The organism is Pedococcus sp. P5_B7, assembly GCF_054049895.1.
This window is the reverse complement of record NZ_JBFULM010000007.1, coordinates 1-56,631: the sequence shown is the minus strand read 5'-3', so window position 1 is coordinate 56,631 and position 56,631 is coordinate 1. Positions and strand designations below refer to the sequence as shown.

48 protein-coding genes, 5 tRNA genes and 2 pseudogenes (1 of these 55 only partly in view) are annotated in these 56,631 nt (G+C 71.2%); 28 read left to right on the top strand and 27 right to left on the bottom strand.

Annotated elements, in window-relative coordinates:
- Nucleotides 1-567: the 5' portion of an MFS transporter gene (locus ACXJKD_RS16275; protein WP_457255656.1), read on the bottom strand. 660 nt of this gene lie to the left of the window's left edge; only the first 567 of its 1,227 coding nucleotides appear in the window; it begins with the start codon at nt 565-567; its stop codon lies beyond the left edge, outside the window.
- 84 nt (nt 568-651) lie between these two features.
- Between ACXJKD_RS16275 and ACXJKD_RS16270 the strand changes: the two genes are divergently transcribed.
- A complete protein-coding gene (locus ACXJKD_RS16270; protein WP_457255655.1) occupies nt 652-1,740 on the top strand; it encodes a LacI family DNA-binding transcriptional regulator in 1,089 nt (362 codons plus the stop codon).
- Between the two features lie 15 nt (nt 1,741-1,755).
- On the opposite strand, the gene ACXJKD_RS16265 is transcribed toward ACXJKD_RS16270, so the two are convergent.
- On the bottom strand, nt 1,756-2,268 hold the full coding sequence (locus ACXJKD_RS16265) for a hypothetical protein (protein ID WP_457255654.1): 513 nt from the start codon (nt 2,266-2,268) through the stop codon (nt 1,756-1,758).
- Between the two features lie 115 nt (nt 2,269-2,383).
- The gene (tig, locus tag ACXJKD_RS16260) at nt 2,384-3,742 is read right to left on the bottom strand and encodes a trigger factor (protein ID WP_457255875.1); all 1,359 of its coding nucleotides are present in this window, start codon (nt 3,740-3,742) and stop codon (nt 2,384-2,386) included.
- Between the two features lie 445 nt (nt 3,743-4,187).
- On the opposite strand from tig, the gene ACXJKD_RS16255 reads away from it, so the two are divergent.
- The 3 genes and pseudogenes from ACXJKD_RS16255 (at nt 4,188) to ACXJKD_RS16245 (ending at nt 8,742) form a co-directional block, all read left to right on the top strand.
- Nucleotides 4,188-5,384 carry a S53 family peptidase gene (locus ACXJKD_RS16255; RefSeq protein WP_457255653.1) on the top strand — a complete coding sequence of 399 codons (1,197 nt, stop codon included), beginning with the start codon at nt 4,188-4,190 and terminating at the stop codon, nt 5,382-5,384.
- A gap of 290 nt (nt 5,385-5,674) precedes the next feature.
- Nucleotides 5,675-6,982: pseudogene (locus ACXJKD_RS16250) on the top strand (DUF11 domain-containing protein); the annotation flags it as partial.
- 302 nt (nt 6,983-7,284) lie between these two features.
- Nucleotides 7,285-8,742 carry a dihydrolipoyl dehydrogenase family protein gene (locus ACXJKD_RS16245; RefSeq protein WP_457255652.1) on the top strand — a complete coding sequence of 486 codons (1,458 nt, stop codon included), beginning with the start codon at nt 7,285-7,287 and terminating at the stop codon, nt 8,740-8,742.
- 103 nt (nt 8,743-8,845) lie between these two features.
- Here ACXJKD_RS16245 and ACXJKD_RS16240 read toward each other — a convergent pair.
- Nucleotides 8,846-8,919: transfer RNA gene (locus ACXJKD_RS16240), tRNA-Gly, on the bottom strand.
- Nucleotides 8,920-9,008: 89 nt separating this feature from the next.
- Here ACXJKD_RS16240 and ACXJKD_RS16235 point away from each other — a divergent pair.
- A tRNA-Pro gene (locus tag ACXJKD_RS16235) sits at nt 9,009-9,082 on the top strand.
- Here ACXJKD_RS16235 and trmB read toward each other — a convergent pair.
- Nucleotides 9,064-9,744 carry a tRNA (guanine(46)-N(7))-methyltransferase TrmB gene (gene trmB / locus ACXJKD_RS16230; protein WP_457255651.1) on the bottom strand — a complete coding sequence of 227 codons (681 nt, stop codon included), beginning with the start codon at nt 9,742-9,744 and terminating at the stop codon, nt 9,064-9,066. The genes ACXJKD_RS16235 and trmB overlap by 19 nt on opposite strands.
- Nucleotides 9,745-9,888: 144 nt before the next feature.
- Here trmB and ACXJKD_RS16225 point away from each other — a divergent pair, with 144 nt between their 5' ends.
- Nucleotides 9,889-10,092 (top strand): antitoxin, encoded by a 204-nt coding sequence (locus ACXJKD_RS16225; protein WP_457255650.1) that lies wholly within the window; start codon nt 9,889-9,891, stop codon nt 10,090-10,092.
- An 89-nt stretch (nt 10,093-10,181) separates the two neighbouring features.
- Complete coding sequence (locus tag ACXJKD_RS16220; protein WP_457255649.1) at nt 10,182-10,724, top strand: DUF4395 domain-containing protein; 543 nt, start codon at nt 10,182-10,184, stop codon at nt 10,722-10,724.
- A gap of 61 nt (nt 10,725-10,785) precedes the next feature.
- Here the strand turns inward: ACXJKD_RS16220 and ACXJKD_RS16215 are convergent, their stop codons facing one another.
- From ACXJKD_RS16215 to ACXJKD_RS16205, 3 genes are all read right to left on the bottom strand, one after another.
- A complete protein-coding gene (locus ACXJKD_RS16215) occupies nt 10,786-11,841 on the bottom strand; it encodes a PP2C family protein-serine/threonine phosphatase (protein WP_457255648.1) in 1,056 nt (351 codons plus the stop codon).
- 185 nt (nt 11,842-12,026) lie between these two features.
- On the bottom strand, nt 12,027-12,494 hold the full coding sequence (locus ACXJKD_RS16210) for a ribose-5-phosphate isomerase (RefSeq protein WP_457255647.1): 468 nt from the start codon (nt 12,492-12,494) through the stop codon (nt 12,027-12,029).
- Nucleotides 12,495-12,559: 65 nt separating this feature from the next.
- Nucleotides 12,560-13,186, bottom strand: coding sequence for a mycothiol-dependent nitroreductase Rv2466c family protein (locus ACXJKD_RS16205; RefSeq protein ID WP_457255646.1), 627 nt, complete (start codon nt 13,184-13,186; stop codon nt 12,560-12,562).
- A 139-nt stretch (nt 13,187-13,325) separates the two neighbouring features.
- Here ACXJKD_RS16205 and pepN point away from each other — a divergent pair, with 139 nt between their 5' ends.
- From pepN to ACXJKD_RS16175, 6 genes are all read left to right on the top strand, one after another.
- Entirely contained in the window at nt 13,326-15,890 is a 2,565-nt protein-coding gene (pepN, locus tag ACXJKD_RS16200) for an aminopeptidase N (protein ID WP_457255645.1), read from the top strand.
- Entirely contained in the window at nt 15,883-16,821 is a 939-nt protein-coding gene (locus ACXJKD_RS16195; protein ID WP_457255644.1) for a mechanosensitive ion channel family protein, read from the top strand. The genes pepN and ACXJKD_RS16195 overlap by 8 nt, the downstream gene beginning before the upstream one ends.
- A complete protein-coding gene (locus tag ACXJKD_RS16190; RefSeq protein WP_457255643.1) occupies nt 16,818-17,228 on the top strand; it encodes a globin in 411 nt (136 codons plus the stop codon). The genes ACXJKD_RS16195 and ACXJKD_RS16190 overlap by 4 nt, the downstream gene beginning before the upstream one ends.
- 89 nt (nt 17,229-17,317) lie before the next feature.
- Nucleotides 17,318-19,018: a glycoside hydrolase family 13 protein gene (locus ACXJKD_RS16185; protein WP_457255642.1), complete on the top strand. Its 1,701-nt coding sequence runs from the start codon at nt 17,318-17,320 to the stop codon at nt 19,016-19,018.
- A gap of 33 nt (nt 19,019-19,051) precedes the next feature.
- On the top strand, nt 19,052-19,846 hold the full coding sequence (locus ACXJKD_RS16180; protein ID WP_457255641.1) for a glycerophosphodiester phosphodiesterase family protein: 795 nt from the start codon (nt 19,052-19,054) through the stop codon (nt 19,844-19,846).
- Nucleotides 19,843-21,279 carry an MFS transporter gene (locus ACXJKD_RS16175; RefSeq protein ID WP_457255640.1) on the top strand — a complete coding sequence of 479 codons (1,437 nt, stop codon included), beginning with the start codon at nt 19,843-19,845 and terminating at the stop codon, nt 21,277-21,279. The genes ACXJKD_RS16180 and ACXJKD_RS16175 overlap by 4 nt, the downstream gene beginning before the upstream one ends.
- Here the strand turns inward: ACXJKD_RS16175 and ACXJKD_RS16170 are convergent.
- Nucleotides 21,261-21,890 carry a hypothetical protein gene (locus ACXJKD_RS16170; RefSeq protein ID WP_457255639.1) on the bottom strand — a complete coding sequence of 210 codons (630 nt, stop codon included), beginning with the start codon at nt 21,888-21,890 and terminating at the stop codon, nt 21,261-21,263. The genes ACXJKD_RS16175 and ACXJKD_RS16170 overlap by 19 nt on opposite strands.
- Nucleotides 21,890-22,408 carry an acyl-CoA thioesterase gene (locus tag ACXJKD_RS16165; protein ID WP_457255638.1) on the bottom strand — a complete coding sequence of 173 codons (519 nt, stop codon included), beginning with the start codon at nt 22,406-22,408 and terminating at the stop codon, nt 21,890-21,892. The genes ACXJKD_RS16170 and ACXJKD_RS16165 overlap by 1 nt, the downstream gene beginning before the upstream one ends.
- A gap of 48 nt (nt 22,409-22,456) precedes the next feature.
- Between ACXJKD_RS16165 and ACXJKD_RS16160 the strand changes: the two genes are divergently transcribed.
- Complete coding sequence (locus ACXJKD_RS16160) at nt 22,457-24,574, top strand: RecQ family ATP-dependent DNA helicase (protein ID WP_457255637.1); 2,118 nt, start codon at nt 22,457-22,459, stop codon at nt 24,572-24,574.
- Between the two features lie 72 nt (nt 24,575-24,646).
- On the opposite strand, the pseudogene yczE reads toward ACXJKD_RS16160, so the two are convergent.
- Nucleotides 24,647-25,246: pseudogene (gene yczE / locus ACXJKD_RS16155) on the bottom strand (membrane protein YczE); the annotation flags it as partial.
- A 62-nt stretch (nt 25,247-25,308) separates the two neighbouring features.
- Here yczE and yczR point away from each other — a divergent pair.
- Complete coding sequence (gene yczR / locus ACXJKD_RS16150) at nt 25,309-26,760, top strand: MocR-like transcription factor YczR (protein WP_457255636.1); 1,452 nt, start codon at nt 25,309-25,311, stop codon at nt 26,758-26,760.
- Here the strand turns inward: yczR and ACXJKD_RS16145 are convergent.
- The gene (locus ACXJKD_RS16145) at nt 26,743-27,708 is read right to left on the bottom strand and encodes a DMT family transporter (protein ID WP_457255635.1); all 966 of its coding nucleotides are present in this window, start codon (nt 27,706-27,708) and stop codon (nt 26,743-26,745) included. The two genes, yczR and ACXJKD_RS16145, sit on opposite strands and share 18 nt — an antisense overlap.
- Nucleotides 27,709-27,791: 83 nt before the next feature.
- Here ACXJKD_RS16145 and ACXJKD_RS16140 point away from each other — a divergent pair, with 83 nt between their 5' ends.
- Genes ACXJKD_RS16140 through ACXJKD_RS16130 form a run of 3 tightly spaced genes read left to right on the top strand, consistent with a single transcriptional unit; the run spans nt 27,792 to nt 30,165 of the window.
- Nucleotides 27,792-28,703, top strand: a complete 912-nt coding sequence (locus ACXJKD_RS16140; protein ID WP_457255873.1) for a LysR family transcriptional regulator — start codon at nt 27,792-27,794, stop codon at nt 28,701-28,703.
- The gene (locus tag ACXJKD_RS16135; protein WP_457255634.1) at nt 28,700-29,683 is read left to right on the top strand and encodes an acyl-CoA thioesterase; all 984 of its coding nucleotides are present in this window, start codon (nt 28,700-28,702) and stop codon (nt 29,681-29,683) included. The genes ACXJKD_RS16140 and ACXJKD_RS16135 overlap by 4 nt, the downstream gene beginning before the upstream one ends.
- On the top strand, nt 29,680-30,165 hold the full coding sequence (locus ACXJKD_RS16130) for an N-acetyltransferase family protein (protein ID WP_457255633.1): 486 nt from the start codon (nt 29,680-29,682) through the stop codon (nt 30,163-30,165). The genes ACXJKD_RS16135 and ACXJKD_RS16130 overlap by 4 nt, the downstream gene beginning before the upstream one ends.
- On the opposite strand, the gene treZ is transcribed toward ACXJKD_RS16130, so the two are convergent.
- The 3 genes from treZ to glgX all read right to left on the bottom strand — a co-directional run bounded on the left by treZ (nt 30,144) and on the right by glgX (nt 36,788).
- Nucleotides 30,144-32,042, bottom strand: a complete 1,899-nt coding sequence (gene treZ, locus ACXJKD_RS16125) for a malto-oligosyltrehalose trehalohydrolase (RefSeq protein ID WP_457255632.1) — start codon at nt 32,040-32,042, stop codon at nt 30,144-30,146. The genes ACXJKD_RS16130 and treZ overlap by 22 nt on opposite strands.
- Before the next feature lie 64 nt (nt 32,043-32,106).
- The gene (gene treY / locus ACXJKD_RS16120) at nt 32,107-34,626 is read right to left on the bottom strand and encodes a malto-oligosyltrehalose synthase (RefSeq protein WP_457255631.1); all 2,520 of its coding nucleotides are present in this window, start codon (nt 34,624-34,626) and stop codon (nt 32,107-32,109) included.
- Nucleotides 34,623-36,788 (bottom strand): glycogen debranching protein GlgX, encoded by a 2,166-nt coding sequence (glgX, locus tag ACXJKD_RS16115; protein ID WP_457255630.1) that lies wholly within the window; start codon nt 36,786-36,788, stop codon nt 34,623-34,625. Before glgX ends, treY begins: the two co-directional genes overlap by 4 nt.
- A 200-nt stretch (nt 36,789-36,988) precedes the next feature.
- On the opposite strand from glgX, the gene fabG reads away from it, so the two are divergent.
- The 3 genes from fabG to ACXJKD_RS16100 all read left to right on the top strand — a co-directional run bounded on the left by fabG (nt 36,989) and on the right by ACXJKD_RS16100 (nt 38,822).
- Nucleotides 36,989-37,744, top strand: a complete 756-nt coding sequence (gene fabG / locus ACXJKD_RS16110) for a 3-oxoacyl-ACP reductase FabG (protein WP_457255629.1) — start codon at nt 36,989-36,991, stop codon at nt 37,742-37,744.
- A gap of 149 nt (nt 37,745-37,893) precedes the next feature.
- Nucleotides 37,894-38,334, top strand: coding sequence for an ArsR/SmtB family transcription factor (locus ACXJKD_RS16105; RefSeq protein WP_457255628.1), 441 nt, complete (start codon nt 37,894-37,896; stop codon nt 38,332-38,334).
- A complete protein-coding gene (locus ACXJKD_RS16100) occupies nt 38,331-38,822 on the top strand; it encodes an SRPBCC family protein (protein ID WP_457255627.1) in 492 nt (163 codons plus the stop codon). Before ACXJKD_RS16105 ends, ACXJKD_RS16100 begins: the two co-directional genes overlap by 4 nt.
- A 1-nt stretch (nt 38,823) precedes the next feature.
- On the opposite strand, the gene ACXJKD_RS16095 is transcribed toward ACXJKD_RS16100, so the two are convergent.
- From ACXJKD_RS16095 to ACXJKD_RS16085, 3 genes are read right to left on the bottom strand one after another with little or no spacing between them, the layout of a single operon-like run.
- A complete protein-coding gene (locus ACXJKD_RS16095; protein ID WP_457255626.1) occupies nt 38,824-39,810 on the bottom strand; it encodes an NADPH:quinone oxidoreductase family protein in 987 nt (328 codons plus the stop codon).
- 49 nt (nt 39,811-39,859) lie between these two features.
- Complete coding sequence (locus ACXJKD_RS16090) at nt 39,860-40,672, bottom strand: SDR family oxidoreductase (RefSeq protein ID WP_457255625.1); 813 nt, start codon at nt 40,670-40,672, stop codon at nt 39,860-39,862.
- A gap of 1 nt (nt 40,673) precedes the next feature.
- A complete protein-coding gene (locus ACXJKD_RS16085; protein ID WP_457255624.1) occupies nt 40,674-41,819 on the bottom strand; it encodes an acyl-CoA dehydrogenase family protein in 1,146 nt (381 codons plus the stop codon).
- Between the two features lie 115 nt (nt 41,820-41,934).
- Between ACXJKD_RS16085 and ACXJKD_RS16080 the strand changes: the two genes are divergently transcribed.
- Complete coding sequence (locus ACXJKD_RS16080) at nt 41,935-42,546, top strand: TetR/AcrR family transcriptional regulator (RefSeq protein ID WP_457255623.1); 612 nt, start codon at nt 41,935-41,937, stop codon at nt 42,544-42,546.
- Between the two features lie 124 nt (nt 42,547-42,670).
- Here ACXJKD_RS16080 and ettA read toward each other — a convergent pair whose 3' ends face one another.
- The 5 genes from ettA to ACXJKD_RS16055 form a co-directional block, all read right to left on the bottom strand.
- Nucleotides 42,671-44,353, bottom strand: coding sequence for an energy-dependent translational throttle protein EttA (gene ettA, locus ACXJKD_RS16075; protein ID WP_457255622.1), 1,683 nt, complete (start codon nt 44,351-44,353; stop codon nt 42,671-42,673).
- Between the two features lie 43 nt (nt 44,354-44,396).
- Complete coding sequence (gene ssb, locus ACXJKD_RS16070; protein ID WP_457255872.1) at nt 44,397-44,996, bottom strand: single-stranded DNA-binding protein; 600 nt, start codon at nt 44,994-44,996, stop codon at nt 44,397-44,399.
- A gap of 161 nt (nt 44,997-45,157) precedes the next feature.
- On the bottom strand, nt 45,158-46,849 hold the full coding sequence (locus ACXJKD_RS16065) for a dynamin family protein (RefSeq protein ID WP_457255621.1): 1,692 nt from the start codon (nt 46,847-46,849) through the stop codon (nt 45,158-45,160).
- Nucleotides 46,846-48,552, bottom strand: a complete 1,707-nt coding sequence (locus ACXJKD_RS16060; protein WP_457255620.1) for a dynamin family protein — start codon at nt 48,550-48,552, stop codon at nt 46,846-46,848. Before ACXJKD_RS16060 ends, ACXJKD_RS16065 begins: the two co-directional genes overlap by 4 nt.
- Nucleotides 48,553-48,630: 78 nt before the next feature.
- Nucleotides 48,631-49,422 (bottom strand): hypothetical protein, encoded by a 792-nt coding sequence (locus ACXJKD_RS16055; protein WP_457255619.1) that lies wholly within the window; start codon nt 49,420-49,422, stop codon nt 48,631-48,633.
- An 87-nt stretch (nt 49,423-49,509) separates the two neighbouring features.
- Here ACXJKD_RS16055 and thpR point away from each other — a divergent pair, with 87 nt between their 5' ends.
- Nucleotides 49,510-50,076: an RNA 2',3'-cyclic phosphodiesterase gene (gene thpR / locus ACXJKD_RS16050; protein WP_457255618.1), complete on the top strand. Its 567-nt coding sequence runs from the start codon at nt 49,510-49,512 to the stop codon at nt 50,074-50,076.
- 129 nt (nt 50,077-50,205) lie between these two features.
- Here thpR and ACXJKD_RS16045 read toward each other — a convergent pair whose 3' ends face one another.
- From ACXJKD_RS16045 to ACXJKD_RS16030, 4 genes are all read right to left on the bottom strand, one after another.
- The gene (locus tag ACXJKD_RS16045) at nt 50,206-50,949 is read right to left on the bottom strand and encodes a hypothetical protein (protein ID WP_457255617.1); all 744 of its coding nucleotides are present in this window, start codon (nt 50,947-50,949) and stop codon (nt 50,206-50,208) included.
- A 145-nt stretch (nt 50,950-51,094) separates the two neighbouring features.
- Nucleotides 51,095-51,170, bottom strand: a tRNA-Arg gene (locus ACXJKD_RS16040).
- 13 nt (nt 51,171-51,183) lie between these two features.
- Entirely contained in the window at nt 51,184-52,440 is a 1,257-nt protein-coding gene (locus tag ACXJKD_RS16035) for a M20 metallopeptidase family protein (protein ID WP_457255616.1), read from the bottom strand.
- A gap of 10 nt (nt 52,441-52,450) precedes the next feature.
- Nucleotides 52,451-53,641, bottom strand: coding sequence for a PrsW family intramembrane metalloprotease (locus ACXJKD_RS16030; protein ID WP_457255615.1), 1,191 nt, complete (start codon nt 53,639-53,641; stop codon nt 52,451-52,453).
- Nucleotides 53,642-53,767: 126 nt separating this feature from the next.
- On the opposite strand from ACXJKD_RS16030, the gene orn reads away from it, so the two are divergent.
- The 5 genes from orn to ACXJKD_RS16005 all read left to right on the top strand — a co-directional run bounded on the left by orn (nt 53,768) and on the right by ACXJKD_RS16005 (nt 56,376).
- Entirely contained in the window at nt 53,768-54,337 is a 570-nt protein-coding gene (gene orn, locus ACXJKD_RS16025; RefSeq protein WP_457255871.1) for an oligoribonuclease, read from the top strand.
- A gap of 139 nt (nt 54,338-54,476) precedes the next feature.
- Nucleotides 54,477-54,552 (top strand) — tRNA-His (locus ACXJKD_RS16020).
- A gap of 363 nt (nt 54,553-54,915) precedes the next feature.
- Nucleotides 54,916-55,566, top strand: a complete 651-nt coding sequence (locus ACXJKD_RS16015) for a class I SAM-dependent methyltransferase (RefSeq protein WP_457255614.1) — start codon at nt 54,916-54,918, stop codon at nt 55,564-55,566.
- Between the two features lie 55 nt (nt 55,567-55,621).
- Nucleotides 55,622-56,242 carry a copper resistance CopC family protein gene (locus ACXJKD_RS16010; protein WP_457255870.1) on the top strand — a complete coding sequence of 207 codons (621 nt, stop codon included), beginning with the start codon at nt 55,622-55,624 and terminating at the stop codon, nt 56,240-56,242.
- Between the two features lie 58 nt (nt 56,243-56,300).
- A tRNA-Lys gene (locus ACXJKD_RS16005) sits at nt 56,301-56,376 on the top strand.
- Nucleotides 56,377-56,631 lie beyond the last annotated feature (255 nt).

Here is a 56,631-nt window from a genome sequence, read left to right as displayed (position 1 = left end):
GAGGACTGCGGAGGCCACGATGGCGATGGAGAAGTGCACGAGGAGCGGCACGGAACCCCACGACATCCCGGCTCCGACCAGGGCGCTGAGCACGGTGCCGCCGGAGAAGGCGGCGTGGAAGTGCGGCATGACGGTCTTGCCGAGCAACCGCTCGACGGCCGCCCCCTCGAGGTTCATCGCGACGTCCCAGACCCCGACGCCCATGCCGAGCAGGTAGAGCCCCACGGCCATCACCCACCGCGACTCGAACACGTCGACGGCGGCCGCGATGATCACGAGCCCGGTGAACCCGAACACCATGCCGAGGTGAATGGTCCGCGTGGCGCCCAGCCGGTCCGCGAGGCGACCCGCCGACGGCAGCGCCGTGAGCGACCCGGCGGAGGCTGCGAACAGGGTGAGCCCCAGCTCACCGGCGCTCAGTCCGAGCTGCACCTTGCTGTCTGCGATGCGCGACGCGAAGGTCGCGAACGCGATCCCGGCGAGCGCGAAGACGATGAAGACGGCGTTGCGAGCCTGGACCGCGCGGGCGGTGTCGAGGGTGGTTGCGGGGGCGGCGGGCTGGCTCACTACGGCTCTCTCGGGAAGGGGTCTGCGACAGGGTCCTGACGTATCGAATCGATTCGGTCGAATCGATTCGATAGTCTGTCCTCCATGAGCCGTCCGCGTCAACCTCGTCCCACCCTGCGCGCCGTGGCGCAGGCGGCGGGGGTGTCCACCTCGACGGCGTCGCTCGCCTACAGCGGGAAGGGCCCCGTGGCGCCGGAGACCGTCGCCCGCGTGCGTGCCGCCGCGGAGCAGCTCGGGTATGCCGGGCCGGACCCCCTCGCGTCGTCACTGCGGCAGGGGCGCTCCGGCGTGGTCGGCGTCGTCGTCGAGGGACGGCTGCTGCACGCCTTCCGCGACCCCTTCGCGGTCAGCGTCCTGGACGGCCTCTCCCAGGTGCTCGACGAGATCCCCGCCGGGATGCTGCTCATCGCCCAGCCCGCGGGCACCCCGGAGCGGGCCATCACCCAGCTGTCCGCCACGGCCCTCGACGCGGTGGTCTTCTCGCTGTGCGGGCCCGACACGAACCCGGCGGTCGACCACCTGGCCGCCCGCGGCATACCGATGCTCGGGGACGGCTCCCCCGCCGACCCCCGCATCACGCACCTCGCCCTGGACAACCGCGGCGCCACGGTCGAGCTGGGCCGGCACCTGGAGTCGCTGGGTCACCGGCGGGTGGCGCACGTGATGATGCCGCTGCGGCACGACTCCGCGACCGGGCCGGCCAGCCTGGCCGACGTCGGCGCGGCAGAGTTCGCCGACACCCGCGACCGGGCGCTCGGCTTCCTCGACGTCTTCGGCGACGCGGGCGGGGTGCCGCGTGCGCCTTCGGGCCTCGTGCAGACCTCGATCCCCGACGTCGAACAGGGCGCCGTCGCCGCCCGCCTGCTGTTGGACGTGCCGACCGCCCAGCGCCCGACGGCGGTCGTCGCGCAGTCGGACCTGCTCGCGATGGGGGTCGTCCGCGCAGCCGAGGAGCTGGGGCTGCGGGTGCCGGACGACCTGAGTGTCACCGGGTTCGACGGCGTGGAGCTGCCGTGGTTCCCGGGCACGCTGACGACCATCGACCAGCACGGCGGCGCCAAGGGACGGCTGATGGGCGAGATGCTGCGCAGCCTGTTGGACGGCGACCGACCCGCGGACGCCGTGCAGCGCACCGACCTACGGATCGGCACGACCACGGCGCCGGTCGGCTGAGCCAGCCCGACCGGGTCAGGAGCGCAGGATGCTGACGCTCTGCTGGGCCTGGACGGACTCGCCCTCGCCGGCCTCGGCGGCGAGCTGGGCCTGTCGCTCGGCCTCCCGCTCTGCCTCGGCGGCCTGGGCCGCCTGGACCGCCTTGGTGGCGTCGGACGGCTCGGCCACGACGTGCACGGTGATGTAGCGACCCTTGTCGTCCACCGTCACCGCGGCCTCGAAGTCCATCAGGCTGTCCGTGCACGACACGTGGTGCGCTTCCCAGGCCGTGTCGACCGCCACGGTCTGCCACAGCCGCTCCAGGCCCATGCCGGCCTCCCACGGGAGCACCCCGTCGGCGCAGCGGCAGACTCCGATGACCAGCTGGTCAAGGTCGTCGGTGTGACCGAGCTCGACCTCGCCGAACAGCCGGCTCTCGGACAGGGCGGCCTGCAGCGCGTGCCGCAGGTGGGTGGCCAGGGCGGGGTCTGCCGGGCTGGCATTCTCCTGCACCGCGAGCCGCAGCTTGTGGAAACTGGTGACGTCCATGCCTCATGGTCGGGCGCGGCAGGCCTCCAAGAAATCACCCAAATGCAGTAGGTCGCGTGCCCGGGAGGGGACGCGACCTACTGTTTGGTGCTGGATGACCTCGTTCGGGGGTCGGTCAGGCGTGGTCGTGACCCTCGTGGTCGCCGTGGTCGTGGCCCTCGTGGTCGTGCTCCGAGCCGCCCTCGAACAGCTGGGAGGCGACGTCGGTCGCAGTGACGTCGTTGAGGTCGACGGGCTGACCGGCCGTGTCGACGACCTTGGCCTGCTCGAGCACCGTGGCCAGCGCCTTGCGACGAGCCACCTCGGCGACCATCGCGGGGACCTGGCCCTGCTGGTCGATCGCCTGGGCGAACTGGTTGGGGTCCATGCCGTACTGCTGCGCGGACATCACGAGGTACTCGATGAGCTCGGGCTGCTCGACCTTCACCTCGGTCTTCTCGGCGATGGCGTCGAGCAGGAACTGCGCCTTCAGGGCCTTGCGCGTGTTGGCGTCGACCTCGGCGCGGTGCTCGTCGTCCTCGAGGCGGTTCTCGCCCTCGAGGTGCTGGTTGACCTCTGCCTCGACGACACCGTCCGGCACGGGGATCTCGATGGTCTCGAGCAGCTGGTCGAGGACCTTGTCGCGGGCCTGGACGCCCTGCTCGAACTTCGCGGCCTGCTCGGCCTGCTTGGTGACGTCCTCGCGCAGCTCCTTGAGGGTGTCGAACTCCGACGCCAGCTGGGCGAAGTCGTCGTCGAGCGCAGGGAGCTCGCGGACCTTGACCGACTGCACGGTCACGACCACGTCGGCGTCCTCGCCCTCGCGGTCGCCGCCGGCGAGCGGCGCCGTGAACGACTTGGTCTCCTCGGCGGCCATGCCGCTGAGGGCCTCGTCGAGACCGTCGAGCATGTTGCCCGAGCCGACCTCGTAGGAGACCCCCGTGACGGAGTCGATCTCCTCGTCGCCGATGCTGGCCTTGAGGTCGATCGAGACGAAGTCGCCGTTCTCGACGGTGCGCTCGACGCCCTTGAGGGTGCCGAAGCGCTCCTGCAGCGCGATGAGCCGCGCCTCGACGTCCTCGGGGGAGGCCTTGGCCTCGTCGACCTCGACCGTGATGCCGCTGAAGTCCTCGGGCAGGTCGACCTCGGGACGCACGTCGACCTCGACGGTGAACTTGAGGTCCTGGCCGTCCTCGGCCGGCACCTCGGTCACGTCGACCTCGGGCTGACCGATGGGGCGGACCTTGTTCTCCTCGACGGCCTGGCCGTAGAACTGCGGCAGGGCCTCGTTGACGGCCTCCTGGAGGACCGCGCCGCGGCCGACCCGCTGGTCGATGATGCGCGAGGGGACCTTGCCCTTGCGGAAACCGGGCACCTGGATCTGCGAGCCGATGGTGGCGTAGGCGGCGTCGAGGCTCGGCTTGAGCTCCTCGAACGGCACCTCGACGGTCAGCTTGACCCGGGTCGGGTTCAGGGTCTCGACGGCACTCTTCACTGCGGGATACTCCAAGGTCGTGGGGGGCATGGTGCTGGTGGTGGTGCTGGTGGTGGTGCTGGTGGTGGTGCTGGGGCGTGGTGCGTGCCCGTGGTGCTGGGCACCACCGGTCACCTCGTGATGGGGCAATGCGAAGGCCCGCTGCGCCGGCTTCAACAGGCGGCGACCGGGCCAAAACCTCATCGTAGCCGTTGCACGCCCACGCTCCGAACCGGCGACCCACCGGCCTCAGGAGTATGCCGCGTGGGACCGGCCCCACATCGCCGGCCCGAGTGCCCATGACATCCGTCACGACTTTGCGTCAAGGGTCTCCCCAGCGATGCCCATTTCTTCGCCAGCAGCAGCGTTGGACGCCGAAATCCATTGCCAGCCAAGGCGTTCGGAGCAAGTCTTCGACGCGAGGGGCGGTAGTGGCCGCCTCCTTCCACGTCAGGAGACACCTCGTATGCGCACGCAGATCCTCTCTGTCGCGTTGGCGGCCTCGGCATCCCTGGGGCTCGTCACGACCGCGGTCACCGCCGCTTCGGCAGCCCCCTCCCCCCACGCGCACGCCCAACGCGTGTGCGCGACGCCGAGCTCACCCAGCCTCGCGGCCTGCCACGCCCTCAAGCTGGTCGATGCCGATGGCCGGGCAGTCAGCCCCACGGGCAGGCCGGTCACCCCGAATGCCATCTCCGGCAAGACCCCCACCGACATCCAGAGCGCCTACAAGGTGACCGGGCTGTCGGCCGGCGGTCGCACCGTCGCGATCGTCGACGCCTACGGCTACCCGAACGCCGAGCGCGACCTGGGGACCTACCGCGCCCAGTGGGGCCTGTCCGCCTGCACCACCGCCAACGGCTGCCTGCGCATCATCAACCAGACGGGCGGGACGGCACTCCCCCGCTTCAACGTCGGCTGGGCCGGCGAGCAGGCCCTCGACCTCGACGCCGTCTCGGCGACCTGCCCGAGCTGCAAGATCGTGCTGGTGCAGGCGAACAGCGCCAGCCTCACCGACCTCGGGGCGGCCGTGAACACCGCAGCCACGCAGGCCGGCGTCGCCGCGATCTCGAACAGCTACGGCGGTGGTGACCTCGCCGACAGCTCGTACGGCGCGGCATACAACCACCCCGGCATCGCCGTGACCGCGTCGACCGGTGACAACGGGTACCAGGGCGGCAGCTTCCCCGCGTCCTCGCACTACGTCACCGCCATCGGTGGCACGTCGCTGCTCAAGGACTCCAGCGCACGCGGGTGGTCGGAGTCGGCCTGGAACGGCGCCGGTTCGGGCTGCACGACCCTCAACGCGGCACCGGCTGGTCAGACCTCGGCGATGACCAGCTGCAGCGGCCGCGCGATCGCGGACGTCTCGGCCGTGGCCGACCCGGCGACGGGGCTGGCCACCTACGCACCGACGTCGAGGACCTCCTCGTCGTGGGCGCAGTACGGCGGCACCAGCCTCTCCTCGCCGATCGTCGCCTCGGTCTACGCGCTCAGCGGCAACACCGCGGGCTACGCGAACACCCTTCCCTACGCCAACCCGGCGGGCCTGTTCGACGTGACGTCGGGGTCCAACGGCACCTGCGCCTCGTGGTGCACGGCGAAGTCCGGCTGGGACGGCCCGACCGGACTCGGCACGCCGAACGGCACCTCGGCGTTCTGACCCGTCCCGAGTCACGCTGACGGCCCCGGGGGGACGATCCCCCGGGGCCGTCGGCGTCCCCGATGCCTCCGCGTCCCCTTCCCCCATCCACCCGGAACCTCGCCGTTCACGCCCGTTGGCGTGCAGTTGGGAGCCAGTGGACAAGGCTGGGACGAGTGACCATTGGCGCATCCGCACCTCGCACCTAGCATGTGCCGAACGGCCAACGGCGGCCGCTGTTCGGCGCCACCGCCAGACGGACGTCGAGTGGACGAAGAAGGGTTCGCGCTGTGCCGTCAGTCCAGTACTCGATGCGGCGTCGGGCTGCGGCTCCCCGACGAGGTTTCCTGGTGCTGGTCGTCGCCCTGACCACGGCCGTCACGGTCATCGCTCCGGCGGACCGGGCGCTGGCTGCCGCGGTGCCGCCCTCAGTTCAGCTCTCCTCCGCGCCGACCCACGGCTCGCCGGCAGCGAGCCCGGCGGTGGCCCGGGTCCAGTCGCCCACCGCCGAGCCGAAGCACGCTGAAAGGACCGCCACGGTGTTCGCCGCGGCAGCCCCCTCCGCCGACGTCTCCCTCGTGAAGACCGTCTCGCCGCAGGTGCTGGTGCCGGAGCAAGCCGTCACCTTCACCCTGACGATCGACAACGACGGCCCCTCGACGGCCACGGAGGTCACCGTCGAGGACGTCCTCGATGTCTCGTTGTTCGGAGCGACGGTGACGACGACGGCTGGCACGTGCGCACCCGTGGGCGCGGACCACACCGTGCGCTGCTCACTGGGCTCCGTGGACCCCACCGACGGGCCGGTGACGATCAGCGTGGTCGCGCTCCTCGACGGCGACTTCACGGGCGCCCTCTCCAACACCGCCACCGTCGGCAGCGCCACGCCGGACCCCGACCCCGCCGACAACACCGACACGGTGACGGCCTCGACCGGCCCGTTCGCCGACCTGTCGCTGCTGACGTCGGTCAGGCCACGCGCTCCCGTCGCCGGCAGGCGGGCGACCTACACCGTCACGGTGCACAACCCCGGCCCGTTCGCCGCGACCGGCGTCACGGTCACGGACCTGCTCGACGAGTTCCTGCTCGACGCGTCCGTGTCCACCACCCTGGGCACCTGTGCAGCGATCACCATCGACCACACGGTCGGCTGCACGCTCGGCTCCCTCGCCGACGGACAGACGGCCACCATCACCATCAGGGCGCTCGTCGCGGGAGGTGCCACTGGCGCCCTCACCAACACGGCGTCGGTCGCCTCCCCCACGCGCGACCCGAATGAGGCTGACAACGCCGACACCGTCACGACCCGGGTCGTCGTCGACACGGACGTGAGCCTCCGCAAAACCATCCCGAGCTCGACGGCCGAGGTGGGCGACGACGTCGTCTACACGATCCTGGTGTCGAACGCCGGGCCGTCGACCGCGCGCGGGGTCGTCCTGACCGACCCCCTCCCAGCGGGGCTGCGGGTGTCAGGGACCCCCGAGGCCGACGGCCGCCGGTGCTCGGTCTCCGGTCGCAGGGTCACCTGCAGACTCGACGACCTCGCGGCGGGTGAGTCCACCAAGGTCCGCGTGGCCGCGAGGGTGCTCTCGGCGGCGGGGGGCACGTCCCTGAGCAACACCGCCGGCGTGGTCACGTCGTCGAACGACCGGGTGGACGAGAACGACCACGACTCGGCGGGGCTGTCCGTCGCCATGCCGCAGGCTCCTCCACCGCCGGCGTCGCCCGTGCCGCAGCACCCAACGGTCCCCGACAGGTGTCCGGGGTGCCCCGACGGACTGGCCGTCACGGGATCGAGCCTCGTGCCCCAGACCACCCTGGCCCTGGCCCTGCTGCTGGCCGGGTTGCTGCTGACCTGGGCCGGCCGCCGTCGTGGGCTGCTCCTCGCGCAGGCCGACCGCACGCCGTCTACGTTGAGGTCATGGCCGAAACCAACCTCTCGAGCACGTCCGACCTGCCCCCCGAGTGGGACGTCATCGTCGTGGGCGCCGGCCCTGTGGGCGAGAACGCCGCGGACCGGGTCCACAAGGCCGGCCTCACGGTCGCGATCGTGGAGAAGCACCTCGTGGGTGGCGAGTGCAGCTTCTACGCGTGCTCGCCGAGCAAGGCCCTGCTGCGGCCGATCCACGCCACCCGCGCCTCGCAGCGGGTGCAGGGCTCCGCCGGGGCTCGCATCGACCCCGCGGGGGTGCTGGCCCGGCGGGACTCGTGGATCAACCGGATCGGCACGACTGACACGTTCGACGACAGCGGCCAGGTCGGCTGGCTCGACCACGTCGGCATCACGCTGCTGCGCGGGGAGGCCCGCCTGACCGGTGAGCTCGCGATCGAGGTCGACGGCACGCCGTTCCGTGCCCGACAGGCCGTGGTGCTCGCGACCGGCACCACCTCGACGATTCCTCCGATCCCCGGGCTGCGCGAGGCGCACCCGTGGACCAACCGTGCGGCCACGACGAGCCGGCGGATCCCCGACCGGTTGGCCGTCCTCGGGGGCGGCGTGGTCGCGTGCGAGCTGGCCCAGGTCTATGCCGCGATCGGGTCGAAGGTCACCATCATCGAGCTGGCCGACGGGCTCCTCGGCCGCCACGAGGAGTTCGCGGGACGAGCCGTCGCCGAGGCACTGGAGCGCGACGGCGTCGACGTCCGCCTGGGCACGCGGGCCGAGTCCGTCTCGCGCCTCGGGCCCACCGGCGAGGTGACCGTCCAGCTGTCCGACGGCACCAGCGTCACCGCCAACGAGCTGCTCGTGGCCGTGGGCCGCACGCCGGCCACGCAGGGCCTCGGGGTGCAGGAGGTCGGCGGCGAGCTCGACGACGCGGGCTACGTCCGGGTCACCGAGCGCATGGAGGTCGAGGGGATCTCACCCGACCAGCCCTGGCTGTATGCCGTGGGCGACGTCAACGGCAAAGCCCTCCTCACGCACATGGGCAAGTACCAGGCCAGGGCGGTCGGCGACCTGCTCGGCGCCCGCGCGGCCGGTCGTGAGCCGGACCCGCGGACCACCGTTCCCTGGGCGGTCGGGGTCGGGTCGCCGCAGGTCGTCTTCACCGACCCCGAGGTCGCCGCGGCCGGGCTCAGCGAGGCCGAGGCCCGCGAGCGCGGCCTCACCATCCGGGTGGTCGACCTGCCGATGGACTCCGCAGCCGGCGCAGGACTCCAGGCGGAGGGCTACCAGGGGCAGGCGAGGATCATCGTCGACGAGGACGCCGGCGTCCTCGTCGGTGCGACCTTCGTCGGGCAGGACGTCGCCGAGCTGGTCCACGCCGCCACGGTGGCGATCGTCGGCAAGGTCCCGCTGACGACGCTGTGGCACGCCGTCCCGTCCTACCCCACGATGAGCGAGATCTGGCTGCGCCTGCTGGAGGAGTACGGCGTCTGAGCCCCCGGGGCCGCAAGGGCACGCCGGAGGGGGAAGGGCTGACCCGCCTCGGCACCGTCAGCGAGGGCCCGCACCGATGTCCGGTGCGGGCCCTCGCTGWCGGTGGAGCGGGTGACGAGAATCGAACTCGCGTAGCTAGTTTGGAAGACTAGGGCTCTACCATTGAGCTACACCCGCACGGGCCGGCAGACCCCCGAAGGAGCGGCTGATCCGAGGCGTTAGCCTAATGCCCGCGATCGTGTGACCTGAAATCGGCACACCGTCGACGGGGTATGGCGCAGGTTGGTAGCGCGTCCGCTTTGGGAGCGGAAGGTCGCCGGTTCAAATCCGGCTACCCCGACGAGGATCTGGCACAGCACGGAACTCGCTGACCCGACGACCGGCTGCCAGCCCCTTGGCCTCGAAGCCGTCGGTGGGCCGCCACGGCGGCCGCTCCCCCTCTGTGACGTCGAACCCACCGTGGCTCGCGAGCTCTGACCGCACGTGGGCGGCATACCCGTCGTGGTCGGTGGCGAGCAGGAGGTGACCACCGGGCTCGAGCCGGTCGGCGACCAGGTCGAGGGTCTCTCGCGAGACGAAGCGGCGCTTGGCGTGCTTGGCCTTGGGCCACGGGTCGGGGAAGAAGACGTGCACCGCGGCGAGCGAGCCGGGGAGCACCCGGTCGGCCAGCAGCAGCACCGCGTCGCCCTGGTGGACCCAGACGTTGCCGAGCCCCTGGCGCTCCGCCTCGGCCAGCATCCGAGCCAGCGCAGGGGTGAACACGTCGACGGCGAGCACGTCGTGCGCCGGGTACGTGGCGGCGTAGGCGAGCGCTGCGGCGCCGTGACCGCAGCCGACCTCCAGCACGACGGGGGCCTTGCGACCGAACGCCTGCTCCGGCACGAGCGGGCCGTCGGCAGGGACCGAGTGGCGGGGGGCGAGGGTCTGCATCCGTGCGACGGTGAGCGCCGACAGCCGTCCGCGGCGGGCGTTGTAGGACCGCACGCGCCCCTCGATAACCACCGCCCCAGCCTAGGGAAGGCACCCTCAGGCCGGGGAACCGCGTCACGTCGACGGCACTCGCGAGTCGTTCTACGGTTGACGGGCCGGTCGACCACCCGGTCGACGCCGAACGGGAAGCCGTCGCACCCAACAGAAGGGCACGCCATGAGCATGTTCGACAACATCAAGGACAAGGCAGAGGCGCTGGTCGACAGCCAGGGCGAGAAGGTCGGCGAGGGGCTCGACCGAGCCGGCGACTTCGTCGACGAGAAGACCGGTGGCAAGTACGGCGACCAGATCGACCAGGGATCGGACCGGGCCAAGGACGCGCTCGACGGGCTCGACGGCAAGGACGACGACATCCCCTGAGCCCGGCGGCCGGTGCGGGCCTCCACCCGCCCGTCTTGACCAGCGACCCACCAGTCGATAACAGGTGCTTATGTAATCCATAATGGGGCATGCGCATCTCCCGCTTCCCCAACATCGTCGACGACGTCACCGTCCGCCTCATCGCGGGCGTCATCCTCGTGCTCGCCGTCGTCGCCCTCGCAGCCCACCAGTGGTGGCTGTATGCCGTGCTCGCGGCGGACTTCGTGCTGCGCGCGGGCTGGGGACCGTCGGCCAGCCCGGTGGCGATCCTCGTCAACCGCTGGGTCCGACCCCGCGTCTCGGCGGCCCCGCGCTACACCGCGGGGCCGCCCAAGCGCTTCGCCGCCGCCGTCGGGGCTGTCTTCACCCTCGCCGCGACGATCCTCTGGATGGCCGGGACGAGCCTGCCGGTCATCCTCATCGGCGTGGTCATGGTGGTCTTCCCGGCCCTGGAGTCGCTCGCCGGGATCTGCGTGGGCTGCATCGTCTTCGGGTGGCTGATGCGGCTCGGCGTGATCCCCGAGTCGGTCTGCCTCGAGTGCGCCGACATCACCCGCCGCGCTGCCCAGCGGCAGGCGGCAGCCACGGCGGCCAGGGCGGCCGCCGGCGCCGCGACGAGCTCGCCGGCCTGACTGCCGGGCCGGCGCTGACGGGGACCAGAGCCGGGGACCCGAGCTCGGGCTCGGCTCGGGCTCAGCGCCGCCAGACGACGACGGCCGCGCGGTCGTCGGTCTCGCCCGCGCGCGCCGCGGTGCACATCTTCGCGGCCATCCCCTCGAAGCCCTTGCCGATCATCCGCTCCGCCGTCCCGAGCATGCGGTCGATGCCGTCGCGCAGGTCGCGGTTGCGGACCTCGATGACCCCGTCGGTGTAGAGCAGCAGCGCGTCGCCGCGGCCGAGCTGACCGCGGATCCGCGGGAAGGCCGGGCCCTCGGTCACGCCGAGCACCGGTCCCTCGTCACCCTCGAGGACCTCCCAGCGGCCCGAGCCGGCCGAGAAGCGGACACCCGGGGGGTGTCCGGCCGAGCCCAGGCTGTACTCCCCCGTGGTCAGGTTGATCATGGCGTGCGCCGCGGTCGCGAAGCCCTCGTCCCACGCCTGGCGGAGCAGGTAGGAGTTCGCGGCCGGGAGGAAGGTGTCGTAGGGCAGCGACCCGAGCAGGCCCCCGAACGCACCCGACAGCAGCAGTGACCGGGTGCCGGCGGCGATGCCCTTGCCCGAGACGTCGACCAGCGCGAGCTCGAGGACGTCGTCGTGGCGGCTGGTGACGAGGAAGTCGCCCGAGAAGGAGTCACCGTAGGCGGACAGCACGGACAGCTCCGCGCCCCACCCGGTCGGGAGCTCCGGGAGCTCGCCCTGGGTGCGCAGCCGGTCGCGCAGGTCGACCAGCATCGACTCCCCGAGGTTGCCCTGCACCCCCAGGCGGGCCCGCGACGCGGCGACCCAGAACATGATGATCATGACGCTGGTCAGCACGCCGTACGCGCCCAGGATGGCGGGGAGGGCGTCGTGGTCCACCACCGTGTAGGCCCCCGCGATGAGGATCGCGACGTCGACCGCTGCCAGCACCTTAGGCGTGAGGAAGAGGCCCGCGAGGACCGCCACCGGGACGTACGCCGAGAAGGGGACGTTGTCCGGCCAGAGGGACATGGTCCAGCAGAGCAGGGTGTTCGCGGCGATGAGGGCCGCCGCGGTCAATGGCTGGCCCCAGCGCACGAACCTGGTCCGACTGCGCTGGACCCGGGACATGATGGATCGCCGAGCGAGATAAGTCCTCTCGACAACCACTGTGAAGTTCCTTCGGCAAGGCAGGGCGTGAGCACCTTCAGCGTCTGCGGGATGGGTCGGCCCCGATCCGACCCGCCGCCAGCGTAGTGGGAGGTCGGTCAGCGCGCGCCAGATCGGAGGATCAGCGGCGGGGTCAGCCGGCGAGCTCAGGCCTCGGGCGGCAGCGTGCCGGACCCCTCGTACGCGCTGACCATGTCGATGCGGCGCTGGTGCCTCGGCGCGCCGGAGAACGGCGTCGCGAGGAACGCCGCGACCATCGCCTTGGCCTCCTCGACGGTGTTCATCCGCCCCCCGATCGAGATGACCTGGGCGTTGTTGTGCTCGCGCGCGAGCGTGGCGAGCTCGGCGTTGTAGCACAGCGCCGCGCGGATGCCGGCGACCTTGTTGGCCGCCATCTGCTCGCCGTTGCCCGAGCCACCGAGCACGACACCCAGGGAGTCCGGGTCGGCGGCGACGGCCTCGGCCGCACGCAGCACGAAGACCGGGTAGTCGTCCTCGGGGTCGAGCTGGTGCGGCCCGTGGTTGGTCACCTCGTGGCCCTCGGCCTCGAGGAACGAGACCAGCTCGCCGAGCAGCTCGTATGCCGCGTGGTCGCCGCCGATGTGGACGCGCATCTGGGTGCTCCTCAGTCGAAGTTCGTCGCTCGCGGCGATCCTATTGCTGTCGTCGCCAGTCGGCGTCAGTCGAAGATCGGGCCGACGGTGCGGGACCGCTTGAGCTCGTAGAAGCCGGGCGTGCCGGCCACGAGGACGCAACCGTCCCAGAGCCGTCCAGCTGCCTCACCCTTGGGAGCGGGCGAGACGACCGGGCCGAAGAAGGCCTCGCCGTTCACCGCGACGACCGGCGTGCCGACGTCGTCACCGACGAGGTCGATGGCCCGCTGGTGGCTCGCGCGCAGCTCCGCGTCGAGGACGTCGGAGTCGGCCAGATCGGCCAGCTCCCAAGGCAGGCCGACCTCCTCGAGGGCCGGGCCGATGACCTTGGCGTAGTCCTTCTCGCCACCGAGGTGGATGCGCGTGCCCATCGCGTCGTAGAGGGGCTTGATGACCTTGTCGCCGTGGTCGCGGGCCGCGGCGATGATGACGCGCACCGGTCCCCAGGCCCGATCCATCATCTGCCGGTAGCTGTCGGGGAGGTCGCGACCCTCGTTGAGGACCGCCAGGCTCATCACCGACCAGGTCACGTCGACGGGACGGACCTCCTCGACCTCCATCATCCAGCGTGACGTCATCCACGCCCACGGACACAGGGGGTCGAACCAGAACTCGGCGGACGTACGGGTCTCGGACACAGGGGTGGCAGTCACACGCCCAATCCTGCCACTGGCCCTCGAGGCCGGCACCAGCGGTGGTCCCCCGGCCGTCCACCCGTGCGAGGATGGCCGCCGACACCATCGACCACAGCCACCATCCCCGCTGTCACCCCACTACCGCGCAGGAGCACCGTTGCCCGGCATGAACCTCACCCGCGACGAGGCCACCGCCCGCGCCGCTGTCGTCGCCGTCGACCACTACGACGTCACCCTCGACCTCACCACCTCGGACACGACGTTCCGGAGCACGACCACGGTGACGTTCACGAGCACGGAGCCCGGCGCCGAGACCTTCGTCGACCTGATCGCCCCGTCCGTCGAGTCGATCATGCTCAACGGCGAGCCGCTGGATCCCGCCACCCACTTCGACGGGGTCCGCGTGCGGGTCCCGGCCACGGCGGAGCGCAACACGCTCACCGTCGACGCCACCGCGGCATACATGAACACCGGGGAGGGGCTGCACCGCTTCACCGACCCGGTGGACGGCGAGGTCTACCTCTACTCGCAGTTCGAGGTGGCCGACTGCCGCAGGATGTTCGCGGTCTTCGAGCAGCCCGACCTCAAGGCCACCTTCGCCTTCACGGTGACCGCCCCCGACCACTGGCAGGTCGTGTCCAACTCCCCCACGCCCGAGCCGACGCCGGTGCGCGACGGCGCGGCCACGTGGGCCTTCGGCACCACCCCGCGGATGTCCTGCTACATCACCGCGCTCATCGCCGGCCCGTATGCCGTGGTGCGTGACGAGGTGCAGACGCGGCGCGGCACCGTGCCCCTGGGGATCTTCTGCCGCCAGTCGCTCCTGGCGCACCTGGACGCCGACAACATCTTCGACTGCACCAAGCTCGGCTTCGCCTTCTTCGAGGAGGAGTTCGACTGCGAGTACCCGTTCGAGAAGTACGACCAGCTCTTCACGCCGGAGTACAACATGGGCGCGATGGAGAACGCCGGCGCGGTCACCGTCAGCGAGATCTACGTCTTCCGCTCGAAGGTCACCGAGGCCCTCGTCGAGCGTCGCGCCCTCACCCTGCTCCACGAGCTGGCCCACATGTGGTTCGGCAACCTCGTGACGATGAAGTGGTGGAACGACCTCTGGCTCAACGAGTCGTTCGCCGAGTGGGCGTCGACCACCTGTCAGGCCGAGGCCACCGAGTGGACCAGCGCCTGGACCACCTTCGGCACCTCCGAGAAGGCCTGGGCCTATCGCCAGGACCAGCTGTCCTCGACCCACCCGATCGTCGCGCCGATCCGCGACCTGCAGGACGTCGAGGTCAACTTCGACGGCATCACCTACGCCAAGGGCGCCTCGGTGCTCAAGCAGCTCGTCGCCTACGTCGGGCGCGAGCCGTTCACCGCCGGTCTGCGGGCCTACTTCGCCAAGCACGCCTGGGGCAACACCCGGCTCGAGGACCTGCTGCGCGAGCTCGAGGCCACCTCCGGTCGCGACCTCGGGTCCTGGTCGAAGCTGTGGCTGGAGACCGCGGGCGTCAACACGTTGCACCCCGAGATCGCCACCGACGACCAGGGCCTGGTCTCCTCCGCGCGCATCGTCCAGACCTACGCCGAGGGGTTCGAGACGCTGCGCCCGCACCGGCTGGCGGTGGGCCTGTACGACATCGACGGCACCGACGCCGCAGGCGACCGGCTCGTCCGCACCGACCGCTTCGAGCTCGACGTGGACGGCGAGTCCACCGACCTGCCGCAGCTCATCGGCCGCCCCGCTCCCGACCTCCTGCTGGTCAACGACGATGACCTCGCCTACGCCAAGATCCGCCTCGACGAGCGTTCGCTGGCGACCGCCCTGTCCCACCCCCGCGGGTTCCAGGACAGCCTGCCGCGGGCGCTGGTCCTCGGCGCGGCGTGGGACATGACCCGTGACGCCGAGATGTCGGCGCGCGACTTCGCCTCGCTCGTCCTCGCCTCGCTCCCCGGCGAGACCGACTCGACCCTGCTGCGGGTGCTCCTGGGCCAGCTGCAGACGGCGCTGCACCTCTACGTCGCGCCGGCCCACCGCGATGCGGCTCTCGCGAGCGCGGCAGCCGACCTGCGCGCCCTCGCTGTGGCGGCCGAACCCGGCAGCGACGCCCAGCTCCAGCTGGTCGGTGCGTATGCCGCGCACCAGCGCGGCGGCGACGACGCGGCATACCTGCGGGGCCTCCTCGACGGCACGCAGGTGCTGGACGGCCTCTCCGTCGACACCGACATGCGGTGGCGGCTGCTGACCACCCTCGCCGCGTGCGGCGCGGCGACGACGGCCGACATCGACGCCGAGCTGGCGCGCGACAACACGGCCACGGGGCGCGAGCACTCCGAACAGGCCCGCGCCTCCTTCCCGACCGCCGAGGCCAAGGCCGAGGCCTGGCGCCGCGGCGTCGAGGAGACCGGCCTGCCCAACTCGGTCCTCGAGTCGGTCGCCGCCGGGTTCGCGACGGTGCACGACAACGCGCTCCTGGAGCCCTACGTCGAGAAGTACCACGCGATGCTCGACACCGTGGAGGGCAAGGGGTCGCACGCCATCATCGAGATCCTGGTCCGCGGCTTCTACCCCACGGTCCTGGCCGACCAGCGCCTCCACGACGCCACCGAGGCCTGGGTGTCCGCGCACCCCGACGCGCCAGCAGCCCTGCGCCGCCTGGTCACCGAGAACCGCGACCCGATCGCCCGCGCCCTGCGCGCGCAGCAGCGTGATGCCGATGCCTGAGGCTGTCACGCAGGTCCTCGCCGCCCTGTCCGAGGTCACGCCCGAGTCGGCGTGGGACTGGTTCACCGGCAAGCCGTTGGACATCGTCATCACCGTCGTCGCGGCCGTCATCCTGCGGTGGCTGGCGCTGCGGTCCATCGGACGCGTGGTCAAGGTGACCCTCGCCCGGTCAGACGCCCGACGCACCCGAGAGCCCAGCTCGCGGGCCGGTCGGGTGCTGGCCCAGGCCACCGGTGCGGCTCACGAGCGGCACCGCCAGCGCACCCTCACCATGGGGTCGCTGCTGCGCAGCATGGTGACGTTCGTGGTCGGGCTGATCACGATCCTCACCGTCATGGCGATCTTCAATATCCCCTTGGCACCGCTGCTCGCATCGGCCGGCGTGGGTGGGGTCGCGCTCGGCTTCGGCGCCCAGAGCCTCGTCAAGGACTTCCTGTCGGGCATCTTCATGATCCTCGAGGACCAGTACGGCGTCGGTGACGTCATCGACACCGGCGAGGCCATCGGCACCGTCGAGGAGGTCTCGCTCCGGGTCACCCGGCTGCGCGACGGCCAGGGTGTCGTCTGGTACATCCGGAACGGCGAGATCATCCGGGTCGGCAACAAGAGCCAGGGCTGGTCCACGGCGATGGTCGACATCCCGGTCGCCTACTCCGAGAACCTCGACAAGGTGATCCCGCTGATCCGCACGGTGGTGCACGAGCTCGACCAGAGCCCCGACTGGACCGACAAGCTGCTGGAGGAGCCGCAGGTCGTCGGGGTCGAGTCGATGACCGGCTCGGTCGTGACCATCCGCGTGATCGCCAAGACCGCCCCCGAGCAGCAGTACGGCGTCTCGCGCGAGATCCGCGAGCGGGTCAAGGCGGCGTTCGACGAGAACGGTGTCAAGGCTCCGGTCATGACGCCCTTCGGCCCCGCGGCTGCTCGATGAACGCCCAGTCGCCGGGTGGCGAGCAGTTCGGCAGCTTCTACGACCAGGTCGGCGGGCACGAGACCTTCCGGAAGCTGGTCCACGAGTTCTACCGGGGAGTGGCCACCGACCCCCCGCTGCGCGCCCTCTACCCCGAGGACGACCTCGGACCGGCCGAGGAGCGGTTCCGCATGTTCCTCGAGCAGTACTGGGGTGGCCCGACCACCTACTCCGACCAACGCGGCCACCCCCGGCTGCGGATGCGGCACCACCCGTTCAAGGTGACTCCGCTGCAGCGCGACCGCTGGCTGCACCACATCATGGCGGCGGTCGACACCCTCGACCTCCCCCCGGCGAACGACCTGCTGCTGCGCGACTACCTCGAGCGCGCCGCCCACTCGATGGTGAACTCGCTCGACGAGGAGTGAGCCCGGCGCCGTTCCAGCCTGCGAGACACCGGGCCCCCGGTGAGGATCCGGTTTCCCCGAACGCGTTCGATGCGTCAGCATGGTTCCCCGTGACGACGACCCTCTCCACCACCCTCATCCACCCCGCAGCCTCGGCCGACGCCGCCTGGTGGCGGCACGCCGTGATCTACCAGATCTACCCCAGGTCCTGGGCCGACGCCGACGGTGACGGCATCGGCGACCTGCCCGGTGTCACCGCGCGGCTCGACTACCTCAAGGCGCTCGGAGTCGACGCCGTGTGGTTCAGCCCGTTCTACAAGTCGCCCCAGGCCGACGCGGGCTACGACGTCGCCGACTACCGCGACATCGACGACCTGTTCGGCAGCCTCGAGGACGCCGACGCGATGGTCGCGCGGTCGCACGAGCTCGGCCTGAAGGTGATCGTCGACCTCGTCCCCAACCACACCAGTGACGAGCACGAGTGGTTCAAGGCCGCGCTCGCCGCTGCCCCCGGCAGCCCCGAGCGCGACCGCTACATCTTCCGGGACGGCAAGGGCCCGCACGGCGAGCTGCCGCCCAACGACTGGCACTCGGTGTTCGGCGGCGACGGCTGGACCCGCATCACCGAGGCCGACGGACAGCCCGGACAGTGGTACCTCCACCTGTTCGACACCAAGCAGCCCGACCTCAACTGGGACAACCCCGAGATCGGCGACGAGTTCGAGTCGATCCTGCGCTTCTGGCTCGACCGCGGCATCGACGGCTTCCGGGTCGACGTCGCCCACGGCCTCATCAAGGAGAAGGGGCTTCCCGACTACGACGCCGAGCTGCACATCCTCGACGGCGAGGTGAAGCCCGGCGCCCCGATGCCTCCCATGTGGGACCAAGACCCGGTCCACGACGTCTACCGCCGCTGGCACCAGGTGCTGGCCGAGTACGGCGAGCCCGACCGCATCCTCGTGGCCGAGGCCTGGGTGCGCCCGCAGGAGCGCGCGGTGCGCTACGTCCGGCCCGACGAGATGCACCAGGCCTTCAACTTCGACTTCCTGATGAGCCAGTGGCGTGCTCCGGACCTGCGTGAGGTCATCGAGGCCTCTCTCGTGGCAGCCGACTCAGTGGGCGCTCCGAGCACCTGGGTGCTGTCCAACCACGATGTGGTGCGGCACGTCTCACGGCTGGGCCTGCCGGTCGGCAAGCGCCGTCCCAACGGCATCAGCGCCGAGGACCCCCAGCCCGACCGGGCCCTCGGACTGCGGCGCGCCCGCGCGGCGACCCAGCTGATGCTTGCGCTGCCCGGCGGCGCATACCTCTACCAGGGCGAGGAGCTCGGGCTGCCCGAGTCGACGGACATGCCGGCCGAGTTCCGCCAGGACCCGACCTTCATCCGCTCGAAGGGCAAGGAGATCGGCCGCGACGGGTGCCGCGTCCCGATGCCCTGGGAGAAGGACGCGCCGTCGTTCGGCTTCGGCCCGACCGACCAGACCTGGCTTCCGCAGCCCACCGTCTACGGCGACTACGCCGTCGACCAGCAGGACGGGGTCGAGGGCTCGACCCTCGAGCTCTACCGCTCCCTGCTGCGGACCAGGCGCGACCGCGACCTGGGCACGGGTGGGCTGCGGTTCGTCGACGGGTTCGGTGACGACGTGGTCGCCCTGGTGAACACCGGCCAGGGCGAGGACACCCTCGTCGTCGCGAACCTCGGCACCGAGCCGGTGGCCCTGCCCGACGGCGCGACCGTGGTGGTGGCCTCGGGTGACCTGACCGACCAGGGCCTCGTGCCGACCGACACGACGGTCTGGGCAGCCCTCTGATCAGGTCCGCTGCTCTCACGGCAGACTGACGCCGTGAGAGCAGCGGACTTCGCCTACTTCGATGCGCCGACCCCCATCGGGCTGGCGCACCGGGGCGGGGCCAAGCTCGCGGCCAACCTCCACCTCGAGAACTCCCTCGCGGCCTTCCGCGCAGCGGTGCGGATGGGCTACCGCTACCTCGAGACCGACGTCCACGCCACGGCGGACGGCACGCTGCTCGCCTTCCACGACCAGCGGCTCGACCGGGTCACCGACCAGCGCGGCCTGATCGCAGACCTCCCGTATGCCGTGGTGCGGGCAGCGCGGATCCACGGCACCGAGCCGATCCCCCTCCTCTCGGACCTGCTCGAGGAGTTCCCCGACACCCGCATCAACATCGACGTCAAGGCACCCGGCGCCATCGCGCCCCTGGCCGAGGTGATCCGGCGCCACGCGGCGATCAACCGCGTCTGCGTCGGCTCGTTCTCCGATCGGCGACTGCGGGCCGTGCGCCGGCTCCTCGGCCCCGAGCTGGCCACCGCGACCGGACCGGCAGAGGTGACCGCCCTGCGCCTGGCACCGCAGCGGGTCGCCTCGTGGCTGCGCTCCCCCGCGGCCGTCCTGCAGATCCCGACCGGGCACGTCGTCGGCGGTCGCCGCCTCGACCTGGTCACGCCCGGCCTGGTCGAGCGCGTCCACGCCATGGGCAAGCACGTCCACGTGTGGACCATCGACGACGCTGCCGAGATGCACCGGCTCTTCGACCTCGGCGTGGACGGCATCGTGTCCGACCGCATCGACACCCTCGCCGACGTCCTGGCCGAGCGCGGCGTACCGTTGCGCCAGTGACCGCGCCCACCCCCCGCCCAACCCCAGAGCGTGTCGAGGGTGCGGGTGCGGGCACCACCGGCGCGGGGCGGGTCGGCGTCTTCCACCCTCGCTACGTGCTGCTGTCCGTCTCCCTGCTGGCGCTCATCACGGTGATCGCCTTCGAGGGCATGGCGGTCTCCACCGCCATGCCGGACGCCGCCCGCGAGCTGGACGCGGTGCGGTCCTACGGGCTCGCCTTCTCGGTCATGCTGACCACCCAGCTGCTCGGCATCGTGCTGGCCGGGGTCTGGTGCGACCGGTCGGGTCCCCTGCCATCGCTCTTCGCGGGCCAGCTGCTCTTCGCGGCCGGGTGCGGACTGTGTGGGGGCGCGCAGTCGTTCGGGCCGTTCCTGACTGGGCGTGGCGTGGCCGGCCTCGGAGCCGGGTTGATCATCGTCGCCGGCTATGTCGTCATCGGCCGCGCCTACCCGGAGTCGTTGCGGCCCAAGGTGTTCAGCGTGATCTCGGCTGCGTGGGTGCTGCCCTCGCTGCTCGGTCCACCGATCGCCGCGTGGGTCACGACGACCTGGTCCTGGCGCTGGGTCTTCTGGCTGGTGGTCGTGCCGGTCGTGGCCGCCATCGCGCTGGTGTTCGCCCGGCGGTCGCAGATCGTAGCGGCGGACGAGGGCATCGACGGGTCCAGCCGTGACCACCGCGCGCACGCCAGGGCGGCCTGGTTCGGCGTCCTGATCGCGGCCTCCGCCGGCGCCCTCCAGTGGGGCACGCACGACCTCGAGTTCACCTGGTCGGTCAAGACAGCGGTCGCCGTCCTCGGCGTCGTGGGGATCGCGGCCACCGCACCCATGCTGCTCCCGCGCGGCACGTGGCTGATGCGTCGCGGGCTGCCCTCGGTGATGCTGGCGCGCTTCCTGCTGACCTGTTCGTTCTTCGGCACCATCACCTACATCCCGCTCATGCTGGTCAACGAGCGCGGCCAGTCCCTCGCCACTGCCGGCACGATCCTCGCCGTCGGCTCGCTCGGCTGGTCGGCCGGCTCCTGGGTCCAGGGCCGGGACCGCTGGGCGGGGCGCCGCCACCAGCTCGTCAGCGTCGGAGGCCTCCTCCTCGCGACGGGGCTGCTCGGCGTCGTGGCGGTCACCCACCTCGACGGGCACCCGTGGCTCATCGCCGTGGCGCTCGTGGCGTGCGGCATGGGCATGGGGCTGGGCACCGCGAGCCTCTCGGTCCTCTCGCTCACCCTCACGTCGCCCGCCGACCACGGCACGACATCGTCGTCACTCCAGCTCGCCGACGTCCTCGGTTCGGTGCTCGGGATCGCCGCGGCCGGCGCGGTCTTCGCGGCCCGCCACACGACCGCGGGTCAGGACATCCCGGTCTTCGTGAGCATGTGGCTGGGACTCAGCGTCGTCGCCGCCCTCGTCGTGGTCGCCGGTCAGCGGATCAGGACGTGACCGCCGGGCGTCGAGAGCCGCGTCCAGCGGCCGTGCGCCCACACCGTCACCGGCGCGTCGCCAGCACTTTTCACGAACCCGAGCACGTATGCCGCGAACGCACCGCCCGCGGGCACGGGCGGGGTCGTGGTCGTCAGACGCCCCCACACCTGCCGGCGAAGTGCCGCGACGGCTGAGCCACCGGCATCCGCCGGCGCACCCGAGGCGACCTCCTCGATCCCCTGCCGCGCCACGGCATACATGTCGTCGGCGGCGACCGCCCCGACGCGTTCCCACCCGCCACGGGGTGGCGCCATCGCCGCCCAGGCGACGCTGACGGTCACTGGCGGCACGGACAGGGTGGTGCCGCCCTCGCGCGCGAGGCGGTCGGTGACTGCGGCCAACGGCACCGTGACGTCGAGGTCGGCCGGCTCGGCCAGGGGCATCGCCCGCAGGCCGATCACGACCCCCTCGGCCATCAGGCCGCTACCGGGCAGGACCCCGACGTAGGCGGCCAGGGTCGGTCCGGTCGCCTGCAGCCGGATCGCGCCGTCCTCGTCGGCGGCCTTGGCACGGGCGACGTAGGTGCGCAGGTCGTCGAGACCCTGCAGGTCGGGGAAGGTCAGCTCCATCAGCGTCGGCGCCAGCGGAAGGGCACCGGCTCACCCGAGTGCGACCTGAGCATGGCCCGCAGCGACTCGTCCATCCGTCGCGGGGTGCTGGTCACGAAGTCGTAGAGGACCAGCGTGGTCTCCGCGCGGGCGTAGACCACGTCGCCCTCGCCACCGTCGGCCGACGGCCGCCCGTCGCGCACCTCGTAGGCGAGGTCGAAGCCGGCCCCCCCGATCTTCGTGGCCCACATCTCCACGACGATGGGCGGCACCCGGAACAGCAGGGGCGCGAGGTACTCGATCTCGTGGCGCGCCACGAGGATGCCCTCCGAGAGCACCGACCGGTCCTGGCCGAACCAGTCCTCGAAGCCGATCACGCGGGCGTCCTCCAGCAGTCGGAGGAACTGCACGTTGTTGACGTGCCCATAGGCGTCCATGTCGCTCCAGCGGAGCGGCACGTTGACCCGGTAGCGGCCGGTGGGCCCGCTCGGCTCGGGGCGGTCGTCGGAGACCTGGACGGGACTCTCTTCGCTGGCCATGTGGACATCCTCGCAGGGCTGTCGGGCCGGCGGCATACGGTGGTCGCCATGGAGACCACCGCGGCACCCGACCTGCACACCCAGGCCACCACCGTGCTGCGGCGCCTCGTCGGCCGCGACGACGTCGACTTCCGCGACGGCCAGCTCGAGGCCGTCGAGGCGCTGGTCGGCCAGCGTCGGCGGGTGCTCGTCGTGCAGCGCACCGGCTGGGGCAAGTCGGCGGTCTACTTCGTGTCCACCGCCCTGCGCCGGGCCGAGGGCGCCGGGCCGACCGTGATCGTCTCGCCGCTGCTGGCGCTGATGCGCGACCAGATCGCGGCCGCCGGCCGGGCCGGGATCCGCGCGGTGACCATGAACTCCGCGAACGCCGACGAATGGGGGCAGGTCTCGGCGGCGCTGGCCGCCGACGAGGTCGACGTCCTGCTGGTCAGCCCAGAGCGCCTGAACAACCCGAGGTTCCGCGACGAGCAGCTGCCCGACCTTGCTCGCCGGTGCGGTCTGCTCGTGGTCGACGAGGCGCACTGTGTGTCCGACTGGGGCCACGACTTCCGCCCCGACTACCGCCGGATCCGTGACCTGCTCACGGTGCTGCCCGCCGACACCCCGGTGCTGGCGACCACGGCCACCGCCAACGCCCGCGTCGTGACCGACGTGGTCGAGCAGCTCGGGGCCGGCGGCCACGACGTGCTGACCCTGCGTGGCGGCCTCGCCCGCGACTCGCTGCGCCTGGGGGTGATGGCCCTGACCTCGCCCGAGCAGCGGCTGGCGTGGCTGCTCGCCCACCTCGACTCGCTCCCGGGCAGCGGCATCGTCTACACGCTCACCGTCTCGGCCGCCGAGGACATCGCCGTCGCCCTGCGCGAGGCGGGTCACGAGGTGCGGGCCTACACCGGACGCACCGACCCGGCCGACCGCGAGCGCCTCGAGGCGATGCTGCGCGACAACCAGGTCAAGGCACTGGTGGCGACCTCGGCGCTGGGCATGGGGTTCGACAAGCCCGACCTGGGCTTCGTGCTCCACCTCGGCGCGCCCTCGTCGCCGGTCGCCTACTACCAGCAGGTCGGTCGTGCCGGTCGGGCCACCGAGCGGGCCGACGTGCTGCTCCTGCCCGGCCCGGAGGACAAGGACATCTGGGCCTACTTCGCCTCCGCCTCGATGCCACGCCAGGAGCAGGCCGACGCGGTGCTCACGGCGCTCGCGGGCTCGGCCAAGGCGCTCTCCACGGCAGCGTTGGAGTCCATCGTCGACATCCGGCGCACCCGGCTCGAGCTCCTGCTCAAGGTGCTCGACGTCGACGGCGCCGTCCAGCGGGTGCCAGGTGGTTGGACCTCGACCGGCCAGCCCTGGACCTACGACGCCGAGCGCTACGCGCGGGTGACGGCGGCCCGCGTGCGCGAGCAGGACCTCATGGTCACCTACGAGCAGACCGCCGGGTGCCGGATGGAGTTCCTCCAGGAGTCGCTCGACGACGACTCCGCAGCCGCGTGCGGACGGTGCGACTCGTGTGCCGGCGTGTGGTTCCCCACCGACATCCCTGACGTCGCAGTCACCACGGCCCGTGGTCGCCTCGAGCGGGCCGGGGTCGAGCTGGAGTCAAGGGCCCAGTGGCCGACGGGGATGGACCGGCTGGGTGTCCCGGTGCGCGGGAAGATCAGCCCCGACGAGGCGATGGAGACCGGTCGGGCGGTCGCCCGGCTCACCGACCTGGGCTGGGGTCAACAGCTCCGGTCGCTGCTGCGGGCCACCGATGCCGCGGTGCCGCCCGAGCTGGTGCGGGCCTGCGTGCCGATCCTGCGCGACTGGGGCTGGGCCGAGCGGCCGGTGGCCGTGGCCATGGTCCCCTCGCGCACCCGGCCCCTCCTGGTCGAGTCGCTGGGCCGGGGCATCGCCGAGCTGGGTCGGATGCAGTGGCTGGGCGCCCTCGACCCCGTCGATGGTGGACCGGTCGGCGAGGCCGGTGGCAACAGCGCCTTCCGGCTGGCCGGCGTGTGGGGTCGTCTGGAGGTCGGCGCCGAGCAGGCGTCAGGCCTGCGCGGCCTCGACGGACCCGTCCTGCTGGTCGACGACGTCGCCAACTCGCGCTGGACGCTCACGGTCGCGGCCGCCGCCCTGCGCCGTGCGGGCGCCACCGGCGTGCTGCCGTTCGTCCTGGCCCTCGACGCCTGACCCCGATCCGTCCGCAGCGCCGGCCGGGCCCGGCACGCCGTCGAGCGGCACCGTGAAGATCGGCAGGAACACCTGCACGACCGGGCCGATCAGCACGGCATACAGCACCGTCCCGAGCCCGACCACTCCGCCGAGCAGCCAACCCACGACGAGCACGGTCACCTCGATGCTGGTCCGCACCAGCCGGAAGCTGCGCCCGGTGCGGCGCACCAGCCCCGTCATCAGGCCGTCGCGGGGTCCGGGGCCGAACTGGCTCCCGATGTAGAGCGCACCAGCCAGCCCGTTGAGGACGATCCCCCCGACGAGGAGCACCACCCGCACGGCCATGGCGTCGGGAGCGTCGAGCAGCGCCAACGTCGCGTCGGTGGCCAGCCCGATGACGACCACGTTGGCGACGGTGCCGAGTCCCGGCCACTGCCGCAGCGGGATCCAGAGCAGCAGCACAGCCACGCCGACGATGATCGTCACGGTGCCAAAGCTGACCGGCAGGTGCTGGGCGATGCCGTAGTGGAAGACGTCCCACGGGTCGAGCCCGAGCCCGGAGCGGACCATCATCCCCATCGAGACCCCGTAGAGGGTCAGGCCTACGGCGAGCTGGACGAGCCGGCGGGTGGTCCGACCGGCCCGCAGCTGCTGCCGTGGGGTGAGGGAGGCGAGGGAGGTACGGGTCATGGTGCCAAGATTGGCCTGCATTGGTCTGTTCCTCCATAGCCAATCGTGAGAAAGTGGTCTGCATGTCGACCCGAGCGATCTCCGCGACCCGGCTGGTCCCCATGCTGGGCGCCGCCCTCGAGACGGCGCCGGCCTACCGCGGGCTCGCCGACGCGGTCCGGCTCCTCGTCGCCGACGGGCGCGTGCCCGTCGGCACCCGCCTGCCCAGCGAGCGCGACCTCACGACGGCCCTCGGGGTGAGCCGCACGACCGTCACGCGGGCGTATGCCGAGCTGCGCGACCGCGGCTACCTCACCTCGCGGCAGGGCTCCGGCAGCGTCGTGGCCCTGCCGGGCGACCCGGCCGGGCGTCGTCAGGGCACCGCCCTCCACCCGTCGTCCGAGCAGCGCGACGCAGGCGTGATCGACCTCACCTGTGCCTCGATGAGCGCCCCGCCGGGCACGGTCGCCGCCTACGAGCGGGCCGTGGCCGAGCTGCCGCGCTACCTCGCCGGCACGGGCTACCACCCCCTCGGCCTGATGTCGCTGCGCGAGGCCCTCGCCGAGCGGTTCACCGAGCGCGGGCTGGCCACGACACCCGACCAGGTCATGGTGACCAGCGGCGCCCTCTCGGGGCTCGCGGTGACGGCTCGCGCGCTGCTCTCCCCCGGCGACCGCGTGCTGCTCGAGAGCCCGACCTACCCCAACGCGATCGACACCCTGCGACGCTCCGGGGCCCGCGCCGTGGCCCTGCCCCTCGACCGCAACGGCTGGGACATCGGCGCCGCTGAGGCCGCCCTGCGCCAGACCGCACCGCGCGCCGCCTACTTGATCCCCGACTTCCACAACCCGACCGGCGCACTCCTGCCCGACGCCCAGCGGGCCGAGCTCGGTGACGCCCTGGCCGGCACGCACACCGTCGGTGTCGTCGACGAGACGCTGGTCGACCTCGCCCACGACCCCGACCTCCGCATGCCCCGCCCCCTGGGCGCCCACCACCCCCGCACGGTGACCCTCGGCGGCGCGAGCAAGTCGTTCTGGGGAGGGCTGCGAGTGGGTTGGATCCGCGCCCCTCGCGAGCTGATGCCGGCGCTGGTCGGGGCCCGGCTGACCCTCGACCTCGGCGCCCCCGTGCTGGAGCAGCTGGTGCTGACCGACCTCCTCGGGCACCGGGAGCAGATCATCGCCGACCGGCGCGCGGCCATCGTCTCGACGCGCGACGCCCTTGTGGATGCCTTGCGAAATCGCCTGCCGCAGTGGAGGTTCCGCATTCCCGAGGGAGGCCTGTGCCTGTGGGTCGAACTGCCCGAGGCGCTGTCGACCCCGCTGTGCGCGGCAGCCGACCAGAGGGGCATCGTGCTGGCCCCCGGGGCCCAGTTCGCGGTCGAGGGGGGCATGGAGCGGTTCCTGCGACTGCCCTTCACCGGTCACGCACCGGAGGTGGTCGACGAGGCGGTCGAGCGCCTGGCCCTCGCGTGGGACGACGCGCAGTCGGCCCGGCCGTCGAGGCAGGGCGGCTCACCGCTCGTCGCGTGAGCGGGGGCGCCGGCGGCTGACCACAACGCCGACGAGGCAGACGGCTCCCCCGACGAGGGCGAGCGTGCTCGGCACCTCCGACAGGAAGGCCCAGGACATCAGCACCGAGAGCACGGTCACGAGGTAACCGAGCGGACCGAGGCGACCAGCCGGCATACGACGCAGTGCGTAGGCCCACGTCGTGAACGCGACGGCCGTCGGGAAGGCGCCGAGGTAGGCCGCGCCGAGGAGAGCCGACGTCGGGGCACCCTGTGCCTCGTGCACCAGCTCGCCGGCGTACGGCAGCGTGACCACGGTCCCGACCAGGCACCCGAGCCAGGTGGCCCGCAGGGCGTCGACGCTCCGGAGGGTGACCTTCTGCAGGAGCACCGACGACGCGTAGAGCACCGCGGCCACGAGGGCGAAGGCGATGCCTGCGCCATCGCGCCGTCCACTGGAGTCGGACGCCATCAGGGCGACCCCGGCGAAGGCCACCGCACACCCGAGGAAGACCGGTCGCGAGAAGCCCTCACGCAGGAAGAGCCCGCCGCCGAGGGCGATGAGGACGGGGGCGACGTTGACCAGGAGGGCCGCGGTGCCGGCGTCGACGTGCCGCTCGGCGGCATTGAGTGCCACGTTGTAGCCGGCGAACCACAGCGCGCCGTACCCGACGACGGGAAGCACTGCGCGCCAGCCCCGGGGCAGCAGCGGACCTGCGGCGCGTCCGCGCCCCAGCAGCACGAAGGGGGTGAGCACCACCGCGGCGACCGCGACCCTGGCCAGCGCCATCGGTCCCGGCGACAGGTGCGCACCGCTGCTGCGGATCACGACGAAGGCCGACGCCCAGAGCACGATCGTGACGAGCGCTGCCCCCGACGCCCGGGCCGGCGGGCTGACCAGGCGTCGCGGCGACGGCTCAGGCAGGGGGGCGTCGCACGGCTCGAGGACTGGACTGGTCGCGGTGGTCACCGGTCCATCGTCGAGGAACCTGACACATCAGCACAAGCGATGCTTTCTTCACTTTCGTTAAGCCTGACTGTATGGTCGTGAGTATGCTCGACGTGCACCGCCTCCGTGTCCTGCGCACCGTCGTCGCCACCGGGTCGGTCGGTGCGGCGGCCACCACCCTCGGCTACACGCCGTCCGCCGTGAGCCAGCACCTCGCCACCCTGCAGCGCGAGACCGGCCTGCTCCTCATCGAGCGCAAGGGCCGTGGCATCCAGCCGACGGCCGCGGGGCGCACCCTGGCCGACGAGGCCGGCCGGGTCCTGGAGTCGCTCAGCGGTGTCGAGGGGGTGGTCGGTGACCTGCGCGCCGGTCGCGTGGGGCGGCTGTCGATCAGCTACTTCGCCTCCGCCGGAGCGGCCTGGATCCCGCCGGTCGTCGCCGGGCTGATGCAGGAGTTCCCCGAGCTGCGCCTCGACCTGCGGCTCATCGAGCTGCTCGGCGACGAGCACCCCGACCCCGACCTCGAGATCTTCGTCGGAGGTGCCGACGAGCACCTGCGCCCCGGTCGCGCGCAGTCCCGGGTGCACCACCTGCTCGACGACCCCTATGCCGTGGTGGTGCCGACCGACCACCCGCTGGCCCGGCTGGCCAGCGTCCCGCTCGCAGACCTGGCGAGCGAGCAGTGGGTGGACAACGACTTCAACCGTGGCTTCTGTCGCCAGGTCATCCTCGATGCCTGCGCCGAGGCGGGTTTCAGCCCCGACTTCCGCATCGAGACCCACGACTACCCCACCGCGATCTCCTTCGTCGCGGCCGGCGTCGGGGTCACGGTCCTGCCCGGGCTGGGGGCCACCCGGCTGCCCGACGGGGTCGTCGCGATCCCCCTCGTGGCACCCACGCCGGTGCGCCACGTCTACGTCGCCGTGAAGGCGTCCGTCGAGCACCACCCGGCCGCCCGGAGGGCCGTCGAACTGCTGCGTGAGCGCGTCACCGCTCCCGCTAGGGTCGAGGCGTGAGCGACGAGAGCACCCCTGACTCCGCCGCCGGCGTCGACGCCGGCCCCGACGCAGGCTTCGACCCTCTGACCGACCTGCTCGACACCCTCGACCTCGAGGAGCTCGGCACGGCCAGGATCACCGTCGAGGGCGTCGGCGACCGCGCCGACTTCGGCGAGTCAGGGGCGACGGTCTTCCTGGGGCGCAGCCAGAAGATGCCCCACGGGCGCGTCTTCGGCGGCCAGGTCCTCGCACAGTGCGTGATCGCCGCCGGCCGGACGATGCAGGACGTCGACGACGGCGACGGACCCCGACACATCCACTCCCTGCACGGCTACTTCATGCGTCCCGGTGACGACACCCAGCCCATCCGGTTCGCCGTCGAACGGATGCGCGACGGCAACTCGTTCTCGACGCGGCGGGTGCACGCCATCCAGGACGGCCTGCCGATCCTGTCGATGATCACGTCGTTCCAGGAGGCCTCCGGTGGTCTCGACCACCAGGACCCGATGCCCGCCGTGCCCGGCCCCGACGAGCTCCGCTCGCTCGCCGAGGAGTTCGGCGGGATCGACCACCCGGGGGCCCGACACCTGGTCAAGCGCCCGATCGAGCACCGGCACGTCGAGAACAACCTCTTCGTGGCACCCGGCCCCGAGCTCACCGCCCACCAGAGCGTCTGGATGAGGGCGCTGGGGCGGCTGCCCGACGACCCGCTGATCCACGCAGCCGTGCTGGCCTATGCCTCCGACTACACCCTCCTCGAGCCGGTGATCCGCAAGCACGGGCTGACCTGGACCGACCGGCGGCTGCGACCGGCGAGCCTCGACCACGCGATGTGGTTCCACCGGCCGGTCCACGCCGACGAGTGGATCCTCTACACCCAGGAGTCGCCCTCGGCCTCGGGCGGGCGCGGCCTGGGGATCGGTCGCATGTTCGCCGCCGACGGCACCCTCGTCGCGACCGTCGCCCAGGAGGGCATGGTCCGCGTCAAGGACGCGTGAGCGTGCCCGACGCGGCGCCGCGTGACCCGGGCCAGTGGGTGGTCGACGACCTGCGCGCCGACGACCACGAGGCCTGGGCACGACTGCACCGCGGCTACCTCGACTTCTACGAGTCCTCCCGCCCCGACGAGGTCAGCGCCATCGTCTGGGGCTGGCTGACGGACCCGGCCCACGAGCTCGAGTGCCTCGTGGTCCGCGCGCGTCCGGGCTCGGATCCCGTTGGTATCGCCCACATCCGGCCATTCGTCCGGCCGCTCCACGGATCGGTGTCCTGCTTCCTCGACGACCTGTTCGTGGCACCGGAGCACCGTGGCACCGGAGCCGTCGACGCGCTCCTCTCCGGGGTGCAGCGACGCGCCCGGGAGCGCGGGTGGACCACGGTCCGCTGGATCACGCGAGCGTCGAACACCCGGGCCCGGTCGACCTACGACCGGCTCGCCGTGGAGACCGACCTGGTGACCTACGACCTCGCCGTCGACTGACCCATCCGCACCACGGCCGCCGTGAACGGCGGCAGGTGCACGCCATGGCCGCGCAGCCGGGTCTGCGTCGGCTCCCAGGCGAGCACCACGCTCTCGGGCTCCGCATCGAGGGGCACCGTCCAGCGCGACTCGGCAAGGTTGACGACCACCCGGTAGGCGCCACGGCGGACGACCAACCAGCCGTCGCCCTCGTCGAAGTCGACCGCCACCGACTCGAGGCTGCCGTTGCCCAGGTCGAACTCGCCCCGCCGCAACGCGATCAACGCTCGGTACCACGCGAACATCCGCGCGTGCTCGCCCTCGTGCAGCTCGGCCCAGTCGAGCTGCGAGCGACGGTAGGTCTGCTCGTCCTGCGGGTCCGGCACGTCCTCGGCGGCCCAGCCGTGGGCCTCGAACTCGCGACGTCGCCCCTCGGTGACGGCGCGCTGCATCTCCGGCTCGTCGAAGTCCGTGAAGAACTGGAACGGCGTCGAGGCCGCCCACTCCTCCCCCATGAACACCATCGGCGTGAACGGACCAGTGAGGTAGAGGGCCGCCCCCATAGCCTGGCGACCCGGTGTCACGACTGCGGAGATGCGGTCGCCGACGGCCCGGTTGCCGACCTGGTCGTGGGTCTGCAGGTAGGCGAGGAACCGCCGTCCGTCGACCTTCCGGCGGTCGACCGGGGCACCCCACTCGGCGTCCCGGAAGCTCGACCAGCGGCCGTCGTGGAGGAACGCCCTCGTGAGCGTCTTGGCCAGCACCGCGAGCGGTCCGCCGTCCGGCATGGCCCGGCAGTGGCCGGCGAAGTCGCCGTAGTAGCCCTGCGTCTCGCCGGTCAGCGTGACGTGGAGGGCATGGTGGATGTCGTCGTCCCACTGGGCGTCCATGCCGAGCCCACCGTCGGCCGTCGGCGTGACAGTGCGGGGGTCGTTGACGTCGCTCTCCGCGATGAGGTCGAGGGGCCGACCCAGGCGCGCGCTCAGCGACGCCACCTCGTCGGCCAGCTGGGCCAGCACGTGCTGGTCGGAGTCGTCCTTGAGCTCGTGCACGGCGTCGAGGCGCAGGGCGTCCACGTGGAAGTCGGCGAACCACCGCAACGCGTTGTCGATGATCCACCGCCGCACGTGCAGGCTGCCCGGGCCGTCGAGGTTGAACCCGTTGCCCCACGGCGTGGGGTGGGCGTCGGTGAAGTAGGGACCGAACCGCGACAGGTAGTTGCCGACCGGGCCGAGGTGGTTGTAGACCACGTCGAGGCAGACCCCGAGGCCGAGGCCGTGGCACGCGTCGACGAAGCGCTGGAGCGCCGCAGGGCCGTCGTACTCGTCGTCGACCGCCCACGGCCCGACGCCGTCGTAGCCCCAGTTCCACCGACCCGGCCACGAGGCCACCGGCATCAGCTCGACCACGTCGACCCCGAGGTCGACCAGGTGCTGCAGCCGGCGCTGGGCTGCGTCGAGGGTGCCCTCCGGCGTGAAGGTCCCGACGTGCAGCTCGTAGACCACGGCACCGAGGACCCCCGCACCGTGCTGCGGTCCGGCCCAGGTCGCGTCGCGCCAGGTGTGCCGGCTCGCGTCGAACCAGCGGCTCTCGCCGTGCACGCCGTGGGGCTGCCAAGCCGAGCGCGGGTCAGGGGTGACCTCACCGCCGTCGACGCGGAACGCATAGTCCAGACAGGGGTATGCCGCCGTGCCCCACTCCGCGGCAGGGGCCTCCCACCGCCACCAGCCGTCGTCCTTGCGGTCCATCGCCGAGCGCCGCGCCGGGCCGTCGTCGAGGGACCACTCGACCTCCACGTCCTGGGCGGCCGGGGCCCACACGGTGAGCTCGGGCCCGGTAAGGACCGGCTCGCCGGCCGGCTTCGTCGCGGACAGGGACGTCATCTGTGGGGTGTTCATCGGGGCTCTGTGTTCACTTACGGTCGGTGCTCGTGTGCGGACGGCGTTCAGGTGCGGTGATGCGTCAGGTGCGCTCTAGGCTGCCATGCCGCGCGAGCAGGGCAACCGGAAGGGCCTCCAGCAGCTCGGTGAGGAGCACCGACCCCGCCGTCCCGGGTGTCACGCGGCGGTCGGTGAGCAGGTCCACCCAGGTGCCCTCGGGGAGGTCGATCCGGGCCGCGCCCCAGCCGCCGTCCGCGCGCAACCGCTCGCCGAGCCGGGTGGCGACGGCGACCACCTGCGTGCCACTCGCGTCGCCACGTCCCAGGGCCAGCGCGTGCCCGCTCGACGTGGGGACGGCGGCATACGTGGCGTGCTCACCGGTGAACCACTCGGGGTGGTCACGGCGCAGCCGGAGGGCGCGGGCGGTGACGAGCAGCTTCTCGTCGTCGAGGTCGCGGGCGGGCGCGCCGCCGTCGAGCCGGGCGAGGCGCTGCCTGCGGGCGGAGTAGTCGACCGGGCGACGGTTGTCGGGGTCGACGAGGGAGAGGTCGACGAGCTCGGTGCCCTGGTAGACGTCGGGGACGCCGGGCAGGACGAGCTGGAGCAGCTTCTGGCCCAGCAGGATCTCGCGGGCGGCCGGGGCGGCTCGCTCCACCCACCGACGTACCTGCTCGACGAGCGAGGGGTCGGTGGTCAGGGCCTCCACGAAGGTCGCGACGTCGGCCTCGTAGGCGCTGTCCGGGTCGGTCCAGGTGGTGTGCAACTTGGCCTCGCGGACCGCCTTGGTGGCGTAGGCCCGCAGGCGGTCGGTGTCGACCGGCCAGGCGCTGACGGCCGTCTGGAGGAGGAGGTACTCGGTGGCCGGGTCGAGCCGGTCGCCCCGGTGGGCGGCCGCACGGTCGCGGGTCTCGCCCACCCACGCCGCCCACTCCCCCGGTAGCTCGGAGAGGACCGAGAGCCGGGCACGGACGTCCTCGGACCGCTTGGTGTCGTGGGTGGACAGCGTCGTCATCGTGGTGGGCCAGGTGGCGAGCTGCCGGCTCGCGAACGCGTGCAGCTCGGTCGGGTCGAGCCCGAGCCGGCCGGGATCGCCACCGACCTCGTTGAGGCCGGTGAGGCGCGCGTAGCGGTAGAACGCGGTGTCCTCGATGCCCTTGGCCATCACCGGGCCACAGGTCTGCTGGAACCGCACCATGAACTCGCGGTGGGCGTCCTCCGCCGCCTCGTCCAGCTCGTCGAGTGGAGTGCCCGCGGCCAGGAGCGAGACGATCCCGACCGCGTCCTGGTCGGCGTCGGCGACCTGCGCGGCTGCTCGGGCCTCGGCGTGGGCCAGCACCTGCAGCTGCTCGTGGTCATCGGCCTGGCCGGGCACGAGGTAGGCGCGGTAGCGGTCCATCGCCACGAGGAGCGCGCCCAGCCCACGGCGCAAGGAGGCCTGGTCCTCGTCGGGCACGATCCTGGCCAGCAACCGCATGAGCCGGTTGACCTCGGCCTCCTGGACCTGCGCGACGACCTGTTCCTTGGCGGCCAGCACCAGCGCGTCGAGCTCCTGTCGCTCCCCCACGAGCTCGGTGAGCAGGTCGGTCAGTGGCGCCTCGCCGTCGGGGTCGACGAACACCTGCTGCACCCGCAGGAGGGTGTCGTAGCCCGTCGTGCCCGCACACCGCCAGTCGTCGGGCAGCTGCTCGTGACCCTCGAGGATCTTCTCGGCCACCACCCAGGCGTCACCGGTGGCGTCGGCGAGCCCTGCGAGGTAGCCGCCCGGGTCGGCCAGCCCGTCGGGGTGGTCGATCCGGAACCCGTCGATCGTGCCCGCCCCGAACTCCTCCAGGAGGAGCCGGTGGGTGTGGTGGAACACGTCCGGGTCCTCGACCCTGACGGCGGCCAGGGTGGTGACGTCGAAGAACCGACGGTAGTTGAGGCGGCTGCCACCCTCGCGCCAGTCGCAGAGCCGATAGTGCTGCGCTGCAACGAGATCGGCGAGGTCGAGCGATTCAGTCCCAGGTCTGACCGGGAACACGTGGTCGTAGTAGCGCAGGACCGTCTCGTCACCGTGCGGTCCACCCCCGCCCTCCACCGAGAGCTCGTCGGCAGCGAGCACCGCCTCCAACGACTGGCCGAGCACCGGCACCAGGACGCGACCGTCCTCGACCTCCCAGTCGACGTCGAACCAGTGGGCGTGGTCGGAGTCGCGACCGTCGCGCAGCAGGAACCACCAGGGGTGGTTGAGCGAGGCCGGCGTCGGGGTCGTCATGTGGTTGGGCACAACGTCGACGACCGCCCCGAGCCCCGCCTCCCGGAGGGCTTCGGTGAGCAAGTCGAACCCCTCTGCGCCACCCGCCTCCTCGTTGAGGAACTCGTGGCTGACCACGTCGTACCCGTGCGTCGACCCCGGTGCCGGAGCCAGGATGGGTGACAGGTAGGCGTGCGAAACCCCCAGTGCGGCAAGGTAGTCCGCCTGCTCGGCGGCATCGCCGAAGGTGAAGGCCGGTTGGACCTGCAGCCGGTAGGTCGCGGTGGGAACCACCCGCCCGGGGGCGGGCCGGTGCGCTGCCGCGCCCTGCGGCATACCGGCCTGCACCGCGCCCGTCGACGAGCTCATCGGCGGGCGAGCGCCGCTCCGGCGGGCGATCCCGAGGGGAGCACTCGAGGACAGCGCAACACCACGACGCTGCGGCCGTGCGCCTTCACCTTTGCGTCGGGCCTGTACTCCTTGGCCTCGACCTCCTGCGCGAAGGTGTCCAGCTCGGTGACCCAGCGTTCGCCGTACTCCTTGCCCGGCAGGACGAAGGGCAGCACGTCGTGGTGGCCGTTGAAGATCACCAGGAAGTGGTCGTCGAGGGTCTGCTGACCGCGCGTGTCGGGCTCGGGAATGCTCTGCCCGTTGAGGAAGACCATCATCGAGCGCGCGTAGCCGTTGGCCCAGGAGTCCTCGTCCATGTGGTTGCCGCCGGGCTCGAACCACGCGATGTCGCCGACCGGGCTCTCGCCACCGTGGTCGGCCGAGCCGGCGAAGAACCGGCGGCGGCGGAAGACGGGGTGGTCACGACGCAGCTCGACGAGCCGCTGGGTGAAGGCGATGAGGTCGAGCTGGTCCTGGTCGAGGTTCCAGTCGATCCACGAGATCTCGTTGTCCTGGCAGTAGCCGTTGTTGTTGCCACCCTGCGTGCGACCCAGCTCGTCACCGTGCAGGATCATCGGGACCCCCTGCGAGACCAGGAGCGTCGCGAGCAGGTTGCGCTGCTGGCGCAGCCGCAGGGCATTGACCCGCTTGTCCTTCGAAGGGCCCTCGACGCCGCAGTTCCACGAACGGTTGTGGCTCTCGCCGTCGTTGCCGCCCTCACCGTTGGCGTCGTTGTGCTTCTCGTTGTAGGACACCAGGTCTCGCAACGTGAAGCCGTCATGGGCCGTGACGAAGTTGATCGAGGCGATCGGCTTGCGGCCGCTGTGCTCGTAGAGGTCGCTGGAGCCGGTGAGGCGCGAGGCGAACTCACCGAGGGTCGCGCTGTCGCCGCGCCAGAAGTCACGGACCGTGTCACGGTACTTGCCGTTCCACTCGGTCCACAGGGGCGGGAAGTTGCCGACCTGGTAGCCGCCGTCGCCGACGTCCCAGGGCTCCGCGATGAGCTTGACCTGGCTGACCACCGGGTCCTGCTGGACGAGATCGAAGAACGCCGACAGCTTGTCGACCTCGTGGAACTGGCGGGCCAGCGTCGCCGCGAGGTCGAACCGGAAGCCGTCGACGTGCATCTCGGTCACCCAGTAGCGCAGCGAGTCCATGATCAGCTGCAACACGTGGGGGTGCCGCATGAGCAGGCTGTTCCCCGTGCCCGTGGTGTCGTAGTAGTGCGCCTTGTCGTCGTCGACGAGCCGGTAGTAGGCCGCGTTGTCGATCCCGCGGAAGCAGATGGTGGGGCCGAGCTGGTTGCCCTCGGCCGTGTGGTTGTAGACCACGTCGAGGATGACCTCGATGCCCGCCTCGTGGAGCGCCTTGACCATGCCCTTGAACTCAGCCACCTGCTCACCGCGGGTGCCGTATGCCGCGTAGCCGTTGTGCGGCGCGAGGAACCCGATCGTGTTGTAGCCCCAGTAGTTCGACAGGCCCTTGTCGCGCAGGGTGAAGTCGTTCACGAACTGGTGCACCGGCATCAGCTCGATCGCCGTGATGCCGAGGCCCTTGAGGTGCTCGATGATCACCGGGTGGGCGATCGCGGCGTAGGTGCCGCGGATGTCCTCCGGGATGTCGGGGTGGGTCTGGGTGAGGCCCTTGACGTGGGCCTCGTAGATGACCGTGTTGTGGTACTCGTGGCGAGGGAGGCGGTCCTGGCCCCAGTCGAAGAAGGGGTTGATGACCACGCCCATCATCGTGTGTCCGAGGCTGTCCTCGACGTTGGCCCTGGCCGGGTCCTCGCTCGGCGAGTCGAAGTCGTAGGAGAACAGCGACTGGTCGCCGTCCGGCTGACCGTCGATCGCCTTGGCGTAGGGGTCGAGCAGCAGCTTCTGGGGGTTGCAGCGGTGACCGTTGGCCGGGTCGTAGGGACCGTGGACGCGGTAGCCGTAGCGCTGACCGGGCTGGACGCCGGGCAGGAAGGCGTGCCACACGAAGCCATCGACCTCGGGCAGCTCGACGCGCGTCTCCGCGCCCTCGTCGTCGATGAGGCAGAGCTCGACCTTGTGCGCCACCTCGGAGAACAGCGCGAAGTTGACCCCCGTGCCGTCATAGGTCGCGCCGAGGGGGTAGGACTTGCCGGGCCAGATTTCCATGCATCGCCTTCGTCGTAGATCAGCCCACGGGTGCGGGGCCGGGTGAAGAAGGACGTCGACGGCCTCCAGCGAACCCATTGTGCACGACTCCTCGCCTTTGACACGCCAGGTCCGCCCCACGCACTAAGCGGGCGCTTAGTACACTCGCCGGAAGACCCACGGCGCATCCCCGGCGTCACCCACCAGCAGCAGGAGTCCCCATGAGCACCCAGCGCGTCGCAGTCGTCACCGGAGCAGCCCGCGGCATCGGGGCGGCCACCGCGCTGCGCCTTGCTCGTGACGGCAACGCGGTCGCGGTCCTGGACCTCGACGAGGCGTCGTGCGCCGGCACCGTCGAGGCGATCGAGGCGGCGGGCGGTCGGGCCATCGCCGTCGGTGTCGACGTCAGCAAGGCCGACCAGGTCGAGGCGGCCGTTGCCCGGGTCGCCGACGAGCTCGGGCCGCCGACGATCCTCGTCAACAACGCCGGCATCATCCGCGACAACCTCATCTTCAAGATGACCGAGGACGACTGGGACGCCGTCATGGGCGTGCACCTGCGGGGGTCCTTCCTCATGACCCGCGCGGTGCAGGCGCACATGTCCGCCGAGAAGTACGGACGCATCGTCAACCTGTCGTCGTCCTCGGCGCAGGGCAACCGTGGCCAGGCCAACTACTCCGCGGCCAAGGCAGGGCTCCAGGGCTTCACCAAGACCCTCGCCATCGAGCTGGGTCGGTTCGGGGTCACCGCCAACGCGGTCGCCCCGGGCTTCATCCAGACGGACATGACGGCATCCACGGCCGAGCGGATCGGCGTGCCGTTCGAGGACTTCATCAAGCACTCGGCCGCCCAGATCCCGGTGCAGCGGGTCGGCCAGCCGGAGGACATCGCGGCCACCATCTCCTTCCTGTGCTCGGAGGAGGCCGGCTTCGTCTCGGGCCAGGTCATCTACGTGGCCGGTGGCCCGCTCGACTGAGGGGTGCCCGGTTCCTCCGATTCTTCGCGCAGCCCTCCAGCAGCTGCGTACGGCTGTCCCCAGGTCCTTCTGAGCCGGGGGCCTTGACAGGCGGCCTTGTCCGGGTTGATAGTTTCCGTATCAGTTAATAAACCGATCGGTTAAGGATCATGAACCACCACGACCAGCTCAGCACCACCTTCGCCGCCCTGGCAGACCCGACGCGACGCGCGATCCTCGAGCGCCTCGCCGACGGTGACGCCACGGTCGGCGAGCTCGCCGAGCCGTTCGCCATGACCCTGCCGGCCATCTCCAAGCACCTCTCGGTGCTCGAGCGGGCCGGGCTGGTCGCCAAGGACCGTGACGGCCAGCGACGCAACTGCCGCATCACCGCCACCCCACTGAAGAGCGCGACGTCGTGGCTCGAGGAGTACCGCCGCCACTGGGAGGCCAACCTCGACAACCTCGACGCCTACCTCAACCGCATCCAACAGCCCCGCATCCAACAGCCCCGCATCCAACAGCCCCGCATCCAACAGCCCCGCATCCAGGGGACCGCACGCCCAACCACCACCGGTCACGCCGACACGCACCAGGAGAAGCAGTCATGAGCAACGCAGCCGACACCCACCAGCGCGCCACCATCACCCACGACGGCTGCGAGGTCGTCATCACCCGCACCTTCGCCGCACCCGCAGCCCTCGTCTACGAGGCGATGACCAAGCCCGAGCACATCCGCCAGTGGTGGGGTGCCGGGCACGGCGAGGTCACCACCTGCGAGGTCGACCTCCGCGTCGGCGGCAAGTGGCACTTCGCGCAGACCACCCCCGCCGGCGACGAGGTGTCGTTCTCCGGCGAGTACCGCGAGCTCGACCCGCCCGGCCGGATGGTGCACACCGAGATCTTCGACAACATCCAGAGCCCGGAGTCCGTCATCGAGTCCACGTTCGCCGAGCAGGACGGGTTCACGACGCTGACCGCCGTGATCACCTACGACTCGCCGGAGACGGTCGAGATGGTGCTCGCGTCGGGCATGGAGACCGGCATGAACGACTCCTACGACGCCCTGGAGAAGATCGCCCAGGGCCTCGCGGCCTGAGTCAGGCGCCGAGCACGACCAGGCGTCCGGTGCTCTCCCCGGCTCCCAGCCGGGCGAGGGCTCCGGGCGCCTCGTCGAACGGCACCACCTGCGACACGAACGGTCGCACGACACCAGCGTCGGCCCAGGACACCAGCTGGTCGTGCGCCGCAGCAGCGACGGCGTGGTCGCGCTGGAGGTACAGGCCCCAGTGCAGACCCAGGATCGAGTAGTTCTTGACCAGGGCGTGGTTGAGCGCGGGGGCCGGGATCGTGCCGCTGGTGAAGCCCACCACCACGAGCCGGCCCTCGAACGCCACCACCTTGGTCGAGGCGTCGTACGCCGCGCCGCCCACGGGGTCGAAGACGACGTCGGCGCCGTTGCGGCCGAGCGCCTCCTTCAGGGCGGCCACGAGGTCGCGGGCCGAGCGGTCGACGACCACATCGGCCCCGGCCGCTCGCGCGACCTCCGCCTTGGCCCCGCTGCCGACCACGGCCACGACCCGCGCGTCGAGCGCCTTGCCGACCTGCACCGCCGCCGTGCCGACTCCGCCCGCCGCCGCGTGCACCAGCAGGCTTTCCCCCGCCCGGAGCGCGGCTCGCCGCACGAGCCCCACGTATGCCGTCTGGTAGCCGATCGTCAGCGCGCTCGCCTCGGCGTCGGGGAGCGACGCCGGCGCCGCGAACGTCCCGGTGGCGGGCATGAGGCACTCCTGCGCCAGCCCTCCGTGGGGCGCCGCGGTCGTGCCGACGACCCGCTCGCCGATCGCGAAGCCCGTGACACCCTCCCCGAGCTCGAGCACCTCGCCGCAGACCTCGACGCCCGGGGTGAACGGCAGGTCGGGTCGCACCTGGTAGTGGCCCCGCACCATCAGCACGTCGGGGAAGTTCAGCGCGGTGGCCAGCACCCGGACCCGCAGGTGCCCGGGCACGACGGCGGGGAACGGCGCGTCGACGGCCTGCAGCACATCGGCCGGCTCACCCAGCGCCGTGACCTGCCAGGCCCTCATGCGTCCGTCCACTTCACGACGACGCTCCCGACCGAATGACGTTGCGACACTAGAGATTTCCGCCGAGCGTCACGCCACCATCGACCACGAGGGTCTGCCCGGTCACCCAGCTGGCGTCGGGAGAGAGGAGGAACGACACGGCCCCGGCGATGTCGTCAGGAGCGCCGAGTCGCTTCATCGGATAGCGCGCCGCGACCTTCTCCTCGCGTCCCTCGTACAACGCTTGCGCGAACTGCGTCTTGACGATGGCCGGCGCCACGGCGTTCACGCGGATCGACGGCCCGAGCTGGTACGCCAGCTCGACGGTGAGGTGGATCAACGCAGCCTTGCTCACGGCATACCAGCCGATCGTGCCGGTGGCCCCGAGTCCGGCGATGGACGCGACGTTGACGATGGCGCCGGGTCGGTCGCCCTCCCCCAGCCCGGCGGCGATCGCCTTCTGGGTCCACGAGAACGCGGCCAGCACGTTGACGTCCATGATCTTGCGCGCGACGTCGAGTGGTGCGTCGAGGATGGGGCCGTAGACGGGGTTGATGCCGGTGTTGTTGACCAGGTGGTCGAGGCCGCCGAAGGCCTCGTGAGCGAGTCGGATCACCTCGTCCTGGTGCGCCTCGTCGGCGGCGTTGCCCGCGACGCCGAGCGCCGTGGACTCGCCGCCGAGCTGCTCGACCGCCTCGGCCAGCGCCTCCGGCTTGCGCGCCGTGATGACGACGCGGGCGCCCTCGGCCACCAGCTTCTGGGCGATCCCCAGCCCGATGCCCCGGGAGGCGCCGGTGACGATCGCGACCTTGCCCGCGTGGACTCCCTGTCGGGCCGGGGCCGAGGCAGCGGTGTCAGGAGCAGCGGTGTCAGGAGCAGCCACGTCAGAGACCGAGGTCTCGGCCGATGAGCTCCTTCATGATTTCGTTCGACCCGGCCCAGATCTTGGAGACCCGGGCATCGCGCCAGGCGCGAGCCACGCGGTACTCGTTCATGAAGCCGTACCCGCCGTAGAGCTGGACGCACTCGTCGAGCACGTCGTTCTGCACCTGGGCGGAGAACCACTTGGCCTTGGCGGCGTCGACCGCGGTGAGCTTCTGCTCGGCGTGGGCGGCGATGCAGTCGTCGACGTAGGCCTGGGTGACCTCGAGCTTGGTCTGCAGCTCGGCCATCTTGAACTTGTTGTGCTGGAACGAGCCGACTGCCTGACCGAAGGCCTTGCGCTCCTTGGTGTAGGCGACCGTCTCGCGGAAGATCTGGAAGGCGTGCGCGGTGTTGGCGACCGCCGCCCCGACCCGCTCCTGCGGGAGGCGCTGCATCATCGAGATGAAGCCCAGGCCCTCCTCGCCGAGCCGGTTGGCGTCGGGGACCAAGACGTCCTCGAAGAACAGCTCGGACGTGTCGGCCTCCTCCTGACCGACCTTGTCGAGCTTGCGGCCGCGGCTGAAGCCCTCCATCCCGGCCTCGACCATGAACAACGTGATCCCCTTGGCGCCCTTGGACGGGTCGGTGCGGGCGGCGACGATCACGAGATCAGCCTGGTAGCCGTTGGTGATGAACGTCTTGGAACCGTTGAGGACCCAGCCGTCACCGTCGCGGACGGCGGTGGTCCTGAGCGCGGCGAGGTCGGACCCGCCGGATGGCTCGGTCATCGCGATGGCGCAGATGAGGTCGCCGTTGGCCATGCCGGGCAGCCAGCGCTCCTTCTGCTCCTGGGTGCCGAGGTCGACGATGTAGGGCGGGCACACGTCGGAGTGGATGCCGAAGCACGACGAGACGGCGAAGTTGAAGCCCGCGATCTCCTCGGCGGCGATGGCGTTGAACCGGTAGTCATCGGCGCCCGCGCCACCGAACTCCTCGGGGATGTCGAGCCCGAACAGGCCCTGCTTGCCCGCTTCCTTCCAGATGTCACGGTCGACCGACTTCACCTCGAGCATCTGCTCGGCGCGCGGCTTGAGCGTGCGCTCGACGAACTCTCGGACCGAGCTGCGGAAGGCCTCGTGGTCGGGACCGTAGACATTGCGGGGCATGGCTCTCCTTGACGGTGACGCTGAATCCTCGGTGGCGCGGGATCCTCGGTGATGGTTCAAACCTGGGTTACTAAGCGCTTGCTTAGTGTCCGATGACTGGGGCATGCTGTCAACCATGTCCAGCCCCGCGCGCTCCGTGCCTGCGTTGTCCAACGACGCCGGCACCGCCACGGCCCACCGCCTGCTCGAGGCGGCGGCCGAGGCGTTCGCCGACCGGGGCTTCCACGCGACGACCACCCGCGACATCGCCTCGCGCGCCGGGCTGTCCCCCGCCGGGGTCTACGTGCACTTCGCCTCGAAGGAGGAGCTGCTCTACCAGCTCAGCCGGGAGGGCCACGTGGCAGCGCGCGACATGCTCCGCGCCGCGGCGGAGGGGGCGGCGACCCCCACCGAGGCGCTGCGAGCGATCATGGGCCAGTTCGCCACCTGGCACGCCGAGCACTTCCGCGTGGCGCGGATCGTCCAGTACGAGTTCGCGAACCTCACACCCGAGCACCGCGACGCCGTCCTCGCCCTGCGCAAGCAGATCGACGCCGTCGTGCGCGACGTGGTGACGGCCGGTGTCGCCAGCGGCGAGTTCTCCGTCGACGACATCCCCGACACCACCTTGGCGCTGATGTCGATGGCCGTCGACGTCGCCCGCTGGTACGACCCTGAGATCAAGCGCACCCCCGACGCCATCGGCGCGGCATACGCCGACCTCGGCATCCGCCTCGTCACCGGCTGAACCACCTGCACCACGGCCCCCGGCGTGCCGAACAACGCGACGAGGTCGTCCCAGTCCCGCTCGGTGAGCGGGGCGGTGACGACCTCGTCGGGGTTCGTGGTCATGCGTCGTGCAGTCGGGCCCGTCAGTCGCGGGTCAGCTTGCGGTAGGTGACGCGGTGCGGTCGGGCGGCGTCGGCGCCGAGGCGGTCGACCTTGTTGGCCTCGTAGGACTCGAAGTTGCCCTCGAACCAGTACCACTTGGCGGGGTTCTCGTCGTCACCCTCGTAGGCGAGGATGTGCGTCGCCACCCGGTCGAGGAACCACCGGTCGTGGCTGATCACCACGGCGCACCCGGGGAACTCGAGCAGGGCGTTCTCCAGCGAACCCAGGGTCTCGACGTCGAGGTCGTTGGTCGGCTCGTCGAGCAGGAGCAGGTTGCCGCCCTCCTTGAGGGTGAGCGCCAGGTTGAGCCGGTTGCGCTCGCCACCGGACAGGATGCCGGTCTTCTTCTGCTGGTCCGGCCCCTTGAAGCCGAACTGCGACACGTAGGCCCGCGACGGGATCTCGACCTGGCCGACGTTGATGTAGTCGTGGCCGCCGGACACCGTCTCCCAGAGGTTCTTCTCGGGGTCGAGACCGCCGCGGCTCTGGTCGACGTAGGAGATCTTGACCGTCTCGCCCACCTTGACCGAGCCGCTGTCGGCCTCCTCGAGGCCGACGATGGTCTTGAAGAGGGTGGTCTTGCCGACACCGTTGGGCCCGATGACGCCGACGATTCCGTTGCGCGGCAATGTGAACGAGAGCTTGTCGATGAGGACGCGGTCGCCGAACCCCTTCTTCAGGTCCTTGACCTCGATCACCGTCGACCCCAGGCGCGGGCCCGGCGGGATGGCGATCTCGTCGAAGTCGAGCTTGCGCGTGCGGTCGGCCTCGGCTGCCATCTCCTCGTAGCGGGCCAGGCGAGCCTTGGACTTCACCTGACGGGCCTTGGCGTTGGACCGCACCCACTCGAGCTCTTCCTTGAGCCGCTTGGACAGCTTGGCGTCCTTCTTGCCCTGCACCTGCAGACGGGCCTGCTTCTTCTCGAGGTAGGTCGAGTAGTTGCCCTCGTAGGGGTAGGCGCGGCCGCGGTCGAGCTCGAGGATCCACTGGGCGACGTTGTCCATGAAGTAGCGGTCGTGGGTGACCGCGACGACGGCACCGTGGTAGGCCCCGAGGTGCTGCTCGAGCCAGAGGACCGACTCCGCGTCGAGGTGGTTGGTGGGCTCGTCGAGCAGCAGCAGGTCGGGCTTCTGCAGGAGCAGCTTGCAGAGGGCGACCCGGCGGCGCTCACCACCGGAGAGGACGGTCACGTCGGCGTCCGGCGGCGGGCAGCGCAGGGCGTCCATCGCCTGCTCGAGCTGGGAGTCGAGGTCCCAGGCGTCGGCGGCGTCGATGGCCTCCTGCAGCTTGCCCATCTCCTCCATCAGCGCGTCGAAGTCGGCGTCTGGCTCGGCCATCTCGGCGGAGATGGCGTTGTAGCGGTCGAGCTGCGCCTTGATCTCGCCGGCGCCCTCCTCGACGTTGCCGAGCACCGTCTTCTCCTCGTTGAGCTCGGGCTCCTGCATGAGGATCCCGACGGTGTAACCGGGCGTCAGCCGGGCCTCACCGTTGGACGGCTGGTCGAGGCCGGCCATGATCTTGAGGACCGATGACTTGCCGGCTCCGTTCGGCCCGACGACGCCGATCTTGGCGCCGGGGTAGAAGGAGATGGTGACGTCATCGAGGATGACCTTGTCGCCGTGGGCCTTGCGGGCCTTCGACATGACGTAGATGAACTCGGGCATGGGGGCAAGGCTATCGGCCGGGGCCCCCACGCCCGAATCCGCGTCACACGGTCGAGAGCTCGCGACCGCCGTCACCCCGAGGCACTTCACCGGTCGGCTCGAGCGCCACCTCGTAGTCGTCCGTCTCCGGGTCGTGCTCCCCCGTGGCCCGCCGGGTGGCGAGGTCGCCGGGGTCGTAGGAGGCGAAGTCCTCCTCGACCGCGACCGGTTCACCCTCGAGTGCCGCCATCGCATCCTGCACCCCCTCGTCGGCCATCCGGTCCTGCGTGTCGAGCTGGGCCCGGGACACGCGGGTCAGCGAGGTGGTGCCCCAGCTGAGGTCGTGACCGACGTTGTAGGCGTCGATCTCGACCGAGGTTGCGTGGCTGTTGTCCTGGCGCAGCCACTGGTTGATCCGGAGCCGGCCGTAGACGACCACGGGCTCGCCCTTCTTGAGCGAGTTCGCGACGTTGGCGCCGAGGGACCGGAACGCCGTCACGTTGTAGAAGCTGGTGCCGCCGTCCTCGTACTCCCGCGTCTTGGGATTGAGCCGGCGCACCGTCGACGCCAGTCGGAAGGCCGCGAACGGCACCCCGTGGCGGGTGGTCCGCGACTCGGGGTCGGCCACCACCCGACCGGTCACCGTGATGTAGGACTCGTTCATCTCGCTCACCTCATCTGTGTCGTCTCACCTGTCCATGAGCCCGGGGTACGACCCCGGGTTACGAGGCAACTGTGGTGTGGCTGCCAGGGCCCCCGCGACAGGGCACGCTCGCGCCTGTGGACACCCCGAGGGAGTGGGACGACCGGTGCACGAGCAACGCCTCAACGGCGCGAAAGCTGCTCCGCCCGCTCGAGCGACTCGCGGGTCTGGCGGTGCCGATCGAGCACGGCCCGCACCGGGCCGACGATGCGCTCGCCAGCGACCTCGGCGACCTTGTCGGTGAGGCGCCGTCGGATCTGCCGACCCCGGTGTCGTGCGCCCCGGCGCCCGAGGGCACGGGCCAGTGCGGCCAGGCCGAGCCCGAGGAGCAGGCCCCCGACGAACATCAGCAGCGGGTAGGGCAACGGACCGAGCCGCGGCGTCTCGATGTCGGGGAGCGCGAGCCACCCCATCACCACGAGCACGGCGAGCCAGAGGAAACCGAGCACCGCGACCAGGGCCAGCACGAGCTGCGCCGCTCCGAACAGCCGCCACCACAGGGGAGCCCGCATCTTCAGCGACGTGCCCACGACCGCCTGGTCGAGCGCGTCGGCGAGCTCGGGGCCCGGCGGTGTCGCCGCGTCGGCGACCGCCTCGGCCCACCGGCTGGGCAGGCCCTCGGCCGCCTGGTCTCCCACGCGACGGGTGGCCAGCTCGACCGCCGAGCGCGCTGCAGGGGTCGGGGGCGGCAGCGACGAGCGACCGAGCACGGTGCGCACGTCGCCGGCCGTGACGGCGAGCTTCTCCTCGACCGCGTCACGGGTGTTGAGCCGAAGCCGCTTCATCGGGTCGGGCCGCAGGGCGCGGACCCAGCGGGTGAACGGCCAGCCGGTGCGGCCCCAGGCCTGGTTGCGGTAGTCACGCTCGACCGCGGCCACGACCGTGGGGATGCCGGCGGCCCGCGAGAGTGCGTCGACGAGCTCGGCATCCACCGTCTCGGACAGGGTCGCCTCGGTCGGGGCCACTCCGCCGCGCAACGTCGCGGCGCTGGCCGACACGTCGGCGAGCAGGCGGTGCTGGGCGGCGTTCTGGGCGGCCACCGCCGTCGCGAGCCGCATCCGCAGGTCGTCGACCCCGACGCCGCTGGTGGCAGAGGTGGTGATGACCTGGACGCCGGGGATCCCGTCGACCGCCGCGAGCCGCGTGAGGTCGTTGCGGATCTGGCCGGTCGCCTCGCGGGTGAGGCGGTCGGACTGGTTGAGGACGACCACGGTCACGGCGTCGTGCGTGGCCAGGACGCGCAGGTAGTCGTCGTGCAGCCGCGCGTCCGCGTACTTCTGCGGGTCGGTGACCCACACGAACACGTCCACCAGCTCGAGCACCCGCTCGGACTCCTCGCGGTGGGCGACCACCCGCGAGTCGAAGTCGGGCAGGTCGAGCAGCACCAGGCCGTCGAGGGTCCAGGGCGTGACGCGGGTCGCGTCGGTCGCCCGAGGCGTCACGTGGTGGCGCTGCGCCACGGACAGCCAGTCCAGCAGCTCGGTGGCGTCGTCGTCGCCCCAGACCGCTGCCACGGGCCGCGAGGTCGTGGGCCGTCGAGCGCCGACCACGGCGACGTCGGCTTCGACCAACGCGTTGAAGAGGCTGGACTTGCCCGAACCGGTGGCGCCCGCGAGCGCGACCACGGTGTGGTTGCCGGCCTTCGAGATCCGCTCGCCGATCTTGTCGACCACGGCGCGGGCGGACGCAACTGCGGCAGGGTCGAGCTCCCGCCCGCCGGCCTCGATGGCCTGCTCGAGGGCGCCGGTCCTGGCAGTCAGCTCCTCCGAGCTGACTGCCTTGACCTGCTTGCTGCCCATGGTCAACGGGCTCATCGAACCGCCTTCACCGCTGCTGCCGCGTCGGCGAGGCGTTGCGCCTGGCCTGGTTTGGTCTCCACGTCCTCGAGGGCCGCGTCGTAGCGGACCCGCTCCGCGGCATACAGCTCCTGCACGTGCTCAAGGAGGCGCTTGCGCGCCTTGGTCGCCATGTCTCGCACCGCCTGGTCGCCGAAGATGGCCTCGAGGACCTTCTGGGCCAGGACCGCGGTGCCGCCGGCGATGCCCACCTCGGCGCCGACCAGGCCGCCGGTGTGCGCGAAGGCCACCAGCATGAGAATCACGCCGATGCCGTTGAGTCCGTATGCCGCGATGCGGGCTGTCGTGCGACGGTCCTTGCCCTCGCCGCGCACCAGCTCGAGCACCTCGCCCTGCCAGTCACGGACCAGCCGCTCGGTGCGCTCACCCAGGTCGGGGGACGCCTTCGACAGCCCCGTCGCCTGGTCGAGCAGCGCGTCGCCGCCCGGGAGCTTGCGCCACTGACGGGCTGCGGTCGCCGCGGCGCCCTGCCCCTGGGCATTGATCAGGGCCGCGACTCCGGTCTGCAGCGCCTCACCGAGGTCTCCGGAGGGTGGGGCCTGGCCCTTGAGCGCCGCAGTGATCCGGTCACGGACCTTGGAGATGGTCGACTCGACCTGCTTGAAGAACTCGCCGGTGCCGACGTACTCCTGCCAGCGAGCGAGCACCTCTCCACGCAGGAGGGTGCCGTCGGTCATGCCGTGCTCGACGTTGGCGAGCGCCTCGCGGTAGGCCGCGTCGGACTCCTGGTGGAGGGCCGCCAGGGCCTGCGCCTGCTGCTGGGTCGCCGTCACCAGCACACGGGCGCGCTCGTCGAGGCTGCCCAGGGCGCCGTCCAGGGTCTGCGTGACGATCACCGAGCGGGCCCGGGCGTCGCTGGCCAGCGCGGTGAGCCACGACCGCAGTCGGGCCACGTCGGGCTCAGGCAGGCGCCCCTCGGCCGTGAGGGGCGCCTCCGGGATGCCGAAGATGGGTGCGGTGGACAGGCCCTGCTCACGCAGCATCGACGCGAGGTGGCTGCGGATGTCGGCCATCGCCTCCGGCGGGACCCGGTCGAGGACGATCGCGACGGCGGTGCCGCGTTCGGAGGCTTCGCGCAGCAGGTCCCACGGCACCGCATCCGCGTAGCGCGCGGCGGTCGTGACGAAGAGCCAGAGGTCCGCGGCGGCGAGCAGCTGCGAGGCCAGCGCGCGGTTGGCGCTGACCACCGAGTCGATGTCGGGGGCGTCGAGCAGTGCCATGCCGGGCGGGAGGGAGCTGGACTGCACGAGGCGCAGGGACCCGCCTCCCTCACCCTTGCTCGGGGCACCGGTGACCCGGCTCAGGTTGGGGAGCACGCGGTCGTCGGAGAACCACCGCTCGTCCTGGGGGTGGTGCACCAGCACCGGCGTCGTGGTCGTGGGTCGCAGCACCCCGGAGCGACTGACCTCTGCGTCGACGATCGAGTTGACCAGCGTCGACTTGCCGGCTCCTGTCGACCCCCCGACGACGGCCAGCAGGGGCGCATCGAGGGAGCGGAGCCGCGGGATGACGTAGTCGTCGAGCTGCTTGAGGAGGGCGTCGCGGGTCGCTCGTCCGGTCATCGCGTCAGGGATGTCGAGAGGCAGCCGGGCCTGTTCGACCTCTTCGCGGAGGGTCGAGACGGCGCCCAGCATGGACACGGCGTCGTCCCTGGAAATCACACCGCAAGCCTAACGAACCGAACGACCGCGACTGCACGCGACAGACCCGACCGGAGGCATGCGTTCGAAAAGAGGACCCTAGAACCTGCGGAAGTAGTCGTCGTAGCCGCTGCCCGTCGAGCCGTCGCCGCCGTCGTCGCGCGGGTGCAGGCGCTCGACCGGCTCGATCAGCTCCACCCCGTCGAGGGTGAGGTCGTCGACATTGGCGTCGGGCGCGGGTGCAGGCCGCCAGCGGCGGGGCGCCCGGGCCGACGTGTCCGGCTCGTCGTCAGGCGCCTCGAAGTCGACGGGGAGCCGCAGCCACCAGAGCGCCGAGACCGACAGCAGGAGGAGACACAGCACCGGAAGGGTCGCCCCGGCCGCCAGCACCTCGATGATGCTGGGCCCGGTGTCAAGGCGAACCACCCCGTCATCCGGCGGCGCGTTGGGGTCACCGCGGAACAGTGCCACCACCACCGAGAGGACCAATGCCAGGTTGCCCAGGAACACGACCGCCCAGAGACTGAAGACCTCCCAGCGCAGCACCGACGCGTGGTTGACCGGCTGGGCGAAGTGCAGGACGGCGACCAGCCCGAGCACGAGCAGGCAGGCGATCGGGGCGCCGAACGGGGTCTGCCCGTACCCGAAGCCGTACATCGCGAAGAGCGTGACGCGGTCGAGGAACGGAGGTGCAGCCGTCGGGGTGCCGTCTTCGCCGAAGTTCTGCGCCGTGGACTGGTAGACCTGCCAGCTCTGGAGGAGCCACCCGAGGATGGCCACCGCGGCTGCGAGCTCGAGGAGCCTGGCGGTCACGAACCAGGTGCGCGGCGGCGTCCACTCGAAGCGAGACGTTGAACGTCCTGCTGCGCCCGGAAAGCTCGACAGCTGCATGGGGCCCCTTCCTCCTCGCGCCAATCTAATCCAGCGCTGCGCCACACGGAGCACTCCACGGGAATGCCTCCCCGACAGAATGGGACGATGCGCATCTTTGCCGCCGTCGTCCCTCCCGAGTCGGTCCTGGACGACCTCGCGGAGTTCCTCGACCCGCGCCGGGACGCCGGGCCGGACCTGCGCTGGACCGATCCCAGCCTCTGGCACGTCACGACGGCGTTCATGGCCGACATCCCGAGCCGGCTGGTCGACCCGATGGTCGAGGGAGTCGCCGAGGCGGTCGCGAGCCGCCGACCCCTGGCGCTGTCGATCCGCGGTGGGGGCGCCTTCCCCAACCCGTACGAGGCACGCGTCACCTGGATGGGGATCGACGGCGACCCGCACGATCTCGAGTCACTGGCCGGACTGGCCCGTGCGGTCCGTCGCGCGTGCAGCCATGCCGGCGCCAACCCCGAGGGTGGGCCCTTCACGCCGCACCTCACCGTGGCCAGGTCACGCCATCCATTCGAGGCGACGCGGTGGTTGCGGGTGCTCGACGCGTATGCCGGTCCGGCCTGGACCGCGGACGAGGTCACCGTGTTCGCGTCGCACCGCGGCGAGGGCAAGGGGCGGCCGCACTACGAGCCGATCGCCGTCGTCGAGCTCTCCGGCTGACCGCCGATCCGCGAGGTCGCGACGCGCGAGGTCGCGACGCGCGACGGCGGACGCGCGAGGGCAGGACGCGCGAGGGCAGGACGCGCCAGTGCGGGACGCGACGCGAGGTAGCCCCACCGGCGTCGCGGGTCAGAGCGCGAGCATGCCTTCGGACAGCCTGCTGCGGACCTCCCACTGCGCGTCGCCGTCGGTCTGGCCCGGGAAGCCGCCCTGGCTGAAGACGAGGTTGAGGTAGGCGACGAAGGGCATGGCGACCTCTCCGACGAAGAGTCCCTCCGCGGTGCGGTCCGGAAGGGGCACGCCGTAGGGGCCGCCGCCGCTGATGTTGGCTTTGTGCAGCCGGTCGGGAGCCAAGGGGAGCAGGAACGGTTCGTCGTCCCCGGCGTCGCGCGCCTCCTGCCAGGCCTCGTGCTCGTCCTCGAAGTAGTCGCGGATGGAGGAGTCCGGGTACTGCGAGCCCTCCGCCTCGAGCACGAGCGGGTCGGCCTGGGAGGACTCCCGCCACCGCGGGTGCGTGCCGACCAGCCACACGTCTCCGACCAACCGGATCCACGACGACAGGGCCATCGGGATCGGCCCGAGACGGTCCTCCAGCCAGGCGACGTGGGCCCGCGCCTCGGGGCCCGGCGGGTGGAACGGCTCGACGGCGGCCTGCCGGTTGTCGTTCACGTGAAAGCGGTACCCCTGCTCGCGGAGCCGGTCCACGACCAACCGGACGTTGTGCGCGGCGCGCGTCGCCATCTCGTCGCACACGGCCTGGGCCTCAGCGGCGAACTCGGGCGCACGCACCCGGTCACCCAGCTGGCGCAGCTCGTGCCACACCAGCTCGCGCTCCCCTGCTTGGTACCGCTCCAGCCATCGCCCTTCAGCCATGCCGGCGATCCTGCCAGCCGGAAGCGCGACTCGCGATCGGCCCGCCAAGCCGCCGCCTGAAGGCACCACTTCTGGCCAGAGGTGCTGGATCAATGGCCCGATCGGGGCCCGCGCTGAAGCATGGATGGCCAGGAGTCGCGGTGGTTGGTGCCCCCGGCAGGACTCGAACCTGCGACCCAGTCATTAGAAGTGACTCGCTCTATCCGCTGAGCTACGGGGGCAATGCCGCAGAGTCTAGGACGATCGCGTGCTCCCTCCGGGATCCGCCAGCTGGCGCAGGCGACGGAGGGCGAGCTCGGCGAGCAGGGCCGCACCGTCGGGGACGACCGAGTCGTCGAAGTCGGCCCGCGGGGAGTGGTTGTCGGGGGCCGACGCGTAGTTCGTGGCTGGACAGGCGCTGAGGTTCACGTAGGCGCTGGGCACCTCCTGCCCGACGAAGGCGAAGTCCTCCGCACCCATCTCCGGGTTCCGCTGGTGGACGTAACGATCCGTTCCGAACAGGTCGACGATGGTGCCCTTGGCGAAGGCGTACTCGCCCTCGTCGTTCACCGTCACGGGGTAACCGGGGATGTATTCGACCTCGGCGGTCAGGCCGTGGGCCCCGGCCAGGCGAGTCGAGAGCAGCTCGATCTTCGCCGCCATCTCGGCGCGGGCCTTCTCGGACAGGCTGCGCAGCGTCGCCTCGAAGACCGCGTCGTCCGGGATGATGTTGTCCTTGGTGCCGCCGACGAACTTCCCGACCGTGATGACCACGGGGTCGAAGACGTCGAACTGTCGCGTGACCAGCGTCTGCAACGCCACGACGATCTCGCACGCGACCGGGATGGGGTCCTTGGCGCGGAACGGCTGCGACCCGTGTCCGCCCTCGCCGACCACCCGCACCTTCACCTCGTCCGCGGCAGCCATGAGGGGGCCGGGCCGACCGAACCACGTGCCGAGCGGATGCTCGGAGGAGTAGACGTGCAGGGCGTATGCCGCGTCGACCCGGCGCCCGGCCACGTCGAGCAGGCCCTCGTCGATCATCGGCTTCGCACCACCGGGGCCCTCCTCCCCCGGCTGGAACATGAAGACGACGTCACCCTCGAGCTCGTCGCGCAGCTCGTGGAGGATCCGCGCGGCGCCCACGAGCCCCGCCACGTGCAGGTCGTGACCACAGGCGTGCATGAGGCCCTGGTGCTGCGAGACGTAGTCGAGCGGCAGGTCCTCGGTCACGGGCAGGGCGTCCATGTCACCCCGCAGCAGCACGACCGGGCGCTCCGCCGCGGTCGCGTCGGCACCCGAGTCGGTCGTCGTGCCACGGCCGCGCAGGACGGCGACGACGGACGACAGCGACTCACCCAGCGTGATCTCCAGGTCGAGCCCGTCGAGCGCCTCGAGCACCGCCTGCTGGGTGAGCGGGAGCGACATCCCGAGCTCGGGGATCTGGTGGAGCCGGCGGCGGAGCGCGATCAGGTCCGGACCGATGGCGGAGGCGAGTTCGAGGGTGCGCACGCCCTGCACGCTAGTACGCGCCGAGGAAGTCCCTGCGGCTGGCGGTGATGGCCAGCAGGAGCTCGCGCTCGGTCTCGAGCGCACGGGTGTCGGCAGCGCTGTGGTGCATCCGTGCTCGCAGGAGGGCCAGCTCGCTCGCGGAGTCCTGGAACCGGCGCATCGACCGCAGCATGGCCCGGCCACCGGACGTGCGAGCCCAGACCCGGGCCGAGCGACGGCCGTTCATGGTGGACAACATCTGCACCTCGCTGGGCGACAGCCAGCCTGCGTCGGCGTACTCGCTGAGGTGCCGGCCGATGAGGCGTCCCTCCCTACGACGGGCCCAGACGACCAGCGCGACGAACCCGATGAAGATCGGCACCTCGACGACGAGGTAGACCGAGAGCATCCCGGCGCCCCCGGTGATGGCAGCCAGGTTCCACACAGCGTGGGACAGCACGGCCAGGAGGTAGCCACCGACCGGTGCCAGCACTTTGAGGCCACGGTTGCGGGTCGTGGCGGCGATCCCGATCCCGATCCCCGTCAGCACAGTGAACATGGGGTGGGCGAACGGCGTGAACAGGCAGCGGGCAATGAAGGTGCCAGTGAGGGCCGAGTCGCCACCGTCGCTGTAGGCCATCCCGAGGTACTGGATGTTCTCGGTGAAGGCGAAGCCGGCCGCGACCACCCCGGCATAGACCATCCCGTCGATGATCCCGTCGAACTCGCGACGCCGGAACCACCAGATCAGCAGGACGAGCAGACCCTTCGACGCCTCCTCCACCAGGGGCGCGGAGAAGACCGCGGTCGCGAGCAGCGCGTCGTCCTCACGACCGGTCGCGGCCTGGAAGGCGATGTTGGCGCCGGTGTTGAAGATGCCGGCGACCAGCGCGGCGACCAGCGCCCCCCACAGGAACGCCGTGACGAGGTAGCGGGCCGGCTCCGCCTCGAAGCGGTCGAGCCAGAGGAAGGTGGGGATGACGATGCCGAGCGGAATGGCGGCGAGCACCAGCGCCAGGAGCGTCGTCACCAGGCCGAGGGTGCCGCCGTAGTAGACGGCGAGCACGACTGCCGCGAGGCCGAACCCGACGACGATGAGCCCGACCAGGAGCCACCCACGCAGGCGGCGGCGGCCGGAGGGCGTCGACCCGGCACCGGCGGGCGTGGGCGCGCCCGTGGGCGGTGCGTCCGCGGCATACTCCTGGCCCTGTCCCCACGTCATGCCGGGAAGGGTAGTCGAGGAGGTCGCGCAGCCGCCCGTGTCACACCGGGGCAATAAGGTGGCCCGGTGACTGCCACCCCCACCGACCGCTCTGTCAACGACCGCATCGTCTGGATCGACTGCGAGATGACCGGGCTCTCCCTCGAGGCCGACGCCCTCATCGAGGTCGCGGCCCTCGTGACCGACTTCGAGCTCAACCAGCTCGGCGACGGCGTCGACGTCGTGATCCGTCCGCCGGACGCGGCCCTGGAGCAGATGGACGCCTTCGTCCGCAGCATGCACACGACCTCGGGTCTGCTCGAGGAGCTGCCCGCCGGCACGACCATGGAAGCAGCGCAGGAGCAGGTGCTCGCCTACGTCCGTGAGTGGGTGCCCGAGCCACGCAAGGCCCCGCTGGGCGGCAACACCGTCGGCACCGACCGCAACTTCCTCGCCCGCGACATGGCCGAGCTCGAGGCCCACCTGCACTACCGCATCATCGACGTCTCCTCCATCAAGGAGCTGTCCCGCCGCTGGTACCCGCGCGCCTACTTCGGCTCGCCCAAGAAGTCCGGTGGCCACCGCGCGCTCGCCGACATCCGCGAGTCGATCGCCGAGCTGCGCTACTACCGGGAGGCCGTCTTCGTGGCACCGCCCGGGCCGGACAGCGACACCGCCAAGGGCATCGCGGCGCGGCACATCGTCGACCACGACTGACCGCCGCACCACGACAAGTCGGTATGCCGCGGCCTCGCCGGCCGCTCTGCGTCACTCCCGGGGTGGTCACGAGCACCGGTCGGGAACAGGTACTATTGGCGTCGCTTCCGCGACCGGCATTGTCCGGTCGCGACGCATGGTGGGCGTAGCTCAGCTGGTAGAGCACCGCGTTGTGGTCGCGGGGGTCGCGGGTTCAAGCCCCGTCGCTCACCCCAAACCGAAGGCCCCTGACCGACACGGTCAGGGGCCTTCGTCGTCTACTCCTCCAAGACCCGCCAGACCGCGACGAGGTTGCTGGCCAACAGCACGGCAGCAATGTAGAACCACAGAGGCAGCAGGAGTCCTCCGGGGCAGAGGGCCAGGGTGAGGAGGGAGGTCCTCTGGGCACCCTGGCGCGAGACCTTCGGTCTGCACGGTGCGCATCACGACGACGGTTCACCCTTCCACCCTCAGATGTACAGGTCACAGTGACACGTGTTGACAAGAGATCTATGGACATGTGGTCATGAAGAGCGCCCCAGGTCTTCATCGCTCCGGTGGCTCTGGCGCCGGCCGGTGCGGGCCGCGAGACTGACTGCATGCCCGGCTGTTGCGACCCGCACGGGTTCGACAAGGTGTTCAGCCCGCGGTTCGCCCGCCGAATGGCGCGGCGCTACCGCAAGCGCGGGCTGGGCAGGGCCGAGCGCGACATGGTGGCCTTCCTGGCCGCGCAGGGGCTCGACGGTGCGACGGTCCTGGAGATCGGTGGCGGAGTCGGCGAGATCCAGCTGGAGCTGCTGCGGCGTGGGGCCTCCCGCACCACCAACCTCGAGCTGGTCACGTCCTACGACGGCCTGGCCGACGAGCTGGCCCGGGAGGCCGGCGTGGCCGACCGGGTCGAACGCCGTCTGCACGACATCGTCGAGGAGCCCGACGCGGTCGAGCGTGCGGACGTCGTAGTGCTGCACCGGGTCGTCTGCTGCTACCCCGACTACGAACGCCTGCTGGGGACGGCTGCCGACCACGCAGGCCGACTCCTGGTCTTCAGCCACCCGCCGCGGACCTTGGTGACCCGCGCCTTCGTCGCCAGCCAGAACGCGGTCCTGCGGCTGACCGGCCATCACTACCAGTCCTTCGCCCACCCACCCGAGGCCATGCTCGGGGTGCTGCGCGAGCACGGGATGACCGTCGCCCACTCGCGTCGTGGGCCTGTCTGGCACACCGAGGGGCTGGTGCGCGAGGCCGCGTGAGGTCCGGGGTGGCGGGGGCACGGCAGGCGACGTCGGGCAGGATGGTCGGGTGTTCATGGACTCCGAGGGCAAGCGCAAGGTCATCAGGATCGGCGTGTGGGTCGCCATCCTCGGCCTGCTGCTGGGGGTCCTCAGCTCACTCGTCATGGCGACCGGCGCCGACGCCCATGCAGCATTGAGGTCGATCTCCCCGAAGGACGGCGCGACGGTGACCGCCGTCCCCACGAAGGTCGTGCTGACGTTCAACGAGCCGATCGGCACGAGCTTCGCCACCGTCAGCGTGGCCGGCCCCGACGGGTCCGTGTCTGAGGGCAGGGCCGTCGTCGACGGGTCGACGGTCACCCAGGCCCTGGCGGACAACCTGCCGAACGGCCGCTACACGGTGTCCTTCCACGTGGTCAGCGAGGACGGCCACCCGGTCTCCGACCGCACCACCTTCTCGGTGGCTGCCGTCCCCACCGCCACACCGCTTCCCAGCACCCCGGCGACGACCTCGACCACGACCGAGCCCACCACCAGCGAGCCGACCACCCCCGCGCCCTCGGCTCTGCCTGCCGACGATGACGAGGGAAGAGGCCGCGCCCTGCGGATCGGGCTCGCCGTCGGAGTGGCCGCCCTCGCCCTGGCCGGAGGCACCGCCCTCGTGGCCGCAAGCCGGCGTCGGACCGGCGAATGAGCCGTGGCGTCAGCCGATTTCACGCCGCCCGCATCGTCCTGCTAAGGTCTCTCCTCGCGCGCCATTAGCTCAATTGGCAGAGCAGCTGACTCTTAATCAGCGGGTTCGGGGTTCGAGTCCCTGATGGCGCACCAATCCATTGTGTTACTTCGGCTGATCCCGGTCATCCGGGCTTCGGCTGTTGGGTAACACTGTTTCGGTTGATGGGTGACACCTACTTCGGTTGATGGGTGTCACTCGATCTGACCCTACGTTGCCCGCCCGGGACTTGGGCGCGTTTGACTCTGACCTCCCCGGCGCTTCGGCGCTGTTCGGTGCGCAGCAGGTAGTCGCCGTCGTAGAACTGCAGCACCTGGCCGGTGACCCAGACATCGATGTTGCGGCCGGCG

Excerpts from the sequence above, each read along its gene's own strand:
- ACXJKD_RS16270 (WP_457255655.1), top strand. The coding sequence starts at position 652 with ATGAGCCGTCCGCGTCAACCTCGTCCCACCCTGCGCGCCGTGGCGCAG.
- ACXJKD_RS16265 (WP_457255654.1), bottom strand. The coding sequence starts at position 2,268 with ATGGACGTCACCAGTTTCCACAAGCTGCGGCTCGCGGTGCAGGAGAAT.
- ACXJKD_RS16255 (WP_457255653.1), top strand. The coding sequence starts at position 4,188 with ATGCGCACGCAGATCCTCTCTGTCGCGTTGGCGGCCTCGGCATCCCTG.
- ACXJKD_RS16245 (WP_457255652.1), top strand. The coding sequence starts at position 7,285 with ATGGCCGAAACCAACCTCTCGAGCACGTCCGACCTGCCCCCCGAGTGG.
- ACXJKD_RS16225 (WP_457255650.1), top strand. The coding sequence starts at position 9,889 with ATGAGCATGTTCGACAACATCAAGGACAAGGCAGAGGCGCTGGTCGAC.
- ACXJKD_RS16220 (WP_457255649.1), top strand. The coding sequence starts at position 10,182 with ATGCGCATCTCCCGCTTCCCCAACATCGTCGACGACGTCACCGTCCGC.
- ACXJKD_RS16215 (WP_457255648.1), bottom strand. The coding sequence starts at position 11,841 with ATGTCCCGGGTCCAGCGCAGTCGGACCAGGTTCGTGCGCTGGGGCCAG.
- ACXJKD_RS16210 (WP_457255647.1), bottom strand. The coding sequence starts at position 12,494 with ATGCGCGTCCACATCGGCGGCGACCACGCGGCATACGAGCTGCTCGGC.
- ACXJKD_RS16195 (WP_457255644.1), top strand. The coding sequence starts at position 15,883 with ATGCCTGAGGCTGTCACGCAGGTCCTCGCCGCCCTGTCCGAGGTCACG.
- ACXJKD_RS16190 (WP_457255643.1), top strand. The coding sequence starts at position 16,818 with ATGAACGCCCAGTCGCCGGGTGGCGAGCAGTTCGGCAGCTTCTACGAC.
- ACXJKD_RS16170 (WP_457255639.1), bottom strand. The coding sequence starts at position 21,890 with ATGGAGCTGACCTTCCCCGACCTGCAGGGTCTCGACGACCTGCGCACC.
- ACXJKD_RS16165 (WP_457255638.1), bottom strand. The coding sequence starts at position 22,408 with ATGGCCAGCGAAGAGAGTCCCGTCCAGGTCTCCGACGACCGCCCCGAG.
- ACXJKD_RS16160 (WP_457255637.1), top strand. The coding sequence starts at position 22,457 with ATGGAGACCACCGCGGCACCCGACCTGCACACCCAGGCCACCACCGTG.
- yczR (WP_457255636.1), top strand. The coding sequence starts at position 25,309 with ATGTCGACCCGAGCGATCTCCGCGACCCGGCTGGTCCCCATGCTGGGC.
- ACXJKD_RS16140 (WP_457255873.1), top strand. The coding sequence starts at position 27,792 with ATGCTCGACGTGCACCGCCTCCGTGTCCTGCGCACCGTCGTCGCCACC.
- treZ (WP_457255632.1), bottom strand. The coding sequence starts at position 32,042 with ATGAACACCCCACAGATGACGTCCCTGTCCGCGACGAAGCCGGCCGGC.
- treY (WP_457255631.1), bottom strand. The coding sequence starts at position 34,626 with ATGAGCTCGTCGACGGGCGCGGTGCAGGCCGGTATGCCGCAGGGCGCG.
- glgX (WP_457255630.1), bottom strand. The coding sequence starts at position 36,788 with ATGGAAATCTGGCCCGGCAAGTCCTACCCCCTCGGCGCGACCTATGAC.
- fabG (WP_457255629.1), top strand. The coding sequence starts at position 36,989 with ATGAGCACCCAGCGCGTCGCAGTCGTCACCGGAGCAGCCCGCGGCATC.
- ACXJKD_RS16105 (WP_457255628.1), top strand. The coding sequence starts at position 37,894 with ATGAACCACCACGACCAGCTCAGCACCACCTTCGCCGCCCTGGCAGAC.
- ACXJKD_RS16100 (WP_457255627.1), top strand. The coding sequence starts at position 38,331 with ATGAGCAACGCAGCCGACACCCACCAGCGCGCCACCATCACCCACGAC.
- ACXJKD_RS16095 (WP_457255626.1), bottom strand. The coding sequence starts at position 39,810 with ATGAGGGCCTGGCAGGTCACGGCGCTGGGTGAGCCGGCCGATGTGCTG.
- ACXJKD_RS16085 (WP_457255624.1), bottom strand. The coding sequence starts at position 41,819 with ATGCCCCGCAATGTCTACGGTCCCGACCACGAGGCCTTCCGCAGCTCG.
- ACXJKD_RS16080 (WP_457255623.1), top strand. The coding sequence starts at position 41,935 with ATGTCCAGCCCCGCGCGCTCCGTGCCTGCGTTGTCCAACGACGCCGGC.
- ettA (WP_457255622.1), bottom strand. The coding sequence starts at position 44,353 with ATGCCCGAGTTCATCTACGTCATGTCGAAGGCCCGCAAGGCCCACGGC.
- ssb (WP_457255872.1), bottom strand. The coding sequence starts at position 44,996 with ATGAACGAGTCCTACATCACGGTGACCGGTCGGGTGGTGGCCGACCCC.
- ACXJKD_RS16065 (WP_457255621.1), bottom strand. The coding sequence starts at position 46,849 with ATGAGCCCGTTGACCATGGGCAGCAAGCAGGTCAAGGCAGTCAGCTCG.
- ACXJKD_RS16055 (WP_457255619.1), bottom strand. The coding sequence starts at position 49,422 with ATGCAGCTGTCGAGCTTTCCGGGCGCAGCAGGACGTTCAACGTCTCGC.
- thpR (WP_457255618.1), top strand. The coding sequence starts at position 49,510 with ATGCGCATCTTTGCCGCCGTCGTCCCTCCCGAGTCGGTCCTGGACGAC.
- ACXJKD_RS16045 (WP_457255617.1), bottom strand. The coding sequence starts at position 50,949 with ATGGCTGAAGGGCGATGGCTGGAGCGGTACCAAGCAGGGGAGCGCGAG.
- ACXJKD_RS16030 (WP_457255615.1), bottom strand. The coding sequence starts at position 53,641 with ATGACGTGGGGACAGGGCCAGGAGTATGCCGCGGACGCACCGCCCACG.
- orn (WP_457255871.1), top strand. The coding sequence starts at position 53,768 with ATGACCGGGCTCTCCCTCGAGGCCGACGCCCTCATCGAGGTCGCGGCC.
- ACXJKD_RS16015 (WP_457255614.1), top strand. The coding sequence starts at position 54,916 with ATGCCCGGCTGTTGCGACCCGCACGGGTTCGACAAGGTGTTCAGCCCG.
- ACXJKD_RS16010 (WP_457255870.1), top strand. The coding sequence starts at position 55,622 with ATGGACTCCGAGGGCAAGCGCAAGGTCATCAGGATCGGCGTGTGGGTC.